Origin of the sequence: Caballeronia sp. GAFFF1, assembly GCF_023630705.1 — a bacterium.
Classification (GTDB): domain Bacteria; phylum Pseudomonadota; class Gammaproteobacteria; order Burkholderiales; family Burkholderiaceae; genus Caballeronia.
This window is the reverse complement of the sequence record NZ_JALQEM010000043.1, coordinates 1-57,671: the sequence shown is the minus strand read 5'-3', so window position 1 is coordinate 57,671 and position 57,671 is coordinate 1. Positions and strand designations below refer to the sequence as shown.

42 protein-coding genes and 4 pseudogenes (1 of these 46 running past the window's edge) are annotated in these 57,671 nt (G+C 58.8%); 15 read left to right on the top strand and 31 right to left on the bottom strand.

Going from position 1 to position 57,671, the window contains the following annotated elements; genetic code table 11:
- From acnA to ligD, 6 genes are all read left to right on the top strand, one after another.
- A protein-coding gene (acnA, locus tag NCR37_RS27935) for an aconitate hydratase AcnA (protein ID WP_250476053.1) crosses the window boundary here: on the top strand, positions 1-961 show its final stretch. 1,778 nt of this gene lie to the left of the window's left edge; only the last 961 of its 2,739 coding nucleotides appear in the window; the start codon falls outside the window, past its left edge; the stop codon is at positions 959-961.
- Positions 962-1,012: 51 nt separating this feature from the next.
- Positions 1,013-2,233 (top strand): porin, encoded by a 1,221-nt coding sequence (locus NCR37_RS27930; protein ID WP_502800608.1) that lies wholly within the window; start codon positions 1,013-1,015, stop codon positions 2,231-2,233.
- 42 nt (positions 2,234-2,275) lie between these two features.
- On the top strand, positions 2,276-3,586 hold the full coding sequence (locus NCR37_RS27925) for an MFS transporter (RefSeq protein ID WP_250476051.1): 1,311 nt from the start codon (positions 2,276-2,278) through the stop codon (positions 3,584-3,586).
- Between the two features lie 36 nt (positions 3,587-3,622).
- The gene (locus NCR37_RS27920; protein ID WP_250476050.1) at positions 3,623-4,594 is read left to right on the top strand and encodes an amidohydrolase family protein; all 972 of its coding nucleotides are present in this window, start codon (positions 3,623-3,625) and stop codon (positions 4,592-4,594) included.
- Between the two features lie 657 nt (positions 4,595-5,251).
- The gene (locus NCR37_RS27915) at positions 5,252-5,548 is read left to right on the top strand and encodes a hypothetical protein (protein WP_250476049.1); all 297 of its coding nucleotides are present in this window, start codon (positions 5,252-5,254) and stop codon (positions 5,546-5,548) included.
- A 1-nt stretch (position 5,549) separates the two neighbouring features.
- Complete coding sequence (ligD, locus tag NCR37_RS27910) at positions 5,550-7,514, top strand: DNA ligase D (protein WP_250476073.1); 1,965 nt, start codon at positions 5,550-5,552, stop codon at positions 7,512-7,514.
- A 30-nt stretch (positions 7,515-7,544) separates the two neighbouring features.
- On the opposite strand, the gene NCR37_RS27905 is transcribed toward ligD, so the two are convergent.
- The 3 genes from NCR37_RS27905 to NCR37_RS27895 form a co-directional block, all read right to left on the bottom strand.
- Positions 7,545-7,766 (bottom strand): hypothetical protein, encoded by a 222-nt coding sequence (locus NCR37_RS27905; RefSeq protein WP_040048707.1) that lies wholly within the window; start codon positions 7,764-7,766, stop codon positions 7,545-7,547.
- Positions 7,767-7,893: 127 nt separating this feature from the next.
- Positions 7,894-8,865: an SOS response-associated peptidase family protein gene (locus NCR37_RS27900; RefSeq protein ID WP_250476048.1), complete on the bottom strand. Its 972-nt coding sequence runs from the start codon at positions 8,863-8,865 to the stop codon at positions 7,894-7,896.
- 48 nt (positions 8,866-8,913) lie between these two features.
- On the bottom strand, positions 8,914-9,240 hold the full coding sequence (locus NCR37_RS27895; RefSeq protein ID WP_502800607.1) for a hypothetical protein: 327 nt from the start codon (positions 9,238-9,240) through the stop codon (positions 8,914-8,916).
- 324 nt (positions 9,241-9,564) lie between these two features.
- On the opposite strand from NCR37_RS27895, the gene imuA reads away from it, so the two are divergent.
- The 3 genes and pseudogenes from imuA (at position 9,565) to NCR37_RS27880 (ending at position 14,936) form a co-directional block, all read left to right on the top strand.
- Positions 9,565-10,296 carry a translesion DNA synthesis-associated protein ImuA gene (gene imuA, locus NCR37_RS27890; protein WP_250476046.1) on the top strand — a complete coding sequence of 244 codons (732 nt, stop codon included), beginning with the start codon at positions 9,565-9,567 and terminating at the stop codon, positions 10,294-10,296.
- Positions 10,220-11,710, top strand: a complete 1,491-nt coding sequence (locus NCR37_RS27885) for a Y-family DNA polymerase (protein ID WP_250476045.1) — start codon at positions 10,220-10,222, stop codon at positions 11,708-11,710. The genes imuA and NCR37_RS27885 overlap by 77 nt, the downstream gene beginning before the upstream one ends.
- A 20-nt stretch (positions 11,711-11,730) precedes the next feature.
- Positions 11,731-14,936, top strand: a pseudogene (locus tag NCR37_RS27880) (error-prone DNA polymerase).
- 456 nt (positions 14,937-15,392) lie between these two features.
- On the opposite strand, the gene NCR37_RS27875 reads toward NCR37_RS27880, so the two are convergent.
- The 3 genes from NCR37_RS27875 to NCR37_RS27865 form a co-directional block, all read right to left on the bottom strand.
- Positions 15,393-15,944, bottom strand: a complete 552-nt coding sequence (locus tag NCR37_RS27875) for a class I SAM-dependent methyltransferase (protein WP_250476044.1) — start codon at positions 15,942-15,944, stop codon at positions 15,393-15,395.
- A 40-nt stretch (positions 15,945-15,984) separates the two neighbouring features.
- Positions 15,985-17,106: a hypothetical protein gene (locus tag NCR37_RS27870; RefSeq protein WP_250476043.1), complete on the bottom strand. Its 1,122-nt coding sequence runs from the start codon at positions 17,104-17,106 to the stop codon at positions 15,985-15,987.
- Between the two features lie 504 nt (positions 17,107-17,610).
- Positions 17,611-19,563, bottom strand: coding sequence for a hypothetical protein (locus NCR37_RS27865; protein WP_250476042.1), 1,953 nt, complete (start codon positions 19,561-19,563; stop codon positions 17,611-17,613).
- A gap of 667 nt (positions 19,564-20,230) precedes the next feature.
- Here NCR37_RS27865 and NCR37_RS27860 point away from each other — a divergent pair.
- Positions 20,231-20,974 carry a hypothetical protein gene (locus tag NCR37_RS27860; RefSeq protein ID WP_250476041.1) on the top strand — a complete coding sequence of 248 codons (744 nt, stop codon included), beginning with the start codon at positions 20,231-20,233 and terminating at the stop codon, positions 20,972-20,974.
- A 343-nt stretch (positions 20,975-21,317) separates the two neighbouring features.
- Here NCR37_RS27860 and NCR37_RS27855 read toward each other — a convergent pair whose 3' ends face one another.
- The 3 genes from NCR37_RS27855 to NCR37_RS28785 form a co-directional block, all read right to left on the bottom strand.
- The gene (locus tag NCR37_RS27855; RefSeq protein WP_350029105.1) at positions 21,318-21,914 is read right to left on the bottom strand and encodes an IS5 family transposase; all 597 of its coding nucleotides are present in this window, start codon (positions 21,912-21,914) and stop codon (positions 21,318-21,320) included.
- Positions 21,826-22,134, bottom strand: coding sequence for a transposase (locus tag NCR37_RS28655; protein WP_350029104.1), 309 nt, complete (start codon positions 22,132-22,134; stop codon positions 21,826-21,828). The genes NCR37_RS27855 and NCR37_RS28655 overlap by 89 nt, the downstream gene beginning before the upstream one ends.
- A gap of 104 nt (positions 22,135-22,238) precedes the next feature.
- Positions 22,239-22,466, bottom strand: coding sequence for a curlin repeat-containing protein (locus NCR37_RS28785; protein WP_502800606.1), 228 nt, complete (start codon positions 22,464-22,466; stop codon positions 22,239-22,241).
- A gap of 128 nt (positions 22,467-22,594) precedes the next feature.
- Here NCR37_RS28785 and NCR37_RS27850 point away from each other — a divergent pair, with 128 nt between their 5' ends.
- Together NCR37_RS27850 and NCR37_RS27845 are read left to right on the top strand one after the other, a co-directional pair.
- A complete protein-coding gene (locus NCR37_RS27850; RefSeq protein WP_250476040.1) occupies positions 22,595-24,118 on the top strand; it encodes an esterase/lipase family protein in 1,524 nt (507 codons plus the stop codon).
- A 174-nt stretch (positions 24,119-24,292) separates the two neighbouring features.
- Positions 24,293-24,745, top strand: coding sequence for a hypothetical protein (locus NCR37_RS27845; protein ID WP_250476039.1), 453 nt, complete (start codon positions 24,293-24,295; stop codon positions 24,743-24,745).
- A gap of 419 nt (positions 24,746-25,164) precedes the next feature.
- Here the strand turns inward: NCR37_RS27845 and NCR37_RS27840 are convergent, their stop codons facing one another.
- From NCR37_RS27840 to NCR37_RS27760, 17 genes and pseudogenes are all read right to left on the bottom strand, one after another.
- Complete coding sequence (locus NCR37_RS27840) at positions 25,165-26,406, bottom strand: phosphorylase family protein (protein WP_250476038.1); 1,242 nt, start codon at positions 26,404-26,406, stop codon at positions 25,165-25,167.
- The gene (locus tag NCR37_RS27835; RefSeq protein WP_250476037.1) at positions 26,400-26,861 is read right to left on the bottom strand and encodes a response regulator; all 462 of its coding nucleotides are present in this window, start codon (positions 26,859-26,861) and stop codon (positions 26,400-26,402) included. Before NCR37_RS27835 ends, NCR37_RS27840 begins: the two co-directional genes overlap by 7 nt.
- A complete protein-coding gene (locus NCR37_RS27830) occupies positions 26,855-30,298 on the bottom strand; it encodes a hypothetical protein (protein ID WP_250476036.1) in 3,444 nt (1,147 codons plus the stop codon). Before NCR37_RS27830 ends, NCR37_RS27835 begins: the two co-directional genes overlap by 7 nt.
- 122 nt (positions 30,299-30,420) lie before the next feature.
- Complete coding sequence (locus NCR37_RS27825; protein WP_250476035.1) at positions 30,421-32,565, bottom strand: site-specific integrase; 2,145 nt, start codon at positions 32,563-32,565, stop codon at positions 30,421-30,423.
- Between the two features lie 1,202 nt (positions 32,566-33,767).
- On the bottom strand, positions 33,768-34,685 hold the full coding sequence (locus NCR37_RS27820) for an HNH endonuclease (protein ID WP_502800605.1): 918 nt from the start codon (positions 34,683-34,685) through the stop codon (positions 33,768-33,770).
- A gap of 87 nt (positions 34,686-34,772) precedes the next feature.
- Positions 34,773-35,653: pseudogene (locus NCR37_RS27815) on the bottom strand (IS3 family transposase); the annotation flags it as partial.
- A gap of 97 nt (positions 35,654-35,750) precedes the next feature.
- Positions 35,751-36,488, bottom strand: coding sequence for a hypothetical protein (locus NCR37_RS27810; RefSeq protein ID WP_250476033.1), 738 nt, complete (start codon positions 36,486-36,488; stop codon positions 35,751-35,753).
- A gap of 21 nt (positions 36,489-36,509) precedes the next feature.
- Entirely contained in the window at positions 36,510-38,222 is a 1,713-nt protein-coding gene (locus NCR37_RS27805) for a hypothetical protein (RefSeq protein WP_250476032.1), read from the bottom strand.
- Positions 38,223-38,227: 5 nt separating this feature from the next.
- Positions 38,228-39,001: a hypothetical protein gene (locus NCR37_RS27800; protein ID WP_250476031.1), complete on the bottom strand. Its 774-nt coding sequence runs from the start codon at positions 38,999-39,001 to the stop codon at positions 38,228-38,230.
- The gene (locus tag NCR37_RS27795; RefSeq protein ID WP_250476030.1) at positions 38,998-40,458 is read right to left on the bottom strand and encodes a hypothetical protein; all 1,461 of its coding nucleotides are present in this window, start codon (positions 40,456-40,458) and stop codon (positions 38,998-39,000) included. The genes NCR37_RS27800 and NCR37_RS27795 overlap by 4 nt, the downstream gene beginning before the upstream one ends.
- Before the next feature lie 579 nt (positions 40,459-41,037).
- Positions 41,038-43,023 carry a site-specific integrase gene (locus tag NCR37_RS27790; protein WP_250476029.1) on the bottom strand — a complete coding sequence of 662 codons (1,986 nt, stop codon included), beginning with the start codon at positions 43,021-43,023 and terminating at the stop codon, positions 41,038-41,040.
- 404 nt (positions 43,024-43,427) lie between these two features.
- Positions 43,428-43,835, bottom strand: a complete 408-nt coding sequence (locus NCR37_RS27785; RefSeq protein WP_250476028.1) for a type II toxin-antitoxin system VapC family toxin — start codon at positions 43,833-43,835, stop codon at positions 43,428-43,430.
- The gene (locus tag NCR37_RS27780) at positions 43,835-44,119 is read right to left on the bottom strand and encodes a type II toxin-antitoxin system Phd/YefM family antitoxin (RefSeq protein WP_250476027.1); all 285 of its coding nucleotides are present in this window, start codon (positions 44,117-44,119) and stop codon (positions 43,835-43,837) included. Before NCR37_RS27780 ends, NCR37_RS27785 begins: the two co-directional genes overlap by 1 nt.
- Before the next feature lie 242 nt (positions 44,120-44,361).
- Positions 44,362-44,564, bottom strand: a pseudogene (locus tag NCR37_RS27775) (cold-shock protein).
- A 1,276-nt stretch (positions 44,565-45,840) separates the two neighbouring features.
- Positions 45,841-47,034: pseudogene (locus NCR37_RS27770) on the bottom strand (IS256 family transposase).
- 665 nt (positions 47,035-47,699) lie between these two features.
- A complete protein-coding gene (locus NCR37_RS27765) occupies positions 47,700-48,659 on the bottom strand; it encodes a ParB/RepB/Spo0J family partition protein (protein ID WP_250476026.1) in 960 nt (319 codons plus the stop codon).
- A gap of 12 nt (positions 48,660-48,671) precedes the next feature.
- Positions 48,672-49,838, bottom strand: a complete 1,167-nt coding sequence (locus tag NCR37_RS27760) for an AAA family ATPase (RefSeq protein WP_250476025.1) — start codon at positions 49,836-49,838, stop codon at positions 48,672-48,674.
- A gap of 84 nt (positions 49,839-49,922) precedes the next feature.
- Here NCR37_RS27760 and trfA point away from each other — a divergent pair, with 84 nt between their 5' ends.
- Entirely contained in the window at positions 49,923-50,900 is a 978-nt protein-coding gene (gene trfA / locus NCR37_RS27755; RefSeq protein WP_250476024.1) for a plasmid replication initiator TrfA, read from the top strand.
- Positions 50,901-51,771: 871 nt separating this feature from the next.
- Here trfA and NCR37_RS27750 read toward each other — a convergent pair.
- Entirely contained in the window at positions 51,772-52,053 is a 282-nt protein-coding gene (locus tag NCR37_RS27750; protein ID WP_250476023.1) for a helix-turn-helix domain-containing protein, read from the bottom strand.
- A 62-nt stretch (positions 52,054-52,115) separates the two neighbouring features.
- On the opposite strand from NCR37_RS27750, the gene NCR37_RS27745 reads away from it, so the two are divergent.
- Positions 52,116-52,493, top strand: a complete 378-nt coding sequence (locus NCR37_RS27745) for a hypothetical protein (protein ID WP_250476022.1) — start codon at positions 52,116-52,118, stop codon at positions 52,491-52,493.
- A gap of 491 nt (positions 52,494-52,984) precedes the next feature.
- Here NCR37_RS27745 and NCR37_RS27740 read toward each other — a convergent pair whose 3' ends face one another.
- Both NCR37_RS27740 and NCR37_RS27735 read right to left on the bottom strand, forming a co-directional pair.
- Positions 52,985-53,764 carry a P-loop NTPase family protein gene (locus tag NCR37_RS27740; protein ID WP_250476021.1) on the bottom strand — a complete coding sequence of 260 codons (780 nt, stop codon included), beginning with the start codon at positions 53,762-53,764 and terminating at the stop codon, positions 52,985-52,987.
- 9 nt (positions 53,765-53,773) lie between these two features.
- Positions 53,774-54,175 (bottom strand): hypothetical protein, encoded by a 402-nt coding sequence (locus NCR37_RS27735; protein ID WP_250476020.1) that lies wholly within the window; start codon positions 54,173-54,175, stop codon positions 53,774-53,776.
- A 522-nt stretch (positions 54,176-54,697) separates the two neighbouring features.
- Here NCR37_RS27735 and NCR37_RS27730 point away from each other — a divergent pair.
- The gene (locus NCR37_RS27730; RefSeq protein WP_250476019.1) at positions 54,698-55,141 is read left to right on the top strand and encodes a ribbon-helix-helix domain-containing protein; all 444 of its coding nucleotides are present in this window, start codon (positions 54,698-54,700) and stop codon (positions 55,139-55,141) included.
- Between the two features lie 219 nt (positions 55,142-55,360).
- Here the strand turns inward: NCR37_RS27730 and NCR37_RS27725 are convergent, their stop codons facing one another.
- Positions 55,361-55,768 (bottom strand): hypothetical protein, encoded by a 408-nt coding sequence (locus tag NCR37_RS27725; RefSeq protein WP_250476018.1) that lies wholly within the window; start codon positions 55,766-55,768, stop codon positions 55,361-55,363.
- 432 nt (positions 55,769-56,200) lie between these two features.
- Positions 56,201-57,031, bottom strand: coding sequence for an antitoxin Xre/MbcA/ParS toxin-binding domain-containing protein (locus NCR37_RS28780; RefSeq protein ID WP_502800604.1), 831 nt, complete (start codon positions 57,029-57,031; stop codon positions 56,201-56,203).
- Between the last annotated feature and the right edge of the window lie 640 nt (positions 57,032-57,671).

The window sequence follows — 57,671 nt, the reverse complement described above, 5'->3', positions numbered from 1 at the left end:
GATGCTTGCCGATATCTGGCCCACCAACCACGAGATCAAGGCACTGAGCGGCTACGCGGCGAATCCGAGCCACTATGCGAGTCTTTATGCCGACTTCACCGCCGGCCACGACCTGTGGAACGACATTAAGAGCGGCGAAGGGGCAGTTTACGACTGGCCTGAGTCGACCTACGCGGCGGAACCGGACTTCTTCAGCGACGCGCAAGCCGCAGCGAACATCCAAGGTGCGCGCGCGCTCGCGATCCTCGGCAACTCGATCACGACGGACCACATCAGCCCGGCCGGCTCGATTGCGAAGCACTCGCCCGCCGGCGAATGGCTCACCGCGCACGGCGTCGCGCAAAAGGACTTCAACACGTACGGCGCACGGCGCGGCCATTTCGAAGTGATGGTGCGCGGCACGTTCGCCAACGTGCGCCTGAAGAACCTAATGCTGCCCGCGAAAGCCGACGGCGCCGCTGATGAAGGGCCCTACACGCTGCACCAGCCGAGCGGCGAGCGCGTGACGATTTTCGATGCATCGCGCCGTTACATCGACGCGGGTACGCCTTCGATCATCGTCGCGGGCGAGGAGTACGGCACGGGATCGAGCCGCGACTGGGCCGCGAAGGGCACTCGTTTGCTGGGCGTAAAGGCCGTGATCGCGCGCAGCTTCGAGCGCATTCATCGCAGCAATCTGGCGGGCTTGGGCGTGCTGCCGCTGCAATTCATCGGCGATGACAGTGCGCAATCGCTCGGCCTCGATGGCAGCGAAACGTTCGACATCACCGACATTGAGAACGGCGTGCAGCCGCTGCAGCATGTGACGCTCGTCATAACGCGCGCCGATGGCACGCGTCGCGAGGTCACGCTGCTCGCGCGCATCGACACGCAGATCGAAGCAACGTACTTCAGCCACGGCGGCATCCTGCCTTACGTGCTGTCGAGCTTGACCGGTGAATCCGTCTCGCAGGAAGCCTGAGCGCCATCGACGGAACCAAAACACAACATATCCCACGGAGACACCATCTTGTTGAAAAAACTCGCACCCGCCGCCTTGCTCTTGCCCTGCCTCGCGGCACATGCGCAGAGCACGGTCACGCTGTACGGTATCGTCGATATCGGCCTCAACTACCTCAACAACGCGCAGACCGGCCGCACGGCGAGCGGCTTCAGAGGCGGCCAGCAATGGTCGGTGATGGACGGCGGCACGGGCGGCCTGCAAGGCAGCCGCTGGGGCTTGAAAGGCGTCGAAGATCTTGGCGGCGGCTATACGGCGATCTTTGTGCTCGAGAACGGCTTCAACGTTAATAACGGCACGCTCGGGCAGGGCGGCGCCGAGTTCGGGCGGCAGTCGTGGGTCGGCGTCGCGAGCAGCTACGGCAAAGTGACGGTCGGGCGTCAGTACGACGAAGTGGTCGATTTCTATGCGCCGCTGCTCGCCGCGCCGCAGTGGGGCGGCTACATGGCCGAGCATCCAGGCGATCTCGACAACGCTTCGAACACCCGCCGCATCAACAATTCCGTCAAGTACACATCGCCGACGATGGGAGGCTTCACGTTCGCCGGGCTGTACAGCTTCGGCGGGGTGGCGGGATCCTTTGGTACGAACAGCATCTGGTCCGTCGGCGCGGGCTACGCGAACGGACCGCTGTCAGTTGGCGCAGGCTATCTGAACGCGCGCAATCCCAACACGTCCTTCTACGGCTCGAATCCGAACGGTGGCCCGGCGACGACGAACAATCTTGGCAGCTTCGGCTCGGCGACGTCGCCGCAGAGCAATCCGGTGTACGCGGGTTTCGCATCGGCGAAGAGCCTGCAGATCGCGGCGGTTGCCGCAGCATATGCAATCGGTCCCGCGACGCTCGGTGTCGCGTATTCGAACACGCGTTATCAGGATCTCGGGTCGTCGTCCGGGCCAAATCCTCTCGGCTATACGGGCACGGCGTACTTCCACAACGTCGAAGTCAACGCGAAGTGGCAGCTCACGCCCGCGTTGCTCTTCGGCGCGGCTTTCGATTACACGAAGGGCAGTGGCGCCGCTGGGCGCGACGGCGCGAAGTACGAGCTTGCGAGCCTTGGCGCGGACTACTTCCTTTCGAAGCGCACGGACGTGTACTCAGTCGCGGTCTACGAGCACGCGAGCGGCACCGATTCGCTCAATCAACCCGCCGTCGCGACGATCACCGGCATGACGCCTTCGACGACGAGCAATCAGGTCGCCGTCAGAGTCGGCATTCGACACAAGTTCTGACGCCTCGCGCGACCGACATCCGTATTTGGCAGGAGACAAGTCATGACATCCGCATTGCATGCACAATCCGCGACGCTCGCGCCCGCGAGCGACGAAGCATTACAACAACAGGCCGTAGCTAAGACGGCGTGGCGGCTGCTTCCGCTGCTGACACTCGCGTTCATCTTCAACTACATCGATCGGACGAGCGTTGGTTTTGCCGCGCTCAGCATGAACGCAGACCTCGGCCTGTCTGCGACGGAGTTTGGCTGGGGCGCGGGCATTCTTTTCGCAGGATACTGCCTGCTCGAAGTGCCGAGCAACCTCATGCTGTATCGCTTTGGCGCGCGCCGCTGGCTCGCGCGCATCATGATCACGTGGGGTCTGGCCGCTGCCGCGACTGCGCTCGCAGTCGGGCCGAAGAGCTTCTACTTTGCGCGCTTTGTGCTGGGCGTGGCGGAAGCTGGCTTCTTTCCGGGCGTCACGTTCTATCTGGCATGCTGGTTTCCAGCGAAGTACCGCACGCGCATGCTGGCGTGGTTTATGGTCGGCGTGCCGGTCTCGTCGATCCTGAGCGGTCCGCTTTCAGGGTTTTTGCTCAACATGGACGGGATTCTGGGCCTCGCCGGATGGAAGTGGATGTTCATCCTGCAAGGACTGCCGGCATCGATCATCGGGGTGGTTGTGCTGTTGAAGTTGCGCGACAATCCCACGCAAGCTACGTGGCTCTCCGAGCCCGAGCGTCAGGCGTTGATCGACATGCTGGCGTCGGAGCGCCGTGAGAAGGAGAAGAAGCACCTCGGCGCCGCTCTGAGAGACTCGCGCGTGCTGATCCTGACCGCGATCCAGTTTGGCTTCGTCATGGGTTCATACGGCATCGGCATTTGGCTGCCGACGATCCTCAAGTCGCACGGGCTTTCGATATCCGCCATCAGCCTCGTTTCGTCGGTGCCTTACATCTTCGCAACTGTCGCAATGCTGACGTGGGCGCGCGCCGTCGACCGCAGCGGCAAGAAGATACTCAATTTGTTCCTGACCTGTCTGCTCGCGGCCGGCGGCATGACCGTCGCGGCGCTGCTGAACGCCTTCTGGCCGGCGATGATCGGCATCACGGTCGCCGTCATCGGCGTGACCACTGCGCGCGCTGTGTTCTGGAGCATTCCAACGCGCTTTCTTTCCGGCGCGGCAGCAGCGGGCGGTTTGGCCTTCATCAACTCGGTCGGTACATTCGGCGGCTTCGCAGGACCGTTCCTCGTGGGCTGGCTCAAGGACCAGACCGGCTCCTTCTCGATGGGCATGCTCGGCATGGCGGCGATGCTTATCGTGTCGACGTTGCTGACCGGATGCCTTCGACTCCTCGTGAAAGACGAATGAGCGCTCAACCATAACCATAACGATGGAGACAGTTCGATGATGGATAGACGCGGATTTCTCTTTGCTGCCGGGGCAGCATCGCTGTTCGGCTTCGATAATGCATTGGCGAAGGCGACTGCCGCCGTCTCGCCCGTTGGGTTCCGGGTGCCCGCAGGCGTGGTGGATTCGCATTGTCACGTGTTTGATCCGGCGCGCTTCGCGTATTCGCCCAAGCGCCGCTATATGCCGCCGCCCGCGACGGTTGCTGACCTTCGTCGCTTTCATGCGTCGATCGGTGTGCAGCGCACGGTCGTCGTCCAGCCGAGCGTCTACGGCACCGACAATGCGTGTCTGCTTGACGCGCTGACGCAACTTGGCAAGTCGGCGCGCGGCATCGCGGTGATCGACAAGTCGTTCTCCGCACAGCAGGTCGACGACCTAATCGGCGCGGGCGTGTGCGGTATGCGCATCAACCTGGAAGTCGGGCAGAACCATGATGTGGACGGCGCGTATCGGCGTCTTTCCGATACGGTCGAGACGCTTCGCGGACGCCCCGCGGTGATCCAGATCTTTGCGGCGCTGCCAGTCATCCAGGCACTAGCGCCGCGTATTCAGGCGCAGCCGCATCCCGTGGTGCTCGATCACTTCGGGTTTGCCAAGGCAGCGAAAGGCGCACAGCAGGACGGGTTCAGCGCGCTGACCGGTCTGATGGCGAGTGGCAAGGCCTTCGTAAAGTTGTCCGCGCCGTACCGGATCTCGGAGCGTGCTCCGTATCCGGACACGGCGCCGATCGGTCATGCACTTGTCGAAGCCGCGCCCGCACAGGTGGTATGGGGATCGGACTGGCCGCACACGGGCGCGACAGAACGGCGCGGAGATGCCAAGCCGACGGACATTGAGCCGTTCAGACAAGAGGATGAGGTGCGGGATTTCTCGCTCGTAAAGGCATGGGCGCCGAGCGAGACGACCCGGCGCAGGCTTCTCGTGGAGAATGCGGTTAGTTTGTTCGGCTTCTCGACTCAAGCGTAACGCTGACTTTCGACGATCCGAGACCTACATCAGTCGGAGCCGAGGCGCATCCGCCCAATAGGAGGCGAAGGCCAACCGACGCGCCGTTGTTCAGTAAGATCACCCGTTCAACCCAACGAGAGGAAACGCATGATCATCCGTATTATCAGATCCGGAAGCTTGTTTCCTTGATGAGAGATCGCATCGGTACGCCCGCTTGGTAAGGCGATCAGACGGCTACGAACGTGCGCACGCCGCTGAGTATGATCGACGTGCTCAGCATGCAGGAACGTTCGGCAGCCGGGGCGCGAATGGCCTCGGCAAGGCTCGTCCACGAACCCTGACGACCGCCCTCGCCCTGTTCTAATCCTGATGACTCGTATTATTAGGATTACCTTTAATGGTACGTCGCGCCTGCAATCGTTAGTACAACGAGCGATCCGCGTCGATGTATGGGAGCGGCAACTGCGGCTCGGTGGACGCAAACAGACGCAAAGAAAACCCGCTCAGTTGAGCGGGCAAAATCCATATCGGTGGACATGGAGTAGACAACCCCAAAATAAACCCTTATCGCTCACCTGGAATTCCTGTTCCGAGCTGTCTTAGATGTGCAACGCCTCGTCGTTCCCGGTTCCCCCGGGCGCAACGCTTGCGTAATTAAGTGCGGGAGGCGCCGCCATGAAAGCGACTACATTCTTGGAACGAGTCAAACGGGAAGCCCAGCTCGTCGATGCACTGCTGGTTGCACGATATGCGCTCGTCATCCATGACGGCATGACGCTATTAGGCGACGATGAACCGCCGTCGCGCTGGCCCATGCGCTTCGATCGCGAACTCCAGTGCATTGATGCAGCCCTCCAGATGGCGGGAATCGACACGATGCAGGCACTTCATCCGCCGAATCTTTATTGGAAGGACGATGACGCCGATGACGCTGATGACGGCGGTGGCTTGCCGCCGGGCGCGGACGACTGAGATGGGGCGCTGGAGCGGTTCACGCGCGACACGCGTGCGCGCACCTGACGCGCTGCCTGGCGGAATGCCGGCGCTGATCGAGCCGCAAATGGCGACGCTGGTTGAACGTCATCCTGGCGAAGGCGACTGGTCCTACGAGATCAAGTTCGACGGCTATCGCATGCTCGCGCGCATCGAACGGGGCGACGTCAAGTTGGTCACGCGCAACGGCCACGACTGGACTGAGCGCATGCCGCGGCTGCGCGCTGCACTTGAGGCCATACCCGCCGACACCGCATGGATTGACGGCGAGGCGGTCGTCCTTGATGCGACGGGCAAGCCCGACTTCAATGCACTGCAGAACGCATTCGACCGGCGCAGTACAGCTGACATCGTTCTCTTCGTCTTCGACCTTCTCTGGCTTAACGGCACCGACATCCGTGAACAGCCGTTGCGAAAGCGCCGTGCATTGCTCCACGAGTTGATGAAAAGCGTTGAAAACCCGCTCCTGCGTTATTCGGACGATTTCGCCGAGGATCCGGCCTCGCTCGTGGCGTCCGCCTGCAAGATGCAGCTCGAAGGCATTATCGGCAAGCGGGCCGACGCGCCCTACCGGTCCGGACGCTCCAACGACTGGATCAAGCTCAAGTGCAATCTGAGACAAGAGTTCGTGGTCGGCGGGTTCTCGCGGGTGAAGGGCGCGAAATCAGGCGTGCGCTCCTTGTTGCTGGGCGTCTACGATCCAGGTGGCGCCCTCCGGTACGCCGGGCACGTTGCACCCCACCTCACGCCCGGGCGAAGCGCTGCCTTCAGCAAGCGCGCTCAGGCTTTGCAGCAGGCGCAACCGGCCTTCTATAACGCGCCGGAACCCGAGCGCGATCGCGAGTTTTACTGGCTCAAGCCTGACATCGTGGCGGAGGTCGCCTTTCTGGAATGGACGCCCAACGGTGAAGTCCGCCATCCGGTCTTTCATGCGCTGCGCGAAGACAAGCCTGCCCGTGCGGTGACGGAAGAAAAGGTCATCGCCGAACCGCGGGTCGAGGGTCCCGAGCAAATCGGCTCGACCCGCGAAAGGCCCGGTCCGCGCGGAACGGTCATCGTGGGCGACATCAAGATCAGCAACCCGCAGCGCGTGATGGATCAGGCGTCAGGCCGCACCAAGCTCGACATCGTGCGTTACTACGACGCGATCGCCAAGTGGGCCCTGCCCTATCTGCATGCCCGACCCCTTGCGCTCGTGCGCGCGCCCGACGGCATTGCCGGCGAGCTATTTTTTCAGAAGCACTCCGAGCGCGCCCGCATTCCCGGCATCGAAGAGCTGCCCGTCAGTCTGTATCCGGGACACAAGCCGCTGCTGGTGGCGAATACCGCGGACGCGCTGGTCGGACTCGCTCAGATGAGCGTCGTCGAGATTCACTCATGGAATGGCGCGGCGCCTGATCTGGAGCATCCGGATCGCGTCATCTTCGATCTCGATCCCGACCCAGCCTTGCCATGGTCGGCCATGTTGGAAGCGGCAGCGCTCGTGAAAGTGGTGCTGGATGAGCTGGGATTGCGCTCGTTCGCGAAGACCAGCGGCGGCAAGGGCTTTCACATTGTCGTGCCGCTCAACCGGCGACAGGGATGGGACGAAGTGAAACTGTTCTCGCAAGCGGTCGCCCAGCACATGACACGCGTGGTGCCGCAGCGTTTTTCAGCAGTCCTCGGTCCGAAGAATCGAGTGGGCAAGATCTTCATCGACTATTTGCGCAACGGTCGAAGCGCGAGCACGGTCGCCGCATTTTCCGTGCGCGCACGCCCCGGCATGGCGGTGTCGATGCCGGTCTCATGGGACGAGCTGAATGACGTGAGGAGCGGCGACCAATGGACGATGGCGCAAGCCATCCACCGACAACGGACGCTCACCACCGATCCGTGGGAAGGCTACTGGCGCACGCGGCAAGGAATCACCGCCGCGATGCGCCGGGCGGTCGGCATGAAGCGCTAGACAAGCAGCACTTCACACGGTAGATCGTACCTAACCGCGCGCCTCGGTGCCCTTCAGTTCCCCATGCTTATGCGAATGGGTCGCCCCGTATTTCAGCTCGAAGTGAGCGCCTTTGCCGCTGCGCGTCGGCGGGAAGTGCTCGCCCTCCACACACGTCACTTCGAAGGTGTCTTTGCCATCGTCGTGAACCACCGAATAGATACCCGACACCTTGACGATTTCACCGGGCTTATACGAGTTGTCACCTGCCATCGTCGCCTCTCTTGAGAAAAGAACAACGACAGTCGAGCAAGGAGCGTTCCGAGGTTTCCAGCCAAGCATCGCCGGACAAGCATCACCGCTGATCGCCACTACGCAACCAACGCCACCAACGCCACCTTCACGCCGCGAGCCGATGCTCGTAGTACGGCCGGTCTCGATCTTCCAGGATGGCATCGAGCGCGGCGAGGTCGGACGCCTGCGGATTCAACCAGGCGTCGACGTGCGCTCGCTTGATCGGCACGATGCAGCGATCATGGCCCGCGGCTTCGACCTCGGCCGGCGGCTCGTCGGTGATGGCGGCGAACGACAAAAGATCCGGCTGACCGGGCGCCGTCCACTTGGACCACAGGCACGCGACCATCAGCAGCTGGCCGTTGTCGGGACGAAACTCGAGAACGACGTTCTCGCCCGGCGCCTGCGGTCCGTCATGCTCCTCGAACAAGGTGTTCTCGCACTTCGCGCGCGTGACGTTCTCATAAAAGACGTCGACGAGCAGCAGGCCGTGCGTATAGCCAAAACACGGCTTCCAGAACTTGTCCAGGCTGTCGCGCCGCGCGTTGTATGTCCCTGGATATTTGATGTCGTAGTTCGCAGGTTTGCCCGCGATGCGGCATTGATAGCGCATTGGCTTAACGAGATACTGCCCGTCTTCGACCACGAGGACCGGCGCGTAGTAGCCGGGAAAAATGCGCGAGTCACGGGGCTCCGGCTCGCTGCGACTAAGGTCGGTCAGGCGCCGCAACGCCGCATCGATCTTGTCCGTGGCGATGCGCTTACTTTCGGTCGCCGCTTTGGTCGTCTTCGTCTGCAGCGTGCGCTCAGCATCGGCCAGTCGCGTTCGCTGCTTGAAGAGTTCCTGCTCGACCTTGGTCGCCTGTTCCGCGTTGTACCGATCGATGAACGTCTTGATCTGGCGCTCGTCATCGGTCTGAGGTTCACGGAAGGCGTCTTCCATCGCTTTGGGGACCTTTGCCTTGCTGCCCTCGGCGCGCTCCCAGAACAGTCGCGCGAACTCACGGATGTCCATCTGTGCGCCGAACATCTTCACGTAGCGCCGATAGTCGGCCTGGATTTGCGCTGAGTAACACATCCGTCAGATTCCCCAGTGTTGTGATGGCGAACGCCAAGGCGCCGTACGTCAGAGCGCCTCTTTGCAAAGCGCCAGCATCTTCTTGATGACGGTGCACGAATAGTTGAGTTGCATGTCACCCGTGAAGAGCGCCTGGACGTTCGACTGCCGCACTGCGATGCCGGCGCCTTTCAGATCTCGTTTGGCGATCTTAAGCGCCAGTTGGCCGAGGCGCACGCGCTCGAGCCAATCCATCCAGAGGTGGTTGCGTCGCAGCCAGAGGCGGCAGCTCTCCACGAGATGATCGACTCGCCACTCATACGTGAGCGAATGGGAGGCCGCCACGGTCGCGACCAGGAAGCACAGCAACTCGGCGCGCGCGTCCGACCCATCCATCACATCGTTGATATCTGATCCGGCCATACGTCGTTTCGTTTCCTTTGCTTCGTTTCCTGATGGCGTTGCTCGCTTCGATTGCAACGCTCCATGGCAATTGCGGGCGCAGGGGCCGGAATCAACATGACGTTGCATTTCCGCACGCGGCCAGAGGCGCCGCCATGGTTTTGTTACCGATTGGCCCTGCCAGCGCCGTCTGGTTTCCCCAGCGCAGTAACGAATCAGGATAGTCGCCCTGCCGGGCCGCAGCGACAAAAAAGGGCGCAATACCGCGTTGCGGATTTCGAGGTAAAGTACTGTACATATATACAGTACTTATGCACAATGGCGGCCCTGCTCAAACATGTCGAGTCCATTCATCCGAACCTGTGGCTCGGATCGCAGTTGGCGCGTGCCTACGGAAAGACCGTCGACACCGGCTACGCGGCGTTGTCGGCGGAGTTGCCGGGCGGCGGCTGGCCGCTGGGTGCACTGGTCGAATTGCTCGTCCAGCAGCCCGGCGTCGGTGAGATGCGTCTGCTGCGTCCGGCGCTCGCGCGCCTGGCTCATCAGGGTCGGCACGCTCAGCGGCCCGTTGTGCTGCTGCAGGCGCCGCACGTGCCGAATGCGTTGGCGTTCTCGTATCTCGGCCTGCCGCTGGAAAAGCTGATGTGGCTGCGTGCGTCGGAAACAGCGGACGCCTTGTGGTGCGCGGAGCGCGTGCTGCAGGCCGGCAGTTGCGGTGCGCTGCTGTTCTGGCAACAGCACATCCGCTCCGAGGCGTTGCGACGCTTGCATCTGGCCGCTCAGGCGACCGAGACGTTGCTGATTCTGGTGCGTCCGCTTGCCAGCGCCCAGGATGCGTCGCCGGCGAGCTTACGGCTTGGCGTGCGACCGGCAGAGGGCGGGATTGCAGTCGACATGATTAAACGACGCGGCCCCAACCGAACTGAGCCCTTGACCGTCACCTTACAACCGTCGCCGATCTTGCTGAGTCCCTATGGCCGTATTCGTCGCCATTCACTTGCCCCGGCTGTCGCTGGAGGTGTTCAGACCAAGGTGGTCGCCTCCGTCTGAGTACGGGAGCGTGGTGCTCGAGCGCGACAAGGTCATCGTGCTCGATTCGGTGGCAAGCGACGGGGGCGTGCGCGTGGGGATGAAGCGCGGTGGGGTCACGACGCTCGCGCCGGAGGCGCTGATGTGCGATCGCAGCCCGGAGCGCGAACACGAAATGCAGCGCGAGGTGGCCATCGCGCTGCTGCGTTTTTCACCGCAGGTGGCCGTGTGCGAAGAGGAAACCATCGTCGTCGACGTCACTGCGAGCTTGCGACTCTTCGGCGGCATCCTGCGCGTGTGCCGGGACATCATGGACGTCGTCAAGACCATCGGTGTCACCGCACGCATGAGCGTCGCACCCACCGGCCGCGGCGCCTGGCTCCTCGCCAAGGCGGGCCGCCGGCGGGTGCTCAAGATGCGTTCGCTTGAACGTCACTTGGGCGCCTTGCCGTTCATGGTGGTGCCGGAGCTGCGGCCGTTCGCCGACTGGTTCAGTGGACTGGGCTGCCGCGTCCTGGGTGATATCCAACGCCTGCCTCGTGCAGGTTTGAAGAAAAGGTGTGGGGTGGACCTACTCGATTCCCTGGACCGGGCCTATGGCCTAGCGCCTGAACTGCACGAATGGCTCGAACTGCCGCCGACCTTCAGCGCACGCGTCGAGCTGCCTGATCGCGTCGAGCATGCCGAAGCCATTCTCTCTTCCGCGCGGCGACTCGTCGTGCAACTGTGCGGATGGCTCACCGCCCAGCAACTGGCGCTCACGCATGCCACGATCACCCTCGAGCATGAACGCGGACGGCAGGCTATCGAGCCGACGCTCATTGAGATTGCGCTTGCCGAGCCAACCTGGCATGAAGAGCACCTGGTGCGTCTCCTAAAAGAGCGACTCGGGCGCACCGAGCTCGAAGCCGCGGTGATCGCCGTGCGGCTGACCGCCTCGGACGTGCGCGCGGCTGAACCGCCCAGCGATTCGCTGTTCCCCGAGCCCGGTGGATCCGCGCAAGACCATAACCGGCTGCTGGAGTTACTGGCTGCGCGCCTGGGTCCCGAGAATGTGCTGCGGCCCGCGCCCGCGCCCGATCATCGCCCCGAACACGCCAATCAGTGGGTGCCCGTGCAAGGCAGCCCAAGGACGCACGCCGCGCGCCCCTCGCCCTCCGTCCTTCCCGCGCCTGATGATCTGCCGCGGCCCACCTGGCTGCTCCACCTGCCGTTGCGGTTGATGGTCAAGAATCATCGTCCGTTCTATGGCTCGCCGCTCAAGCTCGTGTCGACCGGCGAACGCATCGAAGCCGGATGGCATGACGGCGCGCTGGTGACGCGCGATTATTTTGTTGCGGAAGCGGACGATAAAAGCTGCTACTGGATCTACCGCGAACGGCCGAGCGTCAAGACCGAGGAAACGCGCTGGTTCCTCCACGGCCTGTTTGGCTAAGCGGACAAGCAGGTGGCATTGTGGAGTTTCCTTCATCGGCCCTGCCCGACTACGCGGAGCTTTTCGCGTTCAGTAACTTCTCGTTCCTGCACGGTGCATCGCACGGTGAAGAGCTGGTGCTGCGCGCGTCGCAACTCGGCTACGCGGGACTGGCCATCACCGACGAGTGCTCGGTTGCGGGCGTCGTGCGCGCGCATGTTCAGGCCAAGGAAGAAAAGCTGCCGCTCGTCATCGGCTCGTATTTTCGTCTGGTTCATGCGCGTCACGGTGCGGATGGCGGTCCCAAGAACCGCCCCGCTTTTGGCCCCACTCTTGGCCCCGCGTTTGGCCTGATCTTGCTCGCGCAGAACCGCGAAGGTTACGGCAACCTGTGCGAACTCATCACGCTGGCGCGCATGCGGGCGGCCAAGGGCAGCTACGTGCTGACACCCGACGATCTTGCCCGGCCGGAACCAAGCTACTCGCATTTAAAGGGCGCTCCAGACTGCCTTGCGATCCTGGTGCCGGACTTTCCGGCGAACGAAGCGACGCTGACTGCGCACGTCGACTGGCTGCGCCAGACGTTCCCGGCGCGTGCGTGGATCGGGCTCACGCTGCATCAGCGGGCGATGGACGACATCCATCGCGGCATCGTTGAACAGGTGGCGTTGCGAGCCGGGATACCGATCGTGGCCACCGGCAACGTCGTCATGCACGTGCGCTCGCGCAAGCCCCTGCAAGACACCATGACGGCGATTCGCGTCGGCAAACCCGTCGCCGAATGCGGCTATGAGCTCGCGCCCAATGCCGAACAGCATCTGCGTTCTCGCTTACGGCTCGCGAACCTTTATCCGCCGCATGCGATTGCCGAAACGTTGAGAATTCTCGCGCGCTGCCGCTTCTCGCTGGACGAACTGCGCTACGAGTATCCCGACGAACTCGTCCCCGAAGGCTATACGCACGAGGCCTATCTCCGGCAGGAGACGTATATCGGCGCGCACCGGCGCTTCCCTGCTGGCGTTCCGCACAACGTGCAGCAACAAATCGAGCATGAGCTGCAGCTCATTCGCGAACTGCGTTATGAAGCGTCTTCCTCACCGTCTATGACATCGTGCGCTTCGCGCGCAGCCAGCACATCCTCTGTCAGGGCCGAGGGTCGGCGGCGAACAGCGCGGTGTGCTATTGCCTGGGGGTCACTGAAGTCGATCCATCCCGCGGCAACATGCTGTTCGAGCGCTTCATCAGCAAGGAGCGCGGCGAGCCGCCCGACATCGATGTCGATTTCGAACACCAACGGCGCGAAGAGGTCATCCAGTACATCTACCGCAAGTATGGACGGGAGCGAGCGGCGATCGCCGCAGCGGTGTCCACCTACCGACCGCGCGGCGCTCTGCGGGAAACCGGCAAGGCGCTCGGCATCGATCCGCAGATCGTCGACAAGGTCGCGAAAAGTCATCAGTGGTTCGATCACTCGCAGGATCTCCTGCGTCGATTCGAAGAGTCAGGCCTCGATCCTGCCAATCCGCTGATTGCCATGTGGGCGAATCTGGCGGCGCAGATCCTCAACTTTCCTCGCCATCTGTCGCAGCACTCGGGCGGCTTTGTGATCAGTCGCGGCAAGCTCACACGGCTGGTGCCCGTCGAGAATGCGGCGATGCCGGAGCGCAGCGCGATCCAGTGGGATAAGGACGACCTCGAAGCGCTCGGCCTACTGAAAATCGACGTGCTCGCCCTCGGCATGTTGTCCGCGATTCGACGCACGCTCGATATTGTCTCTGAGCAACGTGGCGAACGCTTCGAAATGCAGGACATTCCGGCAGAAGATGCGGCCACCTACGAGATGATCTCCCGCGCCGACACGGTCGGTGTCTTCCAGATCGAGTCACGCGCGCAGATGAGCATGCTGCCCCGCATGCAGCCCAGAGAGTTTTACGATCTCGTGATCGAAGTGGCGATCGTGCGGCCGGGGCCGATTCAGGGCGGCGCCGTGCACCCTTACCTGCGGCGGCGCCAGAAGCTCGAACCGGTCACCTATCCCAGCAAGGAATTGGAAATCGCGCTGGGCCGTACGCTCGGCGTGCCGATCTTCCAGGAGCAGGTCATGCAAGTGGCGATCCTGGCTGCAGGCTTCACGCCGGGCGAAGCCGATCAGCTGCGGCGCGCGATGGCGGCATGGAAGCGCAAAGGCGGTTTGCAGCAATACTACGATCGCATCGTCGGCGGCATGCAAGCGCGCGGTTACGACCAGGCTTTCGCGGAAGCGATCTTCGAGCAGATCAAGGGATTCGGCGAGTATGGCTTTCCGGAGAGTCATGCTGCGAGCTTTGCGCTGCTCGTCTATGCGAGCAGCTGGCTCAAGTGCCATGAGCCCGCCGCGTTCCTGGCCGCCATGCTCAACTCTCAGCCGATGGGCTTTTACTCGCCCTCTCAGCTGGTGCAAGACGCGCGGCGTCATGGTGTCGAGATGGCACCAATCGACGTGACCATCAGCGGATGGGATTCTGTGCTGGAAAAGCGGCCAGGCCACAAGAAGCCTGACAAGCCACTCGTACGACTCGGGCGTTCGTTGCTCAAGGGCATGCGCGAGGGCGCGGCGGAGCGGATCGAAACGGCACGCGCGGTGAAGCCGTTCATGAGCGTGAGCGACTTGGCGCGCCGCGCGCAGCTCGATCGCCGCGACCTGCAGGTGCTCGCGGCAGCGAACACGCTCCGGTCACTGGCAGGAAATCGGCGCGAGGCGCTATGGCAGTCTGCGGCTGCAGTACCCGACCGCGACATCCTGGCCGATACCCGGATCGACGATGAGACGCCGACGCTTGGAACGCCGTCGGAGGCGCAGGAGATCGTGAGCGACTACAACACTGCGGGACTAACACTCGGGCGCCATCCGTTGTCGCTGCTGAGGCCGGCACTGCTTGAACAACGGTTAATGCCGGCTTCAACCTTGCGGGGCTATCGAAACGGCCGTCTGGCGCGAGGCTGTGGGCTCGTGACCGTACGGCAACGACCCGGGACAGCAAAAGGCGTCATGTTCGTGACGCTCGAGGACGAAACCGGCAACGTCAATGTCATCGTATGGCCGTCGCTGCTCGAGAAGCAACGCCGTGAAGCGTTGGGCGCGGCCTTGCTCGCGGTGTACGGCACCTGGCAATGCGAGGGCGAAGTCCGGCACCTGGTCGCGCAGCGACTCGTCGATATGTCCCATCTGCTTGGCGGACTGACGACGGTCAGCAAGAACTTCTGCTGACGCGTAGCATGGCAGCTCACGACTGGCAAATTGCGACCCACTCCCGACGTTCGTGTTGCCAGTGGCCCGAATGCAGCTAACAGCCTGGTCCGGTCATCCAGGCGAGCTTCTCCCAGGGACAGCACTCCGCGGTTTGGCAGGAGTGCGAAGGCGAACATTATGACGGCTGGTCGCGGTCGGAAGGAGAGGCGGACGGCGTTTCGGGGTGCTGTTCAGGCGTACTCGCTGGGCATGTCCGAGCCGCAGTACAACTTCCCCCGGCCGCCCGCTTTATCGCCGATATTTGGGGAGGAGCCGTCGATATGCTTTAGAAGTGTGTCGGTGGACTGTCAGTCATGCCTGAGCCAAACTTGTCGGGGAAGTCTGCCGAGGCTGTATCGCTCTTTATCGACCCGCAGTCCAGGCTCGCCCACGGTCATGAACGACCAAGCCTTGCGGGAACTGAAATCCGGTCAATCAGTTCCGCATGACGAAGGCGGCCTGCTCGCCGCCCCTCACACGGCCTAGGAGCTCGCAGGCGCGTCGCTGATCGATAAGAAACTCGGTGAAAGCTCTGAACTCGTGATGTTGCCAACCCGGGAAACCCCAAAACTCGTCGAAGACGATTACGGTGTTCCGCACAATACGGTCGCCGCAAAGACAGAAGATGGTGCGAGTCGACTCGTACAAATCGCAATCGATGTGCAGAAAAGAGATCGACGCGCGGTGTCTCGCCAAAAAGCGAGGAAGCGAACGCTCAAACAAGCCTACGTGAATTTCCGTCTGGTGCGGGTGCGGTTGCAATGGCGCACAAGCGAACGAGCCCCTCGGAAAGCCAGGCCGCCAATCCGCTGGTAGTCCTTCGAAAGAGTCGAAGCCGTGTACCACGTCACCGCAGCGGTCCGCGATGAAACGGAGCGTCTCGCCTTCGAACACACCGAATTCCATCACGAGTCCAGGCCGACGGCGCGCTCCCATGGTGTGCTCAAGAAGGCTGAAGCGATCGATAAAGGTTGCCGCAGTCGCCATTTCCTTGTTCCTACAGTCGTCTGACGCGATTCACGCGAAATCAATAGCCGAGATAGTCGCGAATGGAACGTCGAATGCCGGCCAAGCAGTGCCTTACAACTCCAATAGCCAATCCCCCGCCAAAAACAAAGCCCCACTTCAAAAGGTCCTTGCTGAGTATGAAGTCAGTGGGTAGCTGCAGCGTGGTCAGCGCGCTCCCGATGATTTTGCCCGGCCCCGCCAAAAACCATGTGACGGCTGAACCACTAATGACAGTCAGAATTGTCATCCACCACTTTCGAAATGTCCCAATCCATTCTGTCGGCTTAGGGAGGTGATCATTGCCATGAGCGCAACGCAGCATCGCCTCAATCAGTCGATCCTGACCGGTATTAGCCAGCATCATCGTGGTCGCGAAAATCGTGCCACGATCAATTTTTGCCGCTTCGAGGGTAGAGTGTTTGGGTTTGGTCGCGGTGGTTACGAGCGTTACCCACGGCAGTTCTGGGCTTCGCAAAAGCCGCCGGCGGAACCAGCCGCGGTAGAGAGCGTCTTCCCAGTGGAAATCGTGCAACTCCGTCGTGAGCAACCGAGTCGCGGATGCGGGGAACATCTTGTCTGGCTGGTTCGCACTGTGGACCTCCAAAGGTGAATCGACGTTACCAAAGCCGTTGGATACGGGGAATGCGGCGCTCTTGACACATTTTGCCCCGACGCGTTTCTTGAACGTAAGTGGTTGCAGCGGGTCGGGCAGCCCGCACGTTGGAAGCTCATCTCGGCCCACTGCCGCGTCATAAGCGTCTCGAGTAGGCACCCCGAACGTTGCCTGGGACTCGATGATTAATACATTTCCACGGCGGAGCCACAACAGGATTTCAGGTCTCCGATGCCGCAGCCACGCCATGAGGAGATGTGCGCCAAACTCGGGGTCTCCGTTGGCGGCGTCCCAGTTGACGATGAGCACATCTTCACTTGCAATTGCCCCAAGTCCTGTCGGCTTGCTTCCATCGGGGTTTGCCACGATTAAGTCCGCGACCCGATACTCGGTGACGTACAGCGGTAGGTTCCGATCCGCCATCCTCTCGAGTACTGGTTGCCATGCACTTGTCCTGCTTGACCTCTTCCAGTCAACGAGAACACCGACGCGTAATGTGCGCTGAGAAGAAGAATCCGACTGTGCCATTCGCTTTCCGTCCTCCAGAGATGCGCACTCTGATACATAGCTACTTTATGCAGCTCCGTCGGCAATGTAAAATTCCCGTCTCCCACAAACGGAGCTCACTCGACCGTTACTATTGTTGGGAGTTGCCAGTAATAGTTATAGGTGACCAGCGAAACAAAGGCTTCGCGGAAGCGAGCGGCGCAGGCGCCATCGCACTCTCCACGTTCAGGTCTGTCCGAGCGAGATACACGGCTGTCCGCTGCAACAAAATCACCGTCGCTGGCCGGTCTGGCGCGGAAGCATTGGCGCTCATGGCTGGCAACGGGACCGCCGTGGCAACGTTTGCGCTTCAATAAGGAGGAGCGCACGACCTCGCGTAAGCCACTCCTAGCCTCGCCATCTCACGATTTGCGAGGCATCTCGTTTCGCCGGCTTGGTTGCGCCGATCTCCAGGAAAGATCTCGCTGTCTTGGGCTTGCGGAGCGCCACTTACCTGAGCTTTGCGTAGCCGCCCTCCGACGCTCTTCAGTGACTCCCATTGGAACCGCCAGATCCGACCTGCTTAGGGCTAGCCCGCTTGAGAGGGGGAACCATGACAGCCTCAAGCTTTAGGCTGAGTCCAACTTCAAACTGGTCAACACCCACGCCCTCGTTACCGCCGAAATAGCCTGCCAGCACATAGTTGCACAAACTATCCCCGGACCAATCCGTCGGTATCTTGGCGAGCTTGCGCCACGTCTGCAGGTGCTCTCCCGCGCCGGCCGACTGAAGCAGTCGTACCATCTCATCGGTCGGCACAAGATGAAGGTCCATCCCGAAGCTGGCAACGATGAGCAGGTTCGCGCTTTGGTCGAGTTTTCCTTTGATCGCCGAATGGATATCCTTGTAGACCTCGGCCATGCTGTTGGCATAGAGCCAGTAAGGAACGTTTGGGGTTGAAAAATACCGATTCAGGCGAATTGCATTGCTGTTGGACGGGTTAGCGCCGTCAATCACGATGACCCGGAAGCCGCAATTTCCGGCGGGCTGCGCTGGCTCAACGGTCGCGTAGGTGGGCTCTACGCCCTCTAAGTGCACGGATGGCAAAGGTGCAGGATACCGAGGCATCGCGAGAAACTCGTCGAAAGTCGGGCTCAACCACAGACCGAGCGCACTAACGAACGGATTTTGCGGGCCATGCGTGCCGCCATGAAACCCCATAAGACAGCGACCCTTCACGTCGTCTAGCTGAACTGGCCAGTCCCTCGCATTGGCGGAAAAATGTTGGCCAGTACTGGTTGTCAGTTCAAGTCCAAAAGGGCAGCCGGCGCCGCCGCTGTAACCGGTCATCCACAGGGTGAACGTCTGCAGCGTTTCTCCGCGCTGGAAATGGACAGTTGTTGACGCGTGGTGGTCCGCGGTGTCGGCGACGCCATGCTCCGTTCCGTCAAAAAAGGTCCATTTCAGCCCGACCATTTTGTCGCCATCACAATAGACGCGAAGCGATTGCACAGGCGAGCCCGCTTTTACATCGAAACCTCCCGGCCAGTTGCCGTGGGACGGCGTCTTGCGAAAAAGCGCATACATGTGTTCTACGTCAAAGCCTTTAGCCGACGTCCCAATCCGAACGGTAACTGTATTTCCCGGCAACTCCACAGTCGGCAGGGGGTTCTGCCGCAGACGCTCCCAGTTCGTGGCAATTGTCTCCGGAGCGCCAAGATCGTTGGCTAGTTTCTCAACGGCCGCCTGTTGCCGCGCCGCCATCTCGGCATGCATCTCATCACACACCCGCCCTCGTTCTGACTCGCTCGCTCCGCGTCTGTTCGACTGCCCGGTGGTAGCGTCGGCCCACGAGACGTAGTAGTAAGTGTCGGGAGGTAAGGGCCCGTCGGGATTCCACCCTACCGTCACCAAAGTCCGCTCCACGTTGAACGAGAATGCATCCCTTCGCTTTTGCACAATTCTGGGCCACACTTCTCTGACGTGGCGAACGTATTCATCTGCGCGGCCGCGCAATATCCTGACGTACGCTGATTCAAGCGGGCTGGCCGGCTGCGCGTCGGTGAGCGCAAGTTCTTGCAACAACGCCATATGGACACCGGCACCTACCAAAAAGACAGAAAAGGAAGCTTCCGGATAAGCGTAGAGCACGCTCAAGACTTTTGTGAAGAAATCGTTGTTGTAGTTGTCAAGGTTTTTGGCTGCCTCAGCTTTGTGATCTGGCTCGTCCTTGAGCACACTGTAGTCTGCGCGCACCCAGCTCACCACGCCATTGATGAAGTTGTTGACGTTGCTAATGTCGTTCGCCACCAACTCCTCGTGAACGATGTTTCTTATTTGCTGGTAGACCTCAGTGAAATATGACGGCGGCTTTTCTTGAGAAGGAAACAAGTGGCCAATAATCGCAGTACCCACAGCACTCAGGCCCGGGATGTCTGTCGCTCCGAGGAGGGCTTCAGACAGCTTCACCGCAATTGCATTGACGTCGATATCTTCCATTTCTCGTCCACCGTTCGTGTGAAAGCAAGAAGTCACGGACCGCGACCCCGCAGGCCTCCATACAGGGAAGCAAAGGCCATGTCGCAATACTCTGGACCACAAATCAATGTGAGCATTGCTCTGCGACGTCGTACTCAGCCAGCACAGCTAAACGGCGACGAAAGCGATTACTACATTCGTTTTAAAAGTGTAGGAAACGCCCTCGCGAACTTAATACGGATAAATGCGACTTGACAACATTGTTACCAACACGTCGTTTTCGCGTACGTTTGAGTGTGCGTCGTGCGGTCGCTATCAGTGAACGTTATCCGGGCTCGGCGCGCCAGTTCGCGATCGTCCGTGCTGCGGCCCACCAATTGCAACGGCGGATTCGCTCGGCGGAGCCGCCATTCGAACGTCGGCGCGACAATGGGCGCAAATGACGGCTCATGGCCGAAGATGGTCGGTTGCCGCCGGCGTTGGCCCCCGGGATGTGCTTGCCGTCTCCGCAAAGCTTAAGAGTTCGCATCACTCGAAAAACTTCCGTCTCCATGGACCGCGCAAGAACGATGCCTAATGTGCGATCGAAATGTCGGAACTGTGCGGAAGCAGACACAACCGTTATGGTTCATTGGAAGACCCGCTCAATGCGTCCTAATGTGGTTGTTCGGACCGCCAGGAGCAGAAGATGGCAGACATCGAAGAAAGCAAGTTAGAGCTTGAACGCGAGAAGCTTGCTTTTGAAAAAGCCAAATTTGATGCCGACAATACGTTCCTCCGAAAATATTCCACGGCTATTTTGACAGTCGCAGGAACGGTCTTGGCCGCAATCATCGCCGCAGCCGTGTCAGGCACGCAAGTTTGGATAGCGCATATTGAGAAAGATCGCGAACTGGCGGCAGCCGACATCGCGAAAAAGCGAGACGTCGAGATCGCGCAAATCGAGCGCGAGCGTCGGTGGCGCCTTGACATTGCCGACATGCTCTTCAAGAATAAAGATCTTATTTTTTCCAATAAAGACGCATCGCAACGCATCCAAGCCGTAAGCGTTATTGCGACCACGTTCCCTCATGACCTCTCGCAGCCGATCCTAACAAATCTGGAGAAGACGCTAAGAGCGAACCAACCGGAATTTGCAGATAATGTCCATCAGCAAATCGTAGCCTTATCGCAGTCTTCAGGAAAGTTCTTTCACGTCGGGGGAAGCTTCGAAAAAAAGGGCGAGGGCTGGACAGAAGTCGCGGGGGATGGAACTCATACGTTCTCAGAGCAGGGACGACAACTAGGTTATATATACCTTCAAGATTGCAGCAGAGCCTTAGAAAATAATAATTGCATGTTAGTTCGAATTCCGATCGAGGGAGGGTTCTCGCAAATGACATATCAACGCCCCGAGGATTGGAAAAACCTTTATTTGGAAACGCCGCGTTAGATAACTGGCCAGCAAGCAGCCGGTAACAAAACCGCCTGGGAAGCGCGACAAATCGATAAACAGCGCGGAACGGCAGAAAAGACGGCGCTTGCAACCCTGCCCGTCAGGTACCACCATTTGAGACGATCTGCTCCTTTGAGACGAACTGGCCGGGTGCCGTCTTACAAGGGAGGGCCGTAGCCGACCCCACAGCCGCCCGTTGCATTATCGAGAGTCGAATGGCGTTACCGCTCGGTGCGGTCATCCACGTCGGCCTAGCGGCTTGGAGTGGCGAGACGGCCGCTTCCAGCTCACGCGATGGAAAAAGCAGGATTCTGCAACTGAGCCGCACTAAGAGACGGTTTCATAAAGACTGAAGCCCGCGCTGAAGAGTGTTCCAGCAGATCAGGCAACAGGCTAGTTTGAGGAACGCTTCGTGAATGTCAGCTCGACGTTCGAAGCGAATACGTAGACGACGGAAGTGATGCAACCAGGCATGTGTACGCTCTACAACCCAACGGACTTTCCCAAGGCCACTGTCGTGCGGGTGGCCACGCCGGGCGATGCTGGTAGGGACGCTGCGCGCGTGAAGCACGCGTCGGTATTTGTCGTGGTCGGAACCGTGGTCAGCGTAGACGCGGCCCGGACGGCTCAAAGGTCGTCCGCGCCTGCCAACGATCGGCACAATAGCTTCTATCAGCGGAACGAGCTGGGTTACGTCGTTACGGTTTGCGCCAGTCAAAACGGCCGCGATCGGCGTTCCGTTGGCGTCGGTGGCGAGATGATGTTTGGAACCGGGTCGCGCTCGATCGGTGGGGTTCGGGCCAGTTTTTCGCCCGCCCCGACCGCGCGAATCGAGGACGAGTCCACGATCACGCGCGACAAGTCGATTTTGTCCGCTGCTCGCAGCTTCGCCAAAAGTATTGCGTGCAAGCGATCCAATACGCCAGCTTGTTGCCAATCGCGCAGCCTTCGCCAGCAGCTGACACCGGAGCCGCACCCATCTCCGCGGGCAAATCTCGCCAGCGGATACCGCTCTTGAGCACGAAGAGGATGCCAGTCAGCGCAGCCCGGTCCGGCATCGGCTTGCGGCCCGGATACTTGAAGCGGCGCGGCTTTGCTGGTGGTAGAAGTGGTTCGATCAATGCCCACAGTTCGTCGTCTATGATTGGTTTGCCCATCTCCTCGATCCCGTTGTCACGACGATCGAGGTTAACAGGGTGCGTTACGGGTTAACAGTCCCTGCGAAGCCTTTTTGGAACCGTTTCTGGGACTTAACGTCACTTCATCCGCTGTGAGCTGTTTGTGGCAGGACTCGAATCCTCAGAAGTGCGCCCATGCTGGGCGCACAACGGCAAAGCCAAAATAGAGCTTTAGCGTTGGCGATCGAGGTGACGTTGCCGGTGCCGCTCTGATACACGACCGCGCGGTTGCTGCTGCCCGACTGCTGAATCTTGTTCTCTCTATACCGACAACCGTTACTGGCGACAGCGGAGGAAAACAGACGATCCACTGTTCTCTTGCGCGGCCGAGATGCGTCTCCTATAACAAGGGAATTAACCGGTCCGGAGCAAAAGAATGCCCCAGGCACAGGCGAGTCCCGAGTCGTACCATCCCATCATCTACATCCGAGGGTTCGCAATGAACCAATCGGACATCGACGAAACAACAGCCGACCCATTCTGCGGCTTCAACGTCGGTTCAACGGTCTTCCGTGCTAGGCCAAGCCCGTCGCCGCCAGCGCGTTTCGTCTTCGAATCGCCCGTAATGCGGCTTGTGTCGGACCATGGCTACGCCAATGTGATCACGCAGGGCACCGATCTGACAACGCCGGGGTTCTCCACGCCCATACCACGGCGCTCTGTCGTCGTTCACCATTACTACGACCAGGCGTCGGCGCTCCTCGGCGACGGGCAAGTGCCGCCGATTGACAAGTTCGCTAAGGATCTCGCTTCGCTGATAGAGCGCATGCAGGCACTGGTAGTGGTCGGCCCGGAGGGATACCAGTCACGCGACGACTTCCGCTGTTACCTCGTCGCTCATTCGATGGGCGGCCTGGTCGCGCGAGCCTTTCTTCAGAACCGCGCCTTCGATCCGAACAACCTCTACACGAAGGTTCTCAAGCTCTTTACCTATGCGACGCCGCACAACGGCATCGACGTCCTGGGCATGAATGTCCCGTCCTTTCTGCGCCCGCACGAGATTGATACGTTCAGCCGCAACACGATGTCCAAATACCTCAATCTCGTTGAGCGGTACCGGGCGACGAAGTCGGTAGCGTGGATGCCGCAAGACTGCCTTGCGGCTGACAAGATTTTCACCTTCATAGGTACTAACCGGCAGGATTACGAGGTCGCGTTCGGCTTGTCGAGGACCTTCGTTGGCAAGGGCAGTGATGGTCTCGTGAAGATTCAGAATGCGGATCTCGCCGGCTTCGACAACGCGGGGATCGTCGAGCCTTGCGCAAAGGCCTTCGCCTTTCGCAGCCACTCTGGATTTTTCGGCATTGTGAACAGTGAGGAAGGCTATCAGAACCTGCAGCGATTCCTCTTCGGCACTTATCGGGTGGATGTGTGGCTTGACGTCAATGACGTCAAGCTGCCACCCGGGAAACTCGCCGACGCAGATGCGAACGGGACGCTCGACGCGACATATCCGGTCGAAGTACTGATCTCGCTTCGAAATAAGCCGTGGTATCTCACACGCCGCGTCGCAGTGGAAGACTCGGCCGCCGTCTTCGAGCACAAGACATTGCGTCGAGCCGGTGACGGGAAGTCCGCCGTCCAAAAGTTGCTGTCTACCGTGTTCATGGCCGACTGGGGCAAACGCAACGTCAATGATCCTACTGTTGCGTACCGGCTCCAGCTTAGTGTTTTGATGCCCGATTTTCAGGTCAACGGCGCGGACGCCTCCGAAGGTCAGTACGAAGGCAGCAAAATTTTTAGCGGCGCAGTGATCGTTGTCCTGACGACGGACACCGTCCCGTGGACCGCGAAATATTATTGGGAGAGTGACGCTCCGGGGTCGACCGCGCCACCGGTGCAGCGCGACCTTGTGCTGACTTCGGTCGGCCCGGGCAAATATTCTGCGACGGTTCAGGTTTCCAGCGGGCACCCTGTGAATCTCAACGCTCAGTTGCGCTTCGAAATTAGCGCATGGAAGTAAGTAACGGCTAACCCATCCAACCAGTCAGCGTACGTTGCTCGAGACTTCGACAGCCGGCCCTGTAATTTGCCACCAATCTGCTGTTTGCAAACCTCCGGAGTCACGCCCGCTGCGGCCGTTCTTCAAGGCGTGCGTCATAAGCTAGGGCGTTATTTCTAGTTTAATGGAGCTACGATGAGCGACCCGTTTTCGCTTCCAAAGGAGGAATACCTCAGTCTGAGGAAAGAGATCGAAACTCAATTAGCAGAGCTTTCTGCGCTTGAGCGGAACTCTCTGTTATCTGTCGCCGCCGTCTATTCGTGGCTGGTAGTTCACAGTGGGGGATCGGATGGACTCCAATACTCGTTCACGTGGATGGCGTGGGCAATTCCGTGTCTTATAGCGGTTTTTGGAGCTGCGAGAGCTTACTCGATAAACCTTCACCTCGGAACGATGGGTAAGTATTTGAGGGAAGTTGAGTTGGCGAGCCGGACGAAGGGAGAACTCCCGGCAGGGCTTGGTTGGGAAACCTACTTCGAAAGTACCGGCAGAGGTAGGCAGACGATCGTTCGCATAGGATTCTGGGCCGTTTTCATTCTAATTACGCTTTTTGTTTGCATACTGGCACTGCTTCACATTGCCGTGTGAACGTCTGCTACCGGATATGTCGTCGACGGCGCGAAGTCCAAGTTTATGGGCCAGCGAACGTCGCTTCATGGCCGACTTCAGAATTCGAGAAGGTCGCTGTCCAATCGGTCGGGAGGCGCTTCCAGTCTGGCGCGTGGCTGCAGGGGGCTGAGTTATCCACAGATTACGTGGATAACCGTGTCGATAACGCCCCGACGCGGGCGCTATGTTCTTGAAAGGAAACATCAAACGCCTAGTGATGCGACCAGCGTCACGACGGTCTTATGTCAAGTGCTTTGAAGGGCCAAAGGCTGAGACTTTCTTAAAGACGTAATATTGAAGCGCCGAGTTGGATCTGCCCATTAATCGTTCCAGCATATACCACCGCAATATGTTTTATTGGGACCAGCTACTCGAACATACGCGTCGCCGCGTCCAACTTAGTCGATGTCTTCGTTCACAAGGAACTCCGTTGCGAACGCGTATAAGAATTGCGCGCTGGTGTGCGACGCGTAAGCGTGCGCTTCGTCGGCTTTGGTTTCGTCACCAAAGTCACAAACCGATTTAATCGCAATGCATGCTGGCCTGGGTTCCGATGCATATTCTGCAGCAGTGAAGACTGCATAGCTCTCCATCTCAACCCCCACAAGGTTCTTGTGTTGATCGCGCACATCATCGACAAGTTGCGCTGCCTGGAGGACCGACGCGCCGCTTGCCATTGCATCGACAATTACTCGAGGAGCGCTATCCGGCTTCGCATCCGCGTATCGTTGATGTATTTGGCTCATTAGACCCGCTGTGGCAATTGCACGAGCACCAGCTCGGAGCCTTTCGTCCAATCTCCATTGATAGGGGGCCGGTCTAAAGCGGAGTTCCGATGTCGCTTCTTCGCGCACCCACTTGCCACTCCCCCAATCGAAACAAGGATCGGCGATCAGAATATCGCCGACGTCCGTTTTTCCTCTTACCCCTGCGCAAATGCCAGTGATTGCTAGAGTTCTAGGACGAAAAGTGCTTATCAGTTTGGCGGCGGTCACTGCTGCCGGCGGCATTCCCATTCGCGGGGCTGCGACCGCGACTACCTTTACGGGTCGGACATCTGAAGGAAACGTCCCCACGAAGTAACGAGCGTGATCATGCGCTACCGCTTCTTCTCGCCAGTTCCCGTTCAACGCAAGGACAGCTTCCAACTCTTCGTCCAACGCGGTGAAAATCGCGAGATCTGTATGATACGTTTTGCCATCGCTCACATAGGGCGGACGGTGCTTCTGCACCAAATATTCGAGCGCTAGCTCCAGCGACTGCTTCCAACCGTTCTCTGTGTACGAGAAGCGTACTAATTTCCAAAGTGGGGACGCGAATTCGTCCGCTGCAACATCGGCACTCTCGTCGTATGCAGTCATGCCGACAAGGTAGCTCGGTGTTTTTGCTGCGTTGTTATTCTTGATGAAACTGATAACTTGCAAGCCGGCACCAGGCGTTGCAAATGCATCGGGTTTCTCAGGAAGGTTGATGTCTAGGATCACTAGATCGAAGCGGGTGCGACGTATTGCACGCTTGGCGCCGGTGACGTCCGCCGCGTATTCTACGTCACCCTCACTGATTCCCGGCGTTCCCAGAACTGCCGAAGCGATTAACCGACGTTTTTCATGCTCGTCTTCGACGATCAAAATTTTTAACACGCTCCGCTCCTTACATTGTCGATCAACGATGCAAGCTGTTCCTGCCAATTGACAGAGCCTTGATCGAAGTACACACTGCCCATGAACAATCCGGGAAATTCACGCTCGCAAATTGAAGTAATCTCTGCGAAGGTGATTTTGTCTTCTCCTTCGCCAAAGGTTTCCAGCTGCGTCACCACGATTACTTTGCAGTTGATACTCCGGCGCCTCAGCTTCCGAAGTAAGTCGTAACCACCCAGCGGACGAGCACGCCCTTCTCGACCATTTGGCACACGATCAAATGTTGGCAAGGTCATGTCCAGAATAATCAGTCGTGGTGTAGCAGACTCGACCTGCTTCAATCCGCTTTGGAAGCTTGCGAACAATTGAACGGAGATTTCGGGGTAATGACCCGCCAAAAACTGGAGGATCGCAGCCGCTTTCGCCGGACTATCCTCAATAACATACGTCAACATTCGTTCACCGCCTCCCCCTGAAGTTCGACCTTTGCGACGAATTCGCGATCGTCCGTAACTTCCAAGAAGATACCGTGCTTCACCCGAAGATCAAATTCCGCGATGCGCCAGATTTTAGAAAGGCCCGACCCCCCTTCACTTCGGGCACGCTTCAGCGCCGAGTCTCGCTCGTATCGACGCATTGCCGCCTGTGACATCGCTCGCCGCTCTGCGAGATCAGCCTCGGCCGGAATTAGATTACGACATTCAAGGATAACCGTACCATTTTTTCGCATTGTGCTGATCTGAACCTTTACTCCTCGGTCCTCTGTGAGGCCGTGGATGATCGCATTTTGAAAAAGGATGAATATAAGTTCGCAAAGGCCGTCGAGCGACGCCCCCGGCACTTTTCCCGTTACGGAGAGATTGAACGTGGGGACGATAGGCGTTTGCGTGTAGCAGTTTGTTGCCTGCAGTCGAGCTACATAGACCGCGAGATCGAAGTCGAATGGGTCCCGAGATAGGTCGGTAGGCTTGTGGAACCACTCGGTCACGTCGTTAAGTGCTGAATCTAACGATACGCGTGCTCTGGCTATCGCATCGATCAGCGATACGATTTGATCGTGCTGCAATTTCGACTCTAGGTTGGTAACGAGAACGTCAAAAGCGGTGGCGAGCTGCCGCCTCATCGAAGTCTGAAGATCTGTTCGAATCGCATCAAGAGATCGATCAGTTAAGTACCAACAATGTGCTATTAATTTATCTACGGCAAGTTCATAAGTCGAACTTTCAGCAACCGCGCTCTCCAAGCTTGCAAGCTCCTCGTCCGACGTGTGATAGTCGAACATCGCAATGTTGTTGCCGATCGCCCGGATATGTAGCTTCTGCTTGGTGTAGCCTTGCACTAAATCTTCGAACTTTTGCGTAAAACGAGCGAGTTGTTTTCGTACATACTCGCCATCGTCTGGCGACAGTTCCGATAGCTCTCTCGACCACACCGGGGGAAGCTGATACGTTTCTCCCAATCGAGCGCAGAGTAGACCTTCAAGCGCTAAAGGACTTCTCAGATGGCCTTCAAACGACCCATGTCGGATTGAGGTGCTGATATGAGTGTCTAGCCCAAATGCTGGGTTCAATGCGAATTCATGAACCGTATCTGAAAGCATCGATTGCACCAGCCCTTCAAGTTCAGAGGCCGGCAACTTCAATTCCTTGAATTCGGGGTTTCCTTTGACGTTGAGCATGGCGACGAGTCGTTTCGATAATTTCTCAGCTTGGTAAGCTAACGATGGACTTGTTAGCAGCCTGACATAACGCGTAAAGGATTCTCTTAGCGTTAGCTCTAACGCTCTGCGAACGCCGCTTTCGTCAACATAGATCTTACTGCTTTGCACCTTTTTGAGGAAATGAGAGACGTTCAAGTCCCGGGTGATTGCCCGGATCTCAGAGAGGTAAGCTTGTCCGTTACTGGGGTCAAGCTGACTGAGAATTTGGAGTACCGAGATGCGTTCTCTATCGACAGCGTCCACATCGTCAAAGGCAGTCGTGTCGTCGAGCACGCGAGGGATGGCGACATATCTAAGGAAGAAAATCCAAAGGTCGACTGCGGGTTGACTGAGGTCAGGGAAAATCTCACTCAGCTGGGACGGCCTCGTAAAATCCATCTCGTAAAGGACGTTCTCATAGATATCTGATAACTCTCGCTCCCATTTAGGATCGATATGTCGCGAAGTCAGATACACGAGAATCGCTAGTTCAACCCGGCTGACTAGCGACTGGTCTTTCAGGCAAAGTTTCACCAGCCGCTCAAGCGGATATGTATCCCAGGCAGTTGGCCGGCGCAGCAACTCCGAAACCGCGATCGTCATTGCGCTCTCGAACTTGCCGAGCGCGTAGTGTGATTCGAACAGGTAGCGAGTTGCCGTAGATTCTAGATAATCATTCCCCGTTTTCCTCACTTTTTCGTAGTAGTCCGCAGCTTTATCGTAGTTCGCTTGGCTGAACGCAATGTGCCCTGCGTACAAGTTGAAACGATATTCGGGGATGAGTCCACGCAGGGCCTCCAACTTCGCCATGCTGTTATCGGACAACGCCCTTCTCAACCTTACTGCCGGTGACTCCGGGACGTTATCTTCAAGTCTGTCCAGCCATTGGACCTTCGTTAGTAGTTGCGCCAATATCGGCGCGCTCCACGGGTTGTCAGTCGGGCCCGCGAGCGCGGCTAAGCGGTCGAGCTCCGAATACTCCGAAACCTGCAGATGCTCGTGCCTCCGCTCGAGAAACGACGCAATTTGGATCCCGTAGACGTGCTTAGAACAGAACAGTGCAAGTTTCTTCAGGCTGAGTCTGCTTTGAGCCGCCGCGTCGGAACGAACGAGAACGTCGCACATCAGTCGAATGACTTGGCTTTTTATCGACAGATCAACACTACCCGAATCACCGAGGCCAGACATCACTCTGGCGCGAGCGATGAGTTCGAGGTTGTCTCCATGAGAAGGGAGAAGCTCTTCGTAGCGCCCGGCTGTATAGGCGTCGGCATCCGGCAGCGTCACGTCGACCGAGCCGAGCTCGCGAAGACCAAAGACCTCTTGCAGCCGCGTTATGCGAACGTCTGGGAAGCCATCCATTTGCTTCAGTGCCAGAATAAGACGAGGCAGAGCCGATGCTTGGACCCGAACGGCGTAGATCTGAAGCATCGCGACGAACGTTTCGTACCGGTCAATGATAGGATGAGGTTCTTCGTGAGCGATCGGCGTCGCGACATTTTCAACCTGCGTGAGGTCGTACGGGAGCACATGACTCAACCAATAGTCGCCCATTTCTGGAATTTCAAGGATGTCCCCCGCCTGTTGTTCGAGGCTTGCGAATGAGACATTCTCCTCTGCCCGTACACTAAAATAGTAGACAAGCCAGGCCGCGTATTGGCTGAAACCTGGCGTGTTCACAACCTCTTCAAGCAAGTCTTTTTGTGCTTTGAGTCCTTCGTGTAGCTGGAGAATCTGAACTTTCTGGTTAAGCAGCCAAATTGAGACGCCGAACTGCTCCTCTATTTTTTGGAGAAAATTCAGCGCCCCCACCAAGTCACCAAGAAGATACGACTCATAGAATTGTTCGCGAAGGATAATGAAACTGCAAAGTTCGTCCCGGTACAAAGCAAGGATGGAAGCAGTCCACACGATTTCACCGTCTGCTTCCAGGCGAATCAATCGTGGCTTAGATGTGAAATCTCTTAGTGTTCTTGCGAAGGCAGTGGGCGCCAACAGGGGCTTGTAGATGGACTGCCTACCCAGTTCACGCACGATCTCCGGGAAGCTCTCTGGAGGCAGCGCTGCACGCGCTCTCGACAAGCCACTTCTTGGCGTTTTTGCAGAGTGCACGATGCGTCGGAAAAGCTGAAGAGCGGCAGGCGGCTTTCCAGGCTGTTTTTTCGCAGATTGATTCTTAGCTTTCTTGCTCAATTTCTGTGCTCTTTTTGCTTATACCCATGGAACCGCAAGCTCGTGCCGGTCGTCGACGACTTTTGTGCTGATGGATCCTTCGGCAACTCAGTGGTTAGCGATCGCTCCTCGTCCGAAGCGCTTCACGGAACATCAGTCGGCATGCACGATTTCAAATCAATCGATCCGCGATCTCGTTGCAAATTCCTCGGAGTGTAATGATGGGCGCGACGCTGCTTCGTGGTCGATGCATGATCAGAGCCCGTTGCATCATTCGGCGAATCAAGATCCTTTTTCGCCAGCCGCTGCGCGCAGCATAGTAACGGGCAACTTCTTCGAGGACGCGCTGATTCTTGAGCCTGAACATAGATCGTAGTAATTTGCAGAGATGCGTGGCCCAGTACTTTCTGCACAACGTCGACTGGTACATCACTGGCAACGGACCGGGTGCCAAAAGTGTGACGGAAAGCGTGCGCGTTGGCCTTACCGAGCCAGATACGATCATCTAGATCTAGCGCATCCGCCGTCTTCACCAGCTCCGCCGACATTCTGCCAATCAGCCGATTTAGCGCATCAGCGGTGTAGCCAATTTCGTATCCTTCGGCCGCATCGTTGCTCGTCCAGGCTCGATGGCGTCGTCGTGATGCGTCGGTCCACGGAATGATGACCGGTGCGACGAGCGGTCCCTTGGAAGCGGCGCCCGCTTCGCCGCTATCGAACGCCTTCCGTCGATCTGCCCAATGCATTCGCAAAGCTTCAGGTGTCGCTGCACTTACCGGCACCGTTCGCTCGCGCTGCCCCTTGCCGACCAGGGTCAACTCCCATACGGGCCGATCAAAGGTTCCATAGAACGACGGGCGCAGGTTTTCGCGATGCGCGACCGCGGCTTCCTCGCGCCGCAGCCCCGAATCGCCCATCAACAAGATCACGGCGCGGACCACACGCCACTGTGTCGCGCTCCCCTCCGTTGATCTTGCATCGAGTTCGTCACGCAGCTTTCGCCACAACCCAGCCGTCAACCCGCGCTCGATTCTCATCGGACTCGCACGCTTGATCACGGCTGGATCGTTGATCGCCTTCCACGGGTTTCCGGCCAGATATCGCACATCAACCCACCAGTTGAACGCGGTGCGGAGGACCCGGATGGTATAGCGCTGCGATAGCGAGGCTGATCCGTCGGTCGACGCCGCAAAGGGTCGCCAGCGCGGTGAGTGCCGGGGGAAGCGGTCGCCCACAAAACGTGGATCGGAGCTTTTCAGAAAGTCCTTGTACGCCTCGCAGTCGTCCACGCGCAGATCGCTCAGCGCCTTGCCGCGCAGCACCACCGCCCACAGCAGGAAGCGCTCGAGTTCCCTGGTGTACGCGCGCAGCGTTGCCGGCTGGTCCCGGCAGCGGTTCAGGTACGCGCGCACCGCATCGAGGTCGTGCTTCGCTTGGATGTAGCAGAAGACTGTCGACCGGTTTTCCCCGTCAGCGCCCGACAGCGCGTGCGGCACCGCCAGGCGCTCAAGCGGTGCCAGGGTCAGTCGCTCCTTGAGTCGGCTTTCCCGACGTGGGCCGCCGCCCGGACCGCTGCCTGGGCCGCTTTCCGTCACACTGGCGGCCGGCGTGACTTCGACCAGATGGGCCGCGACCAACGGCACGCCGTCCTGTTCCATGGAGTTGACGTCGGCCTCGACCGTTCGTTGCAACCACGCCTGCTGCCGGCGTAGCCCGCTCACAACGGCGCGCGCGCGGCCCGGGCCGATGCGCGGAATCGAGCGCCACCAGCTCGCGCCGCGCCGGTTGCAGAACGCGACCAGTTCGCCGAGCGTGTCGATCCCCTCGCCCTTGAGCCGCCGCGCGATGCGTGGACGCACCCACGCGCCGACTGCATGGTCAGGATGCGGCGGCAGGGCCGCGAGGTGCGCGGCGTCGGTCATCATGCGGTAGGTCACCGCGGTGAGCTTCGGCCGCCCGTGCTGCCAGATCGACGCACGTAGGTGGTCGGCGAGTGCCGTCGGGCCATGCGCAATCGCCAGCGCCACCAGCGTGTCGAGCATCTTCGTCAGGTGCCGCTCCATCGCCCCGGGCGTCGCCGCGTGCGCATCCTCATCCGGGTTGTAGTAATTGCGCGCGATCACCGCCGGCGGAATGCGCTGCACATACGCGCGCAGCGCGGTGATATCGTTGGTGGTGTAGGGCCGCTCGAGCGTGAGTGACTCGGTGAGCTTTTCCAGGGAGCGCGCCGTCTCTGCGGTGAGCTTTTCCGGGAGGGCGCCGGTTTCGCCCGGCCGTGCGTCAGTCATGATCGCCCTCCGCTGTCCGCCTGCGCCGTGAACCCGTCGGGCCAGCTGCCGCACCGCCGCTCCGTCGCGACGCGTACGGCCCGCTGCAGTGAGGCGGGCCGGCGGTCCCCGGACGACGCGCCCGACTGCACGCGCTGCATCCCCACCACGGCATGGCATTCCGCCCGCAGCCGGGTACCGGCAGGCAGCACGCATCGTCGATGAGTGCCCGGCCGTACGCGCGGCCGAGCGCGGTGAAGACCGCGCACTCGATCTGGTCAGGCAGGAGCGGCACGCCGGGCGTCCCGGGCAGTTCCGGCAGGAACGCATGGGCTGCCCGTCGCCACAGCACCATCGCGTCATCGAACTCGAGGATGACCTGCGCGACCTCGTGGTCGGAAAAACGTGCTGTGCCTTGTGCCACGGGGTTCTGCCCTGCTGTAAATGGGAATATCCTGATTCTACCCCGAAACGCCATCCGGATAATTGACATTATCAGTTCTGCAAACTATTACAAGCGGACGTCGGTGCACGCTGATTTGTTGCAATGCAAATGCATCTGCACAGGCACCATCTCGCATGTTCTCGAGCGAGAACTGGCTGACGAATCGAACGATTCCGTAGTTGCATCCGGCGCACTGCGGTCCCTCAGAATGACCGCCTGTTAACATGAGCAACTCGACCCATCGTCGGGCAAGCACTGATCCGTCTGCATCATGCCAAGCGTCGCCGGGTAGGTGAGCCACCCGGCTTCCAACTCGACCCACGTCGTGGTACATACGGGCGCGCGAGCCAGGGGCCTATCAAACAGCTGGCTAATCTCGAATATTCGCTCGTCGTTAAGCGGGCGGACAGTGTCGTCGCAAACCATGACAAAACCAACGGCTCGGCGCGTGCCTCAGCCCCTTCTCCCCTGGCCTCTGGTCGTAGTTGCTTGGAACGCACGCTTCGCGTGATGATTGTCGCCGTCGCATTCGAATGTGTAATCACCGAGAGGCTTTGGCACCTGGCTACCACCATTCGTTGGGCAACATAGCACCGTAAGCGCGCAGTCTGTTGCGGAGGCACGACCAAAGTCAAATAGTCACTGTCCCGCTCAATGCTCGTTTGCGTCCTTGACCGGGAGCTTTGCAAAAGACCCGACAGCAAACGTCTGCGTCCGATCTTGTGATTGCACGAAATGCGAGCACCGAAGCAAAGCTCTCAAGGCGTTCGTTCAGCAGCTAGTTTGCATTCTCGATCGCGGGTATTCTTCGCCCGTCCCGATTGAACGAAGCTGTCCCACGCGACTCGCCAGGCGTGGCACCGCCCCGGCTGTCCAAGCGCCGTAGAATCACAGCCTGAAGCTTCCTACGATCAGGCTTTGTATCCAGCACATGCATCTTTCGGTGACAGTTCGGACATAGTGCAACACAGTTTTCGATAACGTCCAGACCGTCTCGAGCAAGCCATTCGACGTGATGGGCTTCGAGGTACGGCAAGCCGTTCTTCGTCTCGAAGGGAGCCGCCTGGTCGCACAGGTCACAGCGGCCATTTGCAAGTCGCTTAACGTAAGCGCTCACCCATGGGTCTCGCTCACGCGCAACGCTGGTGACGACGCGACCTCCGGTTCGGCTATGAGCCGCTTCCGCTCGACGGCGCAAATCATCCTCTGACAAAGTCTCCGCGAACTTCTCTTTACGGGCAGCCAGCTTCCCTAACAGCGCTTGGTTCGGTGCGAATGGCTGCCCCTGAACCAAGCCTAGTGGAAAGATCCATACGGTTCGCGTCTCTTCAAGCTCATCAGGTTGTTGCTCTTGGTACGGTACGTCAACTAGACAGACCCGCCCGATGAATGTGTATTCCTTCTCGGAGAATACTTCGAACAGGAAAACCTCGACGTTGTTTTCGCTGGACTCTTTGAGCGTTTTGTTCTGCATGAACGTAAGACTCTGATCCCCAGTCTTTCCCATGCCCGTGTAATGTAGGACCCCATCGATCCACCGGTCGTCGTAAATTGACTCCACGTGGTTCGATACAAGCACTAACGTGTTCGAGGACAAAGATCTCCGCATTCCACCTTGTGGACCGCAACCAAAAATCGCGCACAAGCGACTGTTATCAATAATCTCGCCGCAGCGTAATCCGGACTCGAAAGGCATACTTATTCTCAAGGTATTATTCGTTGATGCTGTTGTGACATGGGGACATGTGTAGTTGCCCCTGCAACTGAGGACACGCGGACACCATTAGCTTGATGATGCCGCAGCCCGTCTAAACTCGCGAGGCGAGCGGTATTTCAGGGCTTTGTGCGGGTGGCACTCGTTGTACTGCTCAAAGGCAGCGGCCAGATGCGTGAGCGCCGTGGGCACATCGGGCTTGTCCATAAAGGCGACGTAATCTTGCTTCATCGTTTCACGAACCGCTCGGCCATGCCGTTACTCTGCGGCGAACGAACCGGGGTCGTCAATGGCTCTAGACCCAACTCGCGAGCGAAGCTAGGCGTGCGATGGTCGATATAGGCAGAGCCGTTGTCCGACAGGCATTCAATGGTTGAGCCTGCCTGCGCCGTGCCGAAACGTTGCTCGACCGCTGCGATCATCACATCACACACGACGTCGCCGCTATGGCCGCCAGTCGCCGCTGCCCAATTGATTGTCTCTCGGTCATGACAGTCCAGTGCAAATGTCACGCGCAACGGCGAGCCATCGTCACAACGGAACTCAAAGCCGTCTGAACACCAGCGGACATCGCTTTGGTCGACCGAGATTCGTCCGTCATGGCGGCGAGTGTCACGTCGTTGACCGGGACGTCGCAGCAGCAACTGGTGGTCGCGCAAGACACGATACACCCGCTTGACGTTCACGCACGGCGCGCCAGCCATTTCCTGGCTGCGTCGCAGTAGCGCCCAGACTCTGCGGTACCCATATGTCGGCAAGACGGCCACATGGTCGTGGATTGCAGCAACCGGGTCCGTGTCGTCGATATGCCGGGCGCGACGGCCATCCTGCCAGTCCGAGGAGCGGGCTTTCCTAACTGCCAAAGCAGAGCGCGCCACGCCGACAACATCGCAAAATGTTTTCATTGGTCGTCCCCGGGCAGTAAGGGCGAGCGCGCAATCCAGTTTTTCGAGCGGCCATACCAAAGTGTCTGCCTCCTGGCTCACAGACCGGTATCGTTTGTCGACGTCGGTCGTTGGCACATCGGCGTGTGCATCGGGACGGCTTCTAGCCTTTCCGCGGAATGACGCGTACATTCCAATTCGCCGTAGCGGCGTCGCGCGGTTCGACGTAACGCGTCTTTTCGATGAGATCAAAGGTATACATGCAGTCGGGGTACAAAGCGCCCAGTCTGCTAAAAACGCGCTTGAATTGCACGAGCGGCAGTGAGCGAACGGACTCGAAGCTCGTCCCCATCTTTGCAAGGACAGTCAGGAGTTCGGGCGTAGCCGCCTGAATGTCGAGGTGATCTTCGAACCCAAGGAGGGTCGCCAAAGGCTTAGCCCGATTTTTGTCAACGTCCGCTAGCAAGCATGCAGGTTTGCCGATGCCGCTCTTGAGATAGCGGTCGACGGCGTCATTGGCGCGCTCAACGCTTCCTACTTTGTGAATCAGCTTGTCCGCCGAGCGCAACTCCTCAACGGGCGCCATTCGTGTAAGTTCGTCGGTGAGCGTCGTTAGGTCCGAGACGCCGAAATGCTGCTTCAGCCGTTTCGCAGCTTCCTCGCTGGCAAGTGCATCCTTCAGACGCTGTGCATCGTTCGGCATCACTTTGACGATTTCTTGGACATCGGCCGGCGATTTAACCCTGAACTTCTGCTGGAGCGCGAGTGCCGCCGACTTCCAATCAGTTTCCTCGGTCGCGACTGAAACTGCGTATGCAAACAAACCGAAGAAAATGATCTGGAAGAGGAAATCGATCAGCGTCAGTAAAAAGACGCTATCTTGTTGTGTAGGCGCTTTCATATTTGATGGCAGCCTGGACGCTTACGATGGGTTCGCATGCGACGCCAGCGCGCTTGCGTTGGGCATCGCCGTCATTTGGAGTACGGGCGCCTGCCTTTGCACGATGGAATCAGGCGGCTGCATTGCAGGCCGATTGGTGCCGAAGGAGGAGCGTTCAAACACAGCTATCAGCCGGTCGATGTTCGACGCCAGCGCGTCAGTTTGCTGGCCTGTTCGCTCGTTGCCCGATTGCTGCCCGGAACGCTCCAGTGTTGCGACTACCCGCTCGACGTTCGTAGTCAGTGCCTCAACGCGCTGCCCCGTGCGCTCGAGCACAGATAGGTGATCCGTGCGACCGATCGCGACGACCAGCCGATCAACGGTGCCAGCAAGCTCATCGATTCGCTGACCATTGCGGTCAACCGCCGACAGTCGCTCGGAGCGATCGACAGATGCGACAAGCCGGTCCACGCTTTCGGCTAGCGCATCAATACGCTGTCCGTTGCGCTCTATGGAGGGTCGATGGTCGGCGTGCTCCAAGGCAGCGCTCAGGCGGTCTACGTGGGTTGCCAACACGTCGACCTGGTGCGTCGTCGCAACTTGGGTTCGTTCGCCGATGTCTGCGATGCCCTTCACAGCTTCGGAAGTCAAACGTGCTGAAGCTTCGTTGAACTGGGCGAGCGCTTGAACTTCAACTTCGCCCGTGGCGCGCACAAGGTTTTCCGCGAACTTTTCAACGATAGGCTCTAGCACGTCCGCGCTCTGGCGCGCGTGAGCCGAAGCCAGTTTGTCGTCCAATTCCGCGAACTTCTTAGTAAAGGTCGCGATGGCGCGCGAAAGGGCCTGCAAGTCCGCCTTTACGGTTGATGTGTCGACGGACATGTCAAGGTCGGACAGCGCGGCAAGGGCCGTTTGAATTGCCTGCTGACTGGCCTTCGACATCTCGCCGAGACTTTCGGCGTGCCATTTGCCGGAAGCGTCGAGCGCCTGCTTGGTTGCCCGCAACGCTTCGTCGGTCGTCAGCCGGCCGTATTTCGACACTTCCGCCGCGAAGCCCTTGAGACCGGCCGTAAGTTCGTTGATGTTCGCATCGAAATGCTGCACGTGGGAGGCGACGGCGACCGATTGAACCACTTCGCCGAAGCGCGTGACGGATTCGCTCGTTTGCTGTGTGATGCCTGTTATCGACTCCGCAAAAACCGCTGCTGCCGAGCGCATGCGTGCCGTGCATTCCTCGTACGTCGCCTCGACAACGGCGCGCGTACGCTCCTGGAGAGACTGCGACAGTCCTTCAAAACTTGCCGCGGATGTTTCGACCTTCACGACGATCCCATCGATGCGCTGCACGTATTCGTCGATGGTCTGGCTCAGATCCTTCGCGTTGAGCGATTCAACACGCGCCGTCAGGATCAGTCTGAACACCAGTGCGAGTCCAGTCGCGAGCAAACCGACGCCAAATTGCGCGATCAACCCGCTCATATCCTTTTCAATACCGAACATCCACACTCGCAAAACGCTGCCGGCGAGCGACAGAATTGTCACGATGAAGCCGAAGTAATAGACGCTATCGATTGCGGTGTGGCTCAGACCGTTTGTGCCGATACGATATAGCGCCACGAAATACATGCACAACGGAAGCAGTTCACAAACGAGCACGACCGGCACCGGCAGATGCAACATCACTGATGCGGCAGCCGCGCAAGCCGCGACGGTCATCGCACCGATGAAAATATGATTGACATTGGTCGCTTTCATTGCGCTTATCCAGGCAGGTTCGAGGGGGTGAAGCCGGCGCGGGGACCGTCATCGTCGCCGAAGAACCAGGCCCAGAAGATATCGCGACAGCGGCCAACCGCGGCGGACGTGTCGCTACGCGGGATAATGTTGAGCTCAATGTCCACGTTATGGAACGTCGGGCGGGCGACCGTCGCGCCGCGGGAGTCACGGAACGCCCTAATCGCTTGGTTGCCTGAACTGCACTTGTACAGTGAGAACCGGTCGGTGTACTCCATCAGATCTGAGAATACAATCAGGTTCGCATTACCCTTCGAGCGTACATAGTCGGATAGCGAAAGATCGATTAGCGATTGAGCGATCGGCGATTCTTTTGAACCTTGGATCGGCGCCTGTACGACTGCCTTCAACGGCTTCTCGAACTTCTTCACATAGGCGTGTTCGAGCATGCGGGTGTTTTCGTTTATCTCGCTTCCCTTGCGGCGCGGTTTGCAGTATGCAAATGCCGGCACCAAATTTTTCTTGGATAGCTCGCTCACGGTGAACACTGAGACTAGATCACCGTCGCTGACCTTGCGCTCGATCGCGTCATTGACTCGGTCGATAATTTCCTTGCGCGTCTGTGCCGCTACGTCATCACTTGTGTCGAGCACGATCACCGTTTTGCCCGTGACGTCTTGCCCGCAACCCATCGCATCAACGGGCTCAGGTTTAGTGTATTTCGCGTAAGCGAGTAAGGCGACGAGCAAAACCGCGCTCGCGCCGGCCGCCACGCCGGCCTGTACCGTCTTCTTACTCATGCCGGTGCACCCACTGAAGCAGAAGCCACGGGCATGCTCAACTTGCCCTTATCGATGTTGTTCTGCGCTTCCAGTGTGATATCTGCGACGAACTTGGTCAGCGCCGCACCCTGCTCCACTCGACCTTGGTTTTCGAGGTCGCGCATGCCGTCGTTGAGCCGAGCCAGGTACATGTCTTTATAGAGATCGAGTTGCCGCTCTGCCTCATCGACTTGCGACATCAATTCACCGCCGTCTTCGCTCGCATATTGCGCGATGAGATCAGGCGTCTCGGCGAAGTAGTCAGGGGCCTTCACCGGACGAACGGAAACGTTCTTTTGGCGGTATGTGTTCAAAACAAGCGCGAAGTCGCGCTGCAATTGCGTAAGTGACGCCTTGAGTCCGCCGACTTCAACCGGCACCGAATTCTTAATTTGGTCGAGACGGGCCTTGGATTGCAGCAGCTGTGTTTTCGCGGCCCCCATGCGAGTCAAGCGACGCTGGACCTCACCGACGACCTTCAGGCGCACGATTTCCATTGCTTCGTCGTACTTCCGTGTCGCTTCGGCGAAGCGACGATCTCGTCGACTGTGCCCGGGGTAACGGTCATCGCAGCCATAACCTTTGTAGAAGGCGAATGCGCTAAGCAATAATCCGATAAAGAACAGCACGAAGCTCATGAAGTCACCCGACGGTAGGTGACCAAGAAACACGAGTCCCGCAACGCTCAAGGCGCGCTTGAACGCCGCGCCAGTTTCTGCCAGGTCCGAAGGATCAACGATGAGCTGATATTCGCTCCGATAAGCAGAAAATATCGCGTTGAAATAGACTGCAACCACGACCGCGAACACAAGCGCGCTCCATCCAAACGAGCGCCAACCAGGCATCGAGAGGTTCTTGTATCTGAAGCCGGCCCCTAAACCGAAGGCAATCAAGAGATTAACGAGAGACACTGTCAGCGCGACAACTGCGCCCCCGAGCAGTCCCTGCGCATTCTCATAGAAGAAAGCGTTGACACCGGTTTCGAGAAGAATAAATGGCACCAGCCACAACACTGGCAACATCACACTCTCGGGGTACGACGCTTTCTCCGTGATCTTGTTCAGTGCGCGATACGTCTTCAGTTCGGCTTCGCGCATCAGCTGATCTTCTCGTAGCTTTACCAACAGCGGCCGCTGCTGTTCACGCGTATGGGAAACGGTCTCAGAAAGCGGCCGGTCAGCAATCAACGTTTCGCATTCGACGGATGTCTGACTCAACGTGTCTTTCACTTCGCCAAGCGATTTCCGTTTGCCCGATTGCTTCTTGCTGAAATCGGCGTGATCGCCGGCTGCCAAACGTTGCGCCTCCGCCTGCAGCTGCGTCTCGTAGCCATCTAGGGACTGCGCCGATGCAGCGGGCAACGATTTGCCCCCTTGCTCCAGGCCTTTTTTGGCGTAATGGTCCTGTTTGGAAAGCAACTGCCCCGAATATCCCATGATCCAGTTCTCTTTTTGTTTGACGTCGAGATCGGTAGACGTTACTCATTCACTTTCTTTGTAACTTTGTGTTACTGATTATAAGTGTGAAAGTTCAGACGTGACACAGTGTCAGGTATGCAATTCAAGAAAAGTGTGGGGTTGGAGACACGAGAGGCCAGATCCATCGGCGGCCGCGCAGCTTCGCTTCGTCGCGTTTGCGTCGGCTGCTCGAGCGCATCCCCGTCAACCGTACTGGTGCGGTCGGGGGCCCGTGGAATAAAGAGTCTCGCGCCGGACTGGCGATACCTGCGCAGAGCGCTCTTATCGCGCTAACGGCGGGTTGACCGAAGCTGCTCGCGCCTTCGTTAGGAGCGAGCGATCAAACGAATTGTTGCAACCAGTGACCGTCAAGCTGTGTGCGCCCCTTCTTGCGTTCTAGCGGTATTGGGCGGCCGCAAGGACACGGCTCACAAGCGCGGAAAATCCACCGCTGTTTGACGACTTCGGCGTTGCCGCGGTGGCGACGCAGCTGCAGCCGCCAGCAAGACAACGAAAGCGCGCGGGTACCCGCCGACGGATGGTTGACGGACCACGCCACTACGGCTTGTCGTCAGCGTAAAAGTGCGCGGCGGCTTCGAGCATGCGCCGTCGTTCCGCGCGAACATAAATCGACGTAGTCTGCAACGACGCATGACCGAGGATCGCCTGCACGACGTCGGTCGGCATGTCTCGCGCGACCGCCCGTGTGCCGAACGTGTGCCGAAAAGCATGCGCCGACGTGTTCGCCAACTGCACCAGGTCGTCGGTGCTGAACTCCGCCAGCGCAGCACTCTCCCTGGCCAGCCGTTGCACCGCCGTTCTGACGAGCCGCCCGAACGCATCGACGGTGTAGGGCGCGTCGTCTGCACTGGCGTCGTGTCGCTCGAGCGCGGCGCGTGTGCCCGGAATCCACTGTGGCGCGATCAGCGGCCCCTGCGCGTGCGGCGCGTCGAAGTCGCGCGCCCGGTCGTGCCAATGTGCGCGCAGCGCCGCGACGGTCGCACCACTGACCGGCACCGTACGCTGCTTGCGGCGCTTGCCGATGACAGTCAGCGTCCAGACCGACGACGGGCGCCCTGACTCGGCCGACGCGGCCGACTCGCCCGCGCGGGACGACGTTGGCTGCGACGTTCGCTGAGACGGTGACCGGGCCGAGGGACTGCGCGACGCGCGTCCGTCTCCGTCCACCTCGGCGAGGCGCAGCCCCTCGCGCCGCGCGAGCGCCGCTTCCGCCCGCCGCAACCCGGAGTCGCCCATCAATAAGATGGCCGCCCGCGCTGCGCGCCACTGTCGCGCCTCGTCGTCCGACTCCGGCGCGATACCGTTGAGCCCGTCGCAGCGTGCATCGAGCGCCTGACGCACCCGCGTCCATAAGCTCGCGGGCAGCGCCCGGTGCACCTGCACCGACAGCTCGCGCGTGACGGTTGCCGGTTCGTGCACCGCGCTCCACGGATTGCCGGCGAGATACCGGACCTCCACTAACCACGCGAACGCCGCGCGCAGCACGCGCACCGCATACGCCTGACTGTCGGCCGACAAGCCTTCTGAGGCGAACGGGCGCCAGCGGCCGCTGCTGCGCGGTCGCTTCGGTCCCGTGAACGACGGCAACGGCGCCTTTAAGAAATCTTTGTACGCCTCGCAGTCCTCCACCGTCAGCGACGACAGCGCCTTGCGCCGCACCACCACGCTCCACAGGATCAGCCGTTCGAGCTCGCGCGTGTACGCGCGCAAGGTGGTCGGTCGGTCGCGATAACGATGCAGGTACGCGTGCACCGCCGCGAGATCGTGCTCGGCGCGAATGAACGCAAAGCTCGTTGCACGATTAAAGCCTGCGGCCCCCGATAATTCGGCCGGCACCGCCAGGTGCTCGAACGGGGCCAGCCGCGGTGCGCTCGGATCGCCCCCCACCACGATGACGCGCTCGTCGCCCTCCTCATTGCCCTTCCCTTCGCTCCCGCTGGCCGGCACCAACGACGCGGTGTCGACGTCGGCGGCCACCTTCACGCCGAGCGTCGCTTCATGCCGCCGCAGCCACGCGACGATCGCCCGCGCGCGCAACGCGCCGATGCGCGGCACCGAGCGCCACCAACTGCCGCCGCGCGCATTGCAATAGTCGATCAGCCCGCCGAGCGTGCCGATGCCTTCCCCGCTTAAGCGCTGCGCGATCAGCGGCCGGAACCACAGGTGCACCGGGTGCGCGGGGAGCGGCACCGCCGCCGCCAGCATCGACGCCTGCTCGACCATGCGCAAGGTCATCGCGGTGAGCTTGGCGCTGCCGTGCTGTTTGATCGACGCTTTCAGGTGGTCGGCGAGCACCGACGAGCCGTGCCGTAACGCCAGCTGCACCAGGTCATCACGCATCGTGCGCAGATAGCGCTCCATCGCATCGGCGCTCGCCGCGTGCGGCGCGTGTTCCGGATCGTAGTAGAGCCGCGCGATGGTGGCCGCGGGCAGCCGTTGCACGAACGCGCGCAGCGCGGTGAAGTCGGTGCGCGTGTACGTCCGCGGCGCGGGCAGCATGAGCTGCTGGGGTTGATTAGCCATCGGGTCGTGCCCTTGCGCGCGCAGTACTGGCCTCCGGCGCATGCGATGAGCTGCGCCGCTGAGGTGCGGCTCTCCGGGGAGCAAAATAACGAGCCATTGCGGAGGCTGTCGCGTGTGCCTTGCATCGCCACCGACCGCTCACGTCAGCTGCGCGCGCAGACCAGCGTAGCGCCCCGACGCATAAATGGGGGCGAGCGACCTCCGAAGCCCTTTGTTCCGCCACGGCACAGCGTTCCGCGTGGCTGACATTCGCGCTGATACGGCGCGGGGCCGGCCGCGGGACTGGTTTCTTGCGCGCCCCAGCGTGCGCCGCGAACTGCCCTGCTTGATGCATCTCACGCGGCCTCGGTGACCATTCGACTACAGGCTGCGGGGGCACCGTCGATGCAATGGCGCGCACGATCTCACTCCGGCACGACGAGGCGTAGCCCCGGCAGGTCCGCGAAATCGGTGGGGTTCAACGTCATGAGTGCAAAGCCGTGTTCGATCGCCTGGGCCGCAATCCATAGATCGTTGTAGCGCGGGCGCGGCGAACGGCCCGACTGCTTGACCGCGGCGGCGAGCACCCCGAACGCGGCGGCGGTGCGTCGCGACACATCGAGAACCGGCCGACGCTCGAGCTGCTGTAAATACGCCGCTCGCCCGGCCCGCTCCACCGGATCTGCACACGCTTGCACGCCAAAGCCCAGTTCGCCGAGCGAGATCACCGAGATGAAGACCGGCGCCTCGCCGGCCAGCCCGATCACGGTCTGGCGTTCGAGCTGTTTCGCGGCGAGCGCGACCCAGATGCAGCTGTCAAGGACGATGCCCATTAACTCTGGCCATCGGTGACATCCTGGCGTGACGCCCACGGATCGCGCAGCGCGTCGTCGAAGTCGGCCCGGCTGTCACTGAGCCACGCCTTGGCCTGCTGCTGCGTCAAGTTCGTCGGCAGGCCGGCGAGGACTTGGGCGGCCGTCATCGCCTGTTCAGCCGGCAACAAACGCGCGACGGGCACGTTGTTGCGCTCGATGATGACGGTTTCGCCGTCGCGCGCGACGGCATCCAGGATCTGGCGCGTCTGGCGGGCGAGTTCGGTGGCGGTGATGGTGTGCATCGCGGGCTCCTCCCAGTACGTATTTTACGTATTCTACGCCAGTTTTCGTGGCCTCCACGGGGCGTAAAACGCCGTACCGTCCATTTTATCCATTAAATAGTTCACTGCTAATAATAATTAGCAGACAAGGCAAGCTCGGCTTGTCGGCGCGTCTCCTACGTTACCAGACCAGCTTTCCGGCCTCCGCCCCGCCCTTTCCGCGGCCCGGACGACCGTTGGATCGCCAGGGTCATCCCCCCACGTTACGCCGGCTTAATGTTGGACGCCTGCTTGCCCTTCGGACCCATCTTCTCGTCGTAGGTCACCTTCTGCCTTCGGCGAGGGTTTTGAAACCCTCGGCGCGGACTTCCGAGAAGTGGGCGAACAGATCGTCGCCGCCGCCGTCCGGCGTGATGAAGCCGAAACCCTTTGCATCGTTGAACCACTTGACCGTACCGGTTGCCATGTGTGCTTGATCCATAAAAGTTGAAGACAGCACTTGCGATAGAGCGAGCGCTAATGGCTATCTTGATCGTGAGCCTCCCGCATGGCAACCGGTGGTTCCCCGCCGGGGCACTGACTGACGAGTCTTACCCGCGCGCGCGTGAGTCACGCTGATAGTCGACGTTATCAGGCTTAAAGTGTCGAATACCGCTCGGAGATTCTTCCCCCGGCCAAAGCCTCAGGCGGTCGGGACCAAAGCGAGCCGCGACCATGGCGACTCTAGCAGCCCACTTGCAGAGGCCTGAAGCGCGTCGGAGCCCAGCCCGATGGATCCGTCGGGCGCACTGTCCGGCTCCCGTTGCTGGTCTAGTGACAGTCACAAGACGAAGCAGGCCCGTTCGCATGAAGCGCAGCCATGACACCAGACGACAGAGCGCCCTATTGTTGTCTCCAGCCTGACGGACGCTGGCCGAACCACTCCGTCGCCGCCAACGGTGCCCTCGACACTGCGCGACTGCGCGTCGTTGAGGGCGGTCAAACCCACTGTGGTCGAGACTTGGGCGTGTTCCGACGCGTATTGGCGTTAATCGCAGGAGATCGGCAATCCACCGCGCAAAGCGACGCCCAGCGCCGACGTTAGCCTATGCACAACGCATGCTGGCCATAGCAAATATATCGGCGGGGCTCATCCGCTCACGCTAAGGAAGGTCGCCTCATGACACTCGCGCGCGCAGGGCACGATGCGGCACGCGAAGAAAGTTTTCTGGGCTTTCACGAGAGGCCCTGGACTGCAATGATCGAACGCTGTCGATTGATCGTTGGTGTACAAGCAGCCTCTGCACGGCTCAGACAAAGCCGAGCGGCCGTAACTGACGCTCCTCGCAACGTATGTGCCTTAAAAACCGGCGAAGCAACGTCAACTCCTCTGGTGTCCCAACTGGGCTCCATTCGACGCGTCGCAATAACTGGCCCCTGCTCCGGCCGCACTTTTTGCTCTTCGCGCACCGTCAGTTTGCTCGACGTATTGACTTGCGAAGGCGTTCCAGATCCCAGATCTCCAGCCGTTGCTACGCCTAGATCTTAGGCAAAGACGCCCGATACGCGCCCAGAATATTAGAAATTCGATTCGTCCTCGGGCCGCCTCGCCTGCGATAGCCAAAAGGAGGCTTGCCCGATCGCCGCAATCGAGTTGTGTGCGTCAAGGTGTGCAGAAACCGGATGCCGGTGGTTTCAGTTGATCCTTCTGTGCGGCGTGCGGTGCGGAGGGCGTAGCCCGCAGCGCCGAACGCCGTCCGCCGCTATGCAGCAGCGCGCAAGAAGTCCTTTTTCTGCTCGGCCAGCAGGGCCATGTTCAGATAGCGGCTGTCTTCCAGCCACGTTTCGTGCGTTTCACTGCATAACGCCCTGACTAAGCGCAGACACGCGGCCTCGTTTGGGAAGATCCTCACAATACGCGTACGCCGCTTGATCTCTTCGTTCAAGCGCTCGAGCATGTTGGTCGACTTCAAACGCTTGTGATGCGCGCGCGGCAGCCGGTAGAACGTCAGCGTCTCGGCAATGTTGCCTTCCACCCAATCGACGAGCTTCGGATATTTGCCCTGCCACTTGGTAATCCACGCCGCGAGATCTCGCTGCGCCTCCTGCAAATCGCGTCGGTCGTACATCCAGCGCAACTCCTGCAAGCAGTCGTCATCGGCCTTGCGCGGCAGGTAGTCCAATGCGTTGCGCAGAAAGTGCACATAGCAGCGCTGCCAGGCGGCTTCGGGCAGCACCTCACCGATCGCCTTCTTCAGCCCCGCGTGGTCGTCCGAGGCGACGAACTCGACGCCCGAGAGCCCGCGCTTTTTCAGTCCCAGCAAGAACTCCTTCAGCTCGACTGGCTCTCGCGGTTCGCCAGCTCCACGGCCAGCACTTGCCGATGACCCTCCCAGTTGATGCCGATGGCAATCAGCACCGCCTGCGAGCGAATCACGCCCGATTCGCGCACCTTCTCATAGCGCGCATCGACGATCAGATACGGATACGCTTCCTCTAACGGCCGATGCGCGAACTTCGCCAGCGTCGCGTCGAGCCCTTTGTTGATGGCGGAGATTGCCGAGGCCGAGAAGCTGTGACCGCATAGCTCTTCGGTAATCGCCTTGACCTTGCGGGTCGAGACGCCCTGTACGTACATCTCGGCGAGCGCGGCCACCAATGCTTTCTCGCTGCGCGCATAGCGCTCGAACAGCGCCGTTGAGAAATCACCATGCCGATCACGCGGCACGCGCAGCTCCAGCTTGCCGATGCGCGACCAGCCCGCGGCCGTAGTAACCGGCTCGATAGCCACTGCGTGTCTCGGTCCGCTCGTTAGGCGATGCCCCCAGCAGCTCGGTCATCTCCGCTTCGAGCACTTCCTGAAGCGCATCCTTCATGAGCGCCTTCATCAGGTCGCGGTCGCCGGCAACCAGCGCTTCCACTGGCGGCCGGTTCGTACTACGCTTGGTCGTGGCCATGGTGCAAGCCCTCCCGAGGGCAGGTTGACGAATTCGACACTCATCAACTTACACCACGGCCACCCCTTCTCAGCATCTTCCCGCCAACAGCTTTTTGCACACTTCTCGGTACATTACCCGCAATCGAATCTTCGATGAGCAGACACCGTTGCGGGGCGCCACAATTTCATGAAACGCGATAACCGCAGCACGCTGCTGCAGTGGATCAACTGGAGCCCGATGGTGGCGGGCCAGTGACTTCGTCGACGCATACCGCGCCGAGGTTACAGGCCGCGGGAGGCACCGTCAGTATCCCCGAGCAGATGGAAAGAGCCGAGCAACGCGACCGAACCAGCACAGAGGCGATATGGCGGCGCCATGAGCGACGAGACCAGAAGCAATGCCAGCCCATCTGTAAGATTTGGCCGATATCGGAAGATAGCTGGAACTTAATGACAGAGACTGGTAGTTGCACTCGAAGTCGATTCGGGCGAGCGTCATTCAGGCGACTCATCTGTGGCAGCCACCCCTCCACGCGATATCGCCGAGCATAGACACGGGCATGGCGTCGAGCAAATCAGGGTTCAAAGAAGTCTGCCCCATGACGGTTACACACAGTTGTCAGCGCGTCCGCAGACCTGCGAACGAACCATCAGAATTCTATCGACGGTCACGCACAACTAAGTTCACCCGGGTGAACTTTCCGACTGCAATGACGCCAGGAACAGTCGCAGCGATTCTAGCTTCTCTGGGCCTAAGGTCGTTTTATCAATGTCGATCGTCGCCTTCTTCTCAGTCTCATGCCATGTCCCGAACGGAAAGTTCACCCGAGTGAACTCTTGCGGCGTGCGATTGATGAGCGCGTCATAGATCCCCTTGGGTGGAAGGGACTTTCCCGCAACAGCTCTTGCTGCACTCATCACTGCGGCGGAATCAACATCAATGACTTGCCTAAGTTTTTCTGCCCACTTCGGTTGGATATCATTTGGCGACCGAAAGGCATTCACCACAGTGTCGGGTAGCTCAGCAAGTGCGCTGTACCGACTCATAAGACTCTTGGTTTTCCCGAGCACGGCTGCAATCTCAGACCAATTTCGATAGAGCTTGAGATCAATCCCTCGTTTGTAATGCATGGCGAGCTCATACGCGGACAGGTCTTGTCGCTGTTCGTTTTCCCTGCTCATCTCTTCGAAAAGATCCTTGTCGGACATGTCCTCCTGAATCACTGCCAAGACCTGCAGCCCGAGCTCCAAGCACGCTCGATGTCGTCTGTGCCCGAAAACAACTTCGTAGTTCTCAGGGCCAATTCGTCGCACTTTGATCGGCTGCACGTTCCCGCCCGCGCTCAAGATCTCTTGTTTAAACGCTTCGAATGACGGTCCTTCAAACGATCGCTCGGTCCGATTTGCAAACTTCGAAGCTTTGACTAACTCCGGTGAGAGCTTCCGCGTCGGGCGCGCCCCATCATGCAGCGCGAGTCTCCTTTGCGCCTCATTCAGGTCGCGTTCAACCTTTTCAAGTTCGCCTGTGAAATCCGTGACTCTGTTCATCGCAATTCGCGGCGTTCTCCGTTCCAGGCGTGGCATCAGCGCCGGATCCAATGCCGCAGCGGCGAGTCGAGCCGCCTCCTCTTTCTTACTTGTCATCAGCAAACTCCTTCAATTAACCCAGACACGTCGGATTTGAGCCTCTACTTGGTCAACGGCTGCGTCATAGGCAACCCGAGCCGTCTGATATGTCTTAGCACTACCCGTGTACTTGGTTATGTCGTAGACCGTGGAAAACTTGGTCCCAGACGAGCTCGATACAACTGTCTTCGGGATTTCGCCTGTCATCAGCTTGTCTCCATACGCCACCTTCACCCACTCCCTCACCACGCTTTCGTTCACATTGCCCTGACCCTCGGTCATGCAAAGCAGCACGTCGATAAATTTCCACGTCTTTTCTGCACCTGCTTGCTCGGCAATCGAGGAAGCCAAACCTGAAAAGAGAGTCCAGAACTGGCTCGAACTGGCGAAGTCCATGCCGCGAGGCGGTATTGGCATAATCAGCCCGTCAGCAGCAAAGAACGCGTTAAGTGACAAGTACGAAAGCGTTGGCGAGGTGTCGATTAAGATGACGTCATATTCCCATCGAAGGTCCTGCAGTCCTTTGTTGAGCACGTCATAAAACCGAAAATCGGGCTCGCGCTTTGACTGTCGACTCGGGATGTGAAATTCCGCTGCGAAGGCCACCGGGCTACAACCGACGACGTCCAGTCCATCCCAGTAGGTCGGCTTGACTGCATAGCGAAGCGATAGCTCGTCCCCGGCGCACAACGGCAAGATTGTGTCTTCCTCTTGAACCTGAGTATCTGGCAGGTAGCCGCATAGGCTCGTGAGTGACCCCTGCGGATCCAAATCGATGCACAACACGCGATAGCCGAGAAGCGACAGACCCTGTGCGATGCACATCGTTGTAGTCGTCTTACTTACACCGCCTTTGCTGTTCCCGGTGGTTACGACTACCGCCCGGTCATCCGGTCCGCGCGTATACGACCGTCCATAAGCACGCGCCCATCGCCGCGCTTCGGCCAAAGTGAAATCACGACGGGACTTGTTTATTTCCTTACCGGCGGGAAGATCACCCTTTGCAACACGTCTCATTAGGGCGCTGCGATCGATGCGGCAAAGAGCAGCAAGTTGCGCGACGGAGAAAGTAGGGGGCTTCTTGATGTAGTCCGGCGAAAAAATGCTGTTCCTAACACGCTCTACAACGTCTGCTACGCGATTGGCCTGGTCCTCGATGTCATCTATTGTGTATTCAGGGCGCAAAGGATCAATCATTGTCCGTCCGATTAAAAATTGTTGTTATACTTGGAAAAAGTAATCGGCACTAGAATACCTGATCGAAGCCGAGGAACAAAGCAAATGACGAAGAAAACGCCGGGTCTGATTTCCACTGAATTCCTCGACTCCTCAGAGACAAGCGAGAAGGTAGCGCCCAGAGAGACAGCGCTCGAGATCGTGGCAAGGCTAGAGAAATCCCTCGCCGGAAGGGGGAACGCGAGTCAACAGTCGCCGCGACCACCAACGCGTGTCCAGATTCCGCTATGGTCGGAAGATCATCGACCCGTGCTGCACGATCTGGTTCGATCCGCGCTCTTCACTTGCGGTCAAAGGGATGCGCGTATGGATCTCAAGGCGAAGCCGATATATGCGCTCGAACACATCAAAATCACGTACACAGGCGAAGAACTGCGGCAGCGCGACTATGACGTCTATTTGCAGATCCTCCATTTGTCTCGCGGCGCCACTGTTGACAATCGGCAAGAGTGGGTGGAGTTCGAGGCCCGTTCTCTGATAAAGATGCTTGGCTGGACGCAAAACTCTCGCAGCCTTGTAGAACTGCGGGAAACCATACGTCGCTTGACGGCATGCGCGCTAGAAGTAACTCGCTCCCGCACGAAAAGCAGTGTCCCTGTTGTCTATGGCGGACCACTCTTGCTCAAGTACGCAGGGGCACAAGAGGGCGGTTTTGACGAAGTGACGTTTTGGAAGGTGCAGATAAACAGCGAGGTAGCGGCACAGCTTAAACCTGGCGATTACACACGTATCGATTGGCAAATTAGGACCAAACTTTCTCCTTTGGAGAAATGGCTGCATGCCTTCTACTCGACCAATCAACATCCGTATCCAATGAAAGTTGAGACGATCCATAAGCTATGTGGATCTCGAATGGCTGAGATCAAGTTTTTCCGCCGCGCCATCAAAGCCGCACTGGATCGCTTGACGGAAGTAGGATTCCTTTCATCTTGGCAACTCGACCAAACGGACAAAGTCAGGGTGGTTCGCGGTCAAATACTCACCGCGAACGCCGATCGGGCATCGAGCGACGGGACTGGCTGATCCGAAGGCCAACGCAACCGCAACTAGCCTCTAGTCAAATGATCACTACCGCCTCAATCAACGGTGACTATTCGACTTCGAAAAGCCACCTAGCACGCCCAAAACACAAGTCGAATAGTCACCAACCAGCCGAAAACCGACTTTCTAGGGAGGAACGCAGGGTTTGCAGGCCGGCTCAGCACACAAAAACGTGCCAATCTTAGAGGCAAGAGGGCGAGATTGCTGTTATCCACAGGCCACTAGTCGAATGCTCACCCCTCTAAGTCAGATGCGCACCAGCGCTAGTCAAATGCTTACTCAAGGTAGTCAGATACTCCCCGATTCGAGTCAGATAATCACCCTTGAACGTACTTAAACGTCTGATTACATTCGGGAAAGAGGTGGCGTCGACCGATGCTAGAAGGTTTTGAGAAGGTTTTTAGCTCTTTTTTAGAAAAATCTCACATAAAGAGCACGGCTTAACCTAACAGCGCCGATTTCTCCTGGCCATGCATCCCTGTGGCTCGTAGCCGTCTTGCATCCGGCTTTCGATCGATTCGGCTTGAATTGCGTAGGCAGCAAGCCGGGCAATCCTAACGACGGCCAGTTTGCCTGGGACTGAGAAGGAGACCGGCAAACCGCGTTCGACGCGGCTCTTCGCGAATTGGGTGGGGGGTGAACGGCCTAATAATCCACTGTTTGCTCGCCTCTCGACCTCACTACGAGCGAACGTCTCGCGGTCCCCCTGGATGACGCCGCCAAGGTTCATAGTGGTGTTGAGGAAGAACCCGCCGTCGGCATAGCCGACCTTGATGCCTCGCTGCATCCCGCCTTGCCGATGACGCGAAATCTCGCCGAGAAACGGTTTCCCCTAGCAGATGATGACAACGACCTATCGCTCGGAGGCGGACACTGCGTCGTTAGCGAGCATTGCGTCTGCTCGCCCCGTCAACTCAGAGACGGAACAGCGCAAGGCCGAACAGATTCGGACGACATTGAGAATGGTGACGTTGCGCTCACCTCGTTCGATTTTGCCCATGTGACTGCGGTCAATCTTAGCCGCATGAGCTAACCCTTCCTGGGAGAGTCCAATCTCAGCTCTAAGCGCTCGGATGGCCCTACCCAAGGCAAGCAAGTACCCAGTTTCGTCTAAAGCCCCAGAGACTCTTTGCATGCCCGTATGTTCCCGGTACTATGCATGCAAGACCACGGTATTTACGACCCAAAGGAGGCACAATGGTGCACCGCGCAATTCGCGAATTGCCACCCACAATGGACGATGAGCTTTTGGAGAGACTGCAACGAGAAGTCGTAGGCTGGGGCCCTGACGCGGCGATCCCTCAAAATCTGTCGGACGAGTGGTTGAAGATATTGGTCAAAGACGCGCTCCGCGGTTTGTATAAAACGGGTACGCTGAATGGCGAAGGTCTTCGCACAGGGCCCGCAATGCTTGCTTTCGCGATCTCGATGGCGCAAGCAAGGCTTAATAAACAGAACGAGCCCAAGGCGTCGTCGATCTACATTCAATATCGAACTGCCTTGATCGAAGAACTTCTCGGCCGAGAGACGGGTTTATACCGCCGTCAATATTCGTTGGTGGACTTCTATAGATGATGCTCGGTCGGTGCGACACGAGTGAGCAAGCCAGACCTCCGCTTGCGGTCGCCGCCCGGTTGAAGGCCCCGGTCTGGAAGAAACGGTGTTAAGAGGGCGTCCAACGCAAGCGTGCTGGCTAGCGTTCGCAGCGGCAAACAAGCCCGTCTTGCCACTTGGCACAAGACGGGCTGCGGCGTCGTCCTGCTGGCTTTGCGGGGCGCTTACTCACCACAGCTCGCTCTGACCGGTTCAGCAGCTTTCGAGCGGTTACCGCTGCAACTCGAAAAGAAGGCCAAGGACATTACGAATCACCGCGGTCTTGCATAGCTGCCGCAATTTTCGTAATCTTGCCGGCTAGCGCGAGCAGAGAGCCGCCGCCGCACAGCATTGCACTGTCGAGTTACCTGATTGCGGACTTCATGAACGCTGCGGTCCCGAGTGGATCATCGACCTCGACGCGGGCCCTTCCAAGCTTCTCGACGATCACCTTAGGCCAGTGAGAACGGAAACTACCAGGCCACTGCATCAAGTTGCTGGAACACATCACCATATACCCGCTTAATCCGGTTCTTTTCCATTACGTTGAATCTGGTATCTGCCATCACTTCGTCGAACGTCAGGCGGGCGGTGTTCATTTTCCGAATGTCATCGCCGAAGGTGTCTGACGCTCTTGCCTTGAGAATCACATTGGCCTTGACTCGACTCGCGAAGCGCTCATACAACTTTGTTTCGGAGAAATGCTTTCCACCCGCTGTTGTCAAGGTACCGAAGTGCTCGTTTTCCCACACAATTAACGCTACATCGTCGCTCACTTTCGGGCGAGCGGTCTCTTCCGCGATTGATCCGAAACCCTCAGCCGTATCTTGCAGCAAGTCACCCCCGCCAACAATGGTATGGACGATCGGTGTTTTTCCCGCATCTCGAATTGCATCGAATGCGCCATTCGCGATCAAATACGCGAGCAGCGGCGAGAAGGTATTCGCGCCGGTGTCAATAATGTAATTGACGCCCGTTCGCGATTCCGCGGATTGAAGCATATCGACCATCAACTGGTCGAACTGCTTCGGGTCAATCGTCCGGTCATTGCGCATGACTGAGAGATGCGTGACATTAAGCGCTTGATAGTGCGCGAGTGTCGTGTTTTCCTGATCCAGATCGTAACACCTAACCGACGCGGAACGTTTGTTAAACCACTGCGCAAGGATATTGCTTACTAACGATTTCCCGATGCCGCCTTTTCCTTGCAGGATGAAATTGACGGTGTTGTTCACATTGATCTTGTTTTCCATTGCTTCTCGCTACTCGTCCAGATTGATACGCTTTGTTATGTCACGTTTAAATGTCAGCGGCTCTTCACGATATCCGGATGCCGATACTTTTCTGCGCTCCGGCTGCTGCTGTTTGTCTTGTGCTACTGATTCGCTTTTTTGAGTGACTTCCTTTTTTGGCGCTGCAGTCTTCGACATTTTCCCCGCGCGACGCTCGGCTCGAATTTTCTTAAGAGCGTCTTTTAGCGTGTCGAAACTCACGTCCAATTGTTGGGCTTTCAGCGATGCGATGATGTGTTCGTGCCGAAATCCAGCTAGTTTCGCGGCTTCCACTTCGTCGAAAAGTTCTCGGAGCCGTCCCATCTTCGTTCGTGCTGGCGACGTCGGGCTGAAGCTCGGCAACTCGCCAGCATTCTCTTTGGCGTTCGTCATGTCATAGGCAATTCGTGGCAGGGTCGTTGTTCACACACCGCATGCACACGCGAAACACACGAAGTGCATACGTCAGATGATATGGCTGACGACGCGCACACGCAAGACCCACGTTTCACACACGAAACGTACACCGCGGAGCCGCTTAGGCTTCCCGATGCACACCGGCCCCACACGACTGGCACACGTCTAGCACACCGCATTGTCATAAATGCGTAACTGCTGGGAAAAAACGCGTCGTCGGCTCTCCCGCTGGGCTCGCCGGCCCCGTTTCTCGGGTCGGCCAACCCGGCGCGGAGCGCCTGGCCGCCCCGGAACCGGTGCTTCTATCCAGAGCTTTTCCCGGAAAAGCTGAGGTAAGACCCGAAATCAATATCTAGTGGAACATAAAGAGTGTGTGCTTGCGCGATGCAATTTTCGGCGCTTAGCCTTGTGGATATTGGACTAGCAGTGTGTTACATTCCGCTCCTTCCCATCGATTTTGTGCGCCAATCGACGCACACGAGTTCAAGCGCCTTCGATATGACCAGAGCACACACATCTGTTCGTTTAGAGCCCGCGCACCAGGAGCAGCTGCGCGAGATTGCGGAACGGCGGTCAACGAACGTGACGGCACTCATCAACCAGGCCGTCGCGCAGTTCGTGAGAGAAGACGGGCTCCGAGACGAGCTTCGCGAGATCGAGCGGCGGTTGACTGCGAATACTATTCAGACGCGGAAAGAGACGGCACGGGTGGGTGATGACGTGCAGTTACTCATCGCGCAGGTCGATCAGTTAATGAAGTTCGTATTCCAGGCAACGCCAGAGATTTTCGACAAGGACGCAGCGGCAATAGTAGGTTCTCGCCGATATGCGGGGTTTCTTGAATCGTTTCGAAACCAATTTACGGGCCGAAAGCGTCGTGCATTATTCGCAGCAGACGTCAACGACGAAGAAACCGGAACGAAGGATTCACGCGAAGACTGACTCGTGTCCCACGTCCGGTTTGGTCCGCGTGACTGGTAGTGTCGACCCGAAGATTGAAGCCGTCAGCAAGTTCGTGACACTCCCGACGCGCGTTTCTTACGGACGCGGTAGGCGTTAAGCGGTAGAGCAATCCACCACTCGTGAAAGCGTGAAGGCAATCAGTCTGAAATAAAGGTTTAAGACGTTGCCGAGATAGGTGATTGCGGATGCTTTCTTGCATCAATCCCTATGATTGACAGGAACTGCGTCCAATTCGTCAAAATATTGGCCGAGCAGTTCTACCATCGTTCGCCCGCTGATGACCTTCGCCTTACGCAACGCTATCACCAATTTTTCCGTCCTGTCAGGCCCGCCAACCGGCATGTCATCGTCGCATAGATAAGTAATCACTCTTGCCAAAGCGGAGTTGCCGGTTTCTACGTACTCCACGCCGTGCTGTTTGGCTAGTTTTGCGATGTGATCTGCGACGCTCGTTCTAAGGCTCTTCCCAGCTGCGTCTAGTTCAGCCGGCGTACATCGGATGTCAGCGCGTGGAACATCGAAATCAGCAGCGATTTTCTGGTCGCTGGGCTGTGCTAACGCGTCAGCCAGCGATAGCCAATCTGAACTTGGTTTTTTGGAAGTCACGGTCTTCCTCTTGAGATTTGAGGTTTGGACAGTTTTGCATCGGCGCAAGACGAGGCGAAACTCCGATTAGTCGAACACAATCCCCAGCATCTTATGCCAAGCTTGGACTCGAAACCATACGCGGAACCACCGCGTTGTCACCGATGCATAGTCGCATCCCAGCGCTTAACGCATACATGATTACATGCAGTCGTGGTCGCCAGCATAGAGTGATAGATGCTTTCATGCGGCGACGCGCGCGTTGGCTAAACGAAAAGACAGCCGCCGTTGCAACAGATAGGGCGATTATCCGATGCAGAATGCCGCCGCGTTCTGTCATTCGTGTATCGCCGTCAGGTGCAGCATAGCCCAGCAATGGCTTCAGCAACGGCAATCAATCCCCGACCGTTCCCAATGCCGATATCCAGAACACTGGCCAGTTCACCAGCCGAGTCATGGTGCTTGTTTGCTCAGCATCTGATCTTCACTCGCTGCGGCGAGGCACTGGAGCAGGGCACGCACACGGTCGTGGCCGCGCTCTGTCGCAAGCGCATCAATCGGCCGGATGCCATCCAGCTGTGGTGTGGCAGCTAAAAGCCATAGCATGGCCGCGAGGCGATCGTCGAACACCTTATCCGCTAGAGCTTGGATTCTCAATACGCGGTAGGCGTGATCACCGGTTCCGAGGTAAAAAGAACGTAGCGCCTGGAATGCAAAATATTCTGCTTTCGGAATCCACGTCCTTACACTCGGCTGGTTGATTTCGTCCCCCAGATTCCATGTGACGATCCAGTCATCCGCTTCTACCGCCGACGGTGGATCGCGCCGGGCTTTGTCGTTCATTTTCTGCTGCAAGCGCCGCAAGACAAGGTCCACTTGGCCTATTTGAGCACTCGGCCAAGCAGCATCGGTCAGCTTGTCGCAGCTGCTAACAGTGGCGGGATTCATGTCTTCGACTGAGACCGGCTGACCTGGCTTGCGAATCACTCCTTTCAAAGCCTCGATCTGGCCAGTTGCGGACTCGTCGCACGGCAGAGCGCAAGCATCCCCGGACTCCTTCAGCGTCTGCGCCTCGCGAAGAGCGGCGCTAAAGCCGCGCTCGTAATACTCCACAAGGATGCGCAAGACCTCCAGCTTGTCGCCCTCCGGGGTGCCGGTTTCGGGGTCTTGGTCAACAAGCGCCGACACTTCTAGCAGCGCTGCCCGATAGTCATTCTCAGTGTGAAGTGGCCGAATGTCCATTTTCAACTCCGCGGCGTGGCACTTCAGCAGTGTATCGCGCAAGCTGCAACACCCGGCGACGTCGGCGGTCACTCACTGGCGCGGGCAGCGTGAAGACGACGTAAGTATCCGACGGGTGGAAGGCTGCCGCGTCGCTACGTGAAGCGCTTCGCACGCCCGTTTCATCATCGCGAGTGCACGACTGACCCGCTTAACCGCTTCGCCACGGCGTCAGCGTCCCTCCGGCACCCCGCCTGAGCGTGCCGCATCCGGTACCACTGACCATCCCGGTCTATCAATCGCCATCGCCGCGAGTCCTCCAACGCAGTGGGGCATTCCGCAGTTTCCTCCATCGGGCTTATTCGACGCTTGCCAACACGCGCGAAGGCACCGTCACATGGCGGTGATTGATGGCAGGCATCGAATAGCCCTTAACGTTAGGCTCACTTTCGTGTGGACGCAGAAACGTCTCGTGCGGTCCAGAAAGAAGTGCTTTAGCGCCGCGAGTGGAGTAATTCGACATACGCCGCATTATGATGCACAGTGTCGGGACGCACCCAGGCGGGCGAAATCTCTGTCGGCGAGGAAGGTCAAGATGAAGCTCTGCGTTGACTGCAAACACTACCTGCGTATTCCACGCCAAACCGAACGCTGATTCCACGGCAAACCGAGCACGGATTCCACAGCAAAGCGAGCGCCGATT

Coding starts and splice junctions, on each gene's coding strand:
- NCR37_RS27925 (WP_250476051.1), top strand. CDS start 2,276: ATGACATCCGCATTGCATGCACAATCCGCGACGCTCGCGCCCGCGAGC.
- NCR37_RS27920 (WP_250476050.1), top strand. CDS start 3,623: ATGATGGATAGACGCGGATTTCTCTTTGCTGCCGGGGCAGCATCGCTG.
- NCR37_RS27915 (WP_250476049.1), top strand. CDS start 5,252: ATGAAAGCGACTACATTCTTGGAACGAGTCAAACGGGAAGCCCAGCTC.
- ligD (WP_250476073.1), top strand. CDS start 5,550: ATGGGGCGCTGGAGCGGTTCACGCGCGACACGCGTGCGCGCACCTGAC.
- NCR37_RS27905 (WP_040048707.1), bottom strand. CDS start 7,766: ATGGCAGGTGACAACTCGTATAAGCCCGGTGAAATCGTCAAGGTGTCG.
- NCR37_RS27900 (WP_250476048.1), bottom strand. CDS start 8,865: ATGTGTTACTCAGCGCAAATCCAGGCCGACTATCGGCGCTACGTGAAG.
- NCR37_RS27895 (WP_502800607.1), bottom strand. CDS start 9,240: ATGGATGGGTCGGACGCGCGCGCCGAGTTGCTGTGCTTCCTGGTCGCG.
- imuA (WP_250476046.1), top strand. CDS start 9,565: ATGGCGGCCCTGCTCAAACATGTCGAGTCCATTCATCCGAACCTGTGG.
- NCR37_RS27885 (WP_250476045.1), top strand. CDS start 10,220: ATGGCCGTATTCGTCGCCATTCACTTGCCCCGGCTGTCGCTGGAGGTG.
- NCR37_RS27875 (WP_250476044.1), bottom strand. CDS start 15,944: ATGGCGACTGCGGCAACCTTTATCGATCGCTTCAGCCTTCTTGAGCAC.
- NCR37_RS27870 (WP_250476043.1), bottom strand. CDS start 17,106: ATGGCACAGTCGGATTCTTCTTCTCAGCGCACATTACGCGTCGGTGTT.
- NCR37_RS27865 (WP_250476042.1), bottom strand. CDS start 19,563: ATGGAAGATATCGACGTCAATGCAATTGCGGTGAAGCTGTCTGAAGCC.
- NCR37_RS27860 (WP_250476041.1), top strand. CDS start 20,231: ATGGCAGACATCGAAGAAAGCAAGTTAGAGCTTGAACGCGAGAAGCTT.
- NCR37_RS28655 (WP_350029104.1), bottom strand. CDS start 22,134: ATGGGCAAACCAATCATAGACGACGAACTGTGGGCATTGATCGAACCA.
- NCR37_RS27850 (WP_250476040.1), top strand. CDS start 22,595: ATGAACCAATCGGACATCGACGAAACAACAGCCGACCCATTCTGCGGC.
- NCR37_RS27845 (WP_250476039.1), top strand. CDS start 24,293: ATGAGCGACCCGTTTTCGCTTCCAAAGGAGGAATACCTCAGTCTGAGG.
- NCR37_RS27835 (WP_250476037.1), bottom strand. CDS start 26,861: ATGTTGACGTATGTTATTGAGGATAGTCCGGCGAAAGCGGCTGCGATC.
- NCR37_RS27825 (WP_250476035.1), bottom strand. CDS start 32,565: ATGACTGACGCACGGCCGGGCGAAACCGGCGCCCTCCCGGAAAAGCTC.
- NCR37_RS27820 (WP_502800605.1), bottom strand. CDS start 34,685: ATGCCTTTCGAGTCCGGATTACGCTGCGGCGAGATTATTGATAACAGT.
- NCR37_RS27810 (WP_250476033.1), bottom strand. CDS start 36,488: ATGAAAGCGCCTACACAACAAGATAGCGTCTTTTTACTGACGCTGATC.
- NCR37_RS27805 (WP_250476032.1), bottom strand. CDS start 38,222: ATGAAAGCGACCAATGTCAATCATATTTTCATCGGTGCGATGACCGTC.
- NCR37_RS27800 (WP_250476031.1), bottom strand. CDS start 39,001: ATGAGTAAGAAGACGGTACAGGCCGGCGTGGCGGCCGGCGCGAGCGCG.
- NCR37_RS27795 (WP_250476030.1), bottom strand. CDS start 40,458: ATGGGATATTCGGGGCAGTTGCTTTCCAAACAGGACCATTACGCCAAA.
- NCR37_RS27790 (WP_250476029.1), bottom strand. CDS start 43,023: ATGGCTAATCAACCCCAGCAGCTCATGCTGCCCGCGCCGCGGACGTAC.
- NCR37_RS27785 (WP_250476028.1), bottom strand. CDS start 43,835: ATGGGCATCGTCCTTGACAGCTGCATCTGGGTCGCGCTCGCCGCGAAA.
- NCR37_RS27780 (WP_250476027.1), bottom strand. CDS start 44,119: ATGCACACCATCACCGCCACCGAACTCGCCCGCCAGACGCGCCAGATC.
- NCR37_RS27765 (WP_250476026.1), bottom strand. CDS start 48,659: ATGACAAGTAAGAAAGAGGAGGCGGCTCGACTCGCCGCTGCGGCATTG.
- NCR37_RS27760 (WP_250476025.1), bottom strand. CDS start 49,838: ATGATTGATCCTTTGCGCCCTGAATACACAATAGATGACATCGAGGAC.
- trfA (WP_250476024.1), top strand. CDS start 49,923: ATGACGAAGAAAACGCCGGGTCTGATTTCCACTGAATTCCTCGACTCC.
- NCR37_RS27750 (WP_250476023.1), bottom strand. CDS start 52,053: ATGCAAAGAGTCTCTGGGGCTTTAGACGAAACTGGGTACTTGCTTGCC.
- NCR37_RS27745 (WP_250476022.1), top strand. CDS start 52,116: ATGGTGCACCGCGCAATTCGCGAATTGCCACCCACAATGGACGATGAG.
- NCR37_RS27740 (WP_250476021.1), bottom strand. CDS start 53,764: ATGGAAAACAAGATCAATGTGAACAACACCGTCAATTTCATCCTGCAA.
- NCR37_RS27735 (WP_250476020.1), bottom strand. CDS start 54,175: ATGACGAACGCCAAAGAGAATGCTGGCGAGTTGCCGAGCTTCAGCCCG.
- NCR37_RS27730 (WP_250476019.1), top strand. CDS start 54,698: ATGACCAGAGCACACACATCTGTTCGTTTAGAGCCCGCGCACCAGGAG.